The 55,754-nt window shown below is 56.4% G+C and carries 57 protein-coding genes, 2 tRNA genes and 3 pseudogenes (1 of these 62 running past the window's edge); 34 read left to right on the top strand and 28 right to left on the bottom strand.

Going from position 1 to position 55,754, the window contains the following annotated elements; all coding sequences use genetic code 11:
* The 3 genes in view from BP07_RS06010 to BP07_RS06005 are tightly spaced (at most 50 nt apart) and all read left to right on the top strand, a layout consistent with a single transcriptional unit that may run on beyond the window.
* On the top strand, nt 1-235 hold the 3' portion of the coding sequence (locus BP07_RS06010; RefSeq protein WP_052353292.1) for a hypothetical protein. The gene continues 80 nt to the left of window position 1, outside the view; 235 of the gene's 315 nt are visible here — the last part of the coding sequence; the start codon falls outside the window, past its left edge; it ends in the stop codon at nt 233-235.
* Nucleotides 236-247: 12 nt separating this feature from the next.
* Nucleotides 248-388, top strand: coding sequence for a hypothetical protein (locus BP07_RS08955; RefSeq protein ID WP_169736253.1), 141 nt, complete (start codon nt 248-250; stop codon nt 386-388).
* A 50-nt stretch (nt 389-438) separates the two neighbouring features.
* Nucleotides 439-1,767: a monomethylamine:corrinoid methyltransferase gene (locus BP07_RS06005; protein ID WP_042686905.1), complete on the top strand. Its 1,329-nt coding sequence runs from the start codon at nt 439-441 to the stop codon at nt 1,765-1,767.
* A gap of 57 nt (nt 1,768-1,824) precedes the next feature.
* Here BP07_RS06005 and BP07_RS09100 read toward each other — a convergent pair.
* A pseudogene (locus BP07_RS09100) lies at nt 1,825-2,484 on the bottom strand (DDE-type integrase/transposase/recombinase); the annotation flags it as partial.
* A gap of 189 nt (nt 2,485-2,673) precedes the next feature.
* Here BP07_RS09100 and BP07_RS05995 point away from each other — a divergent pair.
* The 5 genes and pseudogenes from BP07_RS05995 to BP07_RS05970 all read left to right on the top strand — a co-directional run bounded on the left by BP07_RS05995 (nt 2,674) and on the right by BP07_RS05970 (nt 9,215).
* Nucleotides 2,674-3,321, top strand: coding sequence for a cobalamin B12-binding domain-containing protein (locus BP07_RS05995; protein ID WP_042686903.1), 648 nt, complete (start codon nt 2,674-2,676; stop codon nt 3,319-3,321).
* Between the two features lie 19 nt (nt 3,322-3,340).
* A pseudogene (gene mtbB, locus BP07_RS05990) lies at nt 3,341-4,738 on the top strand ([dimethylamine--corrinoid protein] Co-methyltransferase).
* A gap of 200 nt (nt 4,739-4,938) precedes the next feature.
* Nucleotides 4,939-6,366 (top strand): APC family permease, encoded by a 1,428-nt coding sequence (locus BP07_RS05980; protein WP_084174141.1) that lies wholly within the window; start codon nt 4,939-4,941, stop codon nt 6,364-6,366.
* 78 nt (nt 6,367-6,444) lie between these two features.
* Nucleotides 6,445-7,587, top strand: coding sequence for an arsenic resistance protein (locus BP07_RS05975; RefSeq protein ID WP_157203121.1), 1,143 nt, complete (start codon nt 6,445-6,447; stop codon nt 7,585-7,587).
* Between the two features lie 65 nt (nt 7,588-7,652).
* Nucleotides 7,653-9,215 (top strand): phytoene desaturase family protein, encoded by a 1,563-nt coding sequence (locus BP07_RS05970; RefSeq protein ID WP_042686895.1) that lies wholly within the window; start codon nt 7,653-7,655, stop codon nt 9,213-9,215.
* Between the two features lie 109 nt (nt 9,216-9,324).
* Here the strand turns inward: BP07_RS05970 and BP07_RS05965 are convergent, their stop codons facing one another.
* Nucleotides 9,325-9,771, bottom strand: coding sequence for a CBS domain-containing protein (locus BP07_RS05965; RefSeq protein WP_042686893.1), 447 nt, complete (start codon nt 9,769-9,771; stop codon nt 9,325-9,327).
* 881 nt (nt 9,772-10,652) lie between these two features.
* On the opposite strand from BP07_RS05965, the gene BP07_RS05960 reads away from it, so the two are divergent.
* From BP07_RS05960 to BP07_RS05925, 9 genes and pseudogenes are all read left to right on the top strand, one after another.
* Nucleotides 10,653-12,281 carry a methylamine methyltransferase corrinoid protein reductive activase gene (locus BP07_RS05960; protein WP_042686891.1) on the top strand — a complete coding sequence of 543 codons (1,629 nt, stop codon included), beginning with the start codon at nt 10,653-10,655 and terminating at the stop codon, nt 12,279-12,281.
* 78 nt (nt 12,282-12,359) lie between these two features.
* Nucleotides 12,360-13,001, top strand: a complete 642-nt coding sequence (locus BP07_RS05955) for a corrinoid protein (protein WP_042686889.1) — start codon at nt 12,360-12,362, stop codon at nt 12,999-13,001.
* A 17-nt stretch (nt 13,002-13,018) separates the two neighbouring features.
* A pseudogene (locus tag BP07_RS08615) lies at nt 13,019-14,398 on the top strand (monomethylamine:corrinoid methyltransferase).
* 272 nt (nt 14,399-14,670) lie between these two features.
* On the top strand, nt 14,671-14,835 hold the full coding sequence (locus tag BP07_RS09095) for a hypothetical protein (RefSeq protein ID WP_245597067.1): 165 nt from the start codon (nt 14,671-14,673) through the stop codon (nt 14,833-14,835).
* A 26-nt stretch (nt 14,836-14,861) separates the two neighbouring features.
* Nucleotides 14,862-15,812 (top strand): deoxyhypusine synthase, encoded by a 951-nt coding sequence (locus tag BP07_RS05940; RefSeq protein ID WP_042686886.1) that lies wholly within the window; start codon nt 14,862-14,864, stop codon nt 15,810-15,812.
* A 19-nt stretch (nt 15,813-15,831) separates the two neighbouring features.
* Nucleotides 15,832-15,999, top strand: coding sequence for a YHS domain-containing protein (locus tag BP07_RS08610; RefSeq protein WP_245597065.1), 168 nt, complete (start codon nt 15,832-15,834; stop codon nt 15,997-15,999).
* Between the two features lie 152 nt (nt 16,000-16,151).
* Nucleotides 16,152-16,227, top strand: a tRNA-Asn gene (locus BP07_RS05935).
* 117 nt (nt 16,228-16,344) lie between these two features.
* A complete protein-coding gene (locus BP07_RS05930) occupies nt 16,345-17,094 on the top strand; it encodes an ABC transporter ATP-binding protein (RefSeq protein WP_245597064.1) in 750 nt (249 codons plus the stop codon).
* Nucleotides 17,076-18,182, top strand: coding sequence for a SufB/SufD family protein (locus BP07_RS05925; RefSeq protein WP_042686884.1), 1,107 nt, complete (start codon nt 17,076-17,078; stop codon nt 18,180-18,182). Before BP07_RS05930 ends, BP07_RS05925 begins: the two co-directional genes overlap by 19 nt.
* 24 nt (nt 18,183-18,206) lie before the next feature.
* Here the strand turns inward: BP07_RS05925 and BP07_RS05920 are convergent, their stop codons facing one another.
* From BP07_RS05920 to BP07_RS05910, 3 genes are all read right to left on the bottom strand, one after another.
* Nucleotides 18,207-18,842, bottom strand: a complete 636-nt coding sequence (locus tag BP07_RS05920; protein ID WP_211247067.1) for an iron-sulfur cluster assembly scaffold protein — start codon at nt 18,840-18,842, stop codon at nt 18,207-18,209.
* 11 nt (nt 18,843-18,853) lie between these two features.
* The gene (locus tag BP07_RS05915) at nt 18,854-20,026 is read right to left on the bottom strand and encodes a cysteine desulfurase family protein (protein ID WP_042686880.1); all 1,173 of its coding nucleotides are present in this window, start codon (nt 20,024-20,026) and stop codon (nt 18,854-18,856) included.
* An 88-nt stretch (nt 20,027-20,114) separates the two neighbouring features.
* Nucleotides 20,115-20,336: a sulfurtransferase TusA family protein gene (locus tag BP07_RS05910; protein ID WP_042686878.1), complete on the bottom strand. Its 222-nt coding sequence runs from the start codon at nt 20,334-20,336 to the stop codon at nt 20,115-20,117.
* 335 nt (nt 20,337-20,671) lie between these two features.
* On the opposite strand from BP07_RS05910, the gene BP07_RS05905 reads away from it, so the two are divergent.
* From BP07_RS05905 to dnaJ, 4 genes are all read left to right on the top strand, one after another.
* Nucleotides 20,672-20,746: transfer RNA gene (locus BP07_RS05905), tRNA-Ile, on the top strand.
* Between the two features lie 140 nt (nt 20,747-20,886).
* Nucleotides 20,887-21,744, top strand: a complete 858-nt coding sequence (locus BP07_RS05900; RefSeq protein WP_042686875.1) for an ATP-binding protein — start codon at nt 20,887-20,889, stop codon at nt 21,742-21,744.
* 146 nt (nt 21,745-21,890) lie between these two features.
* A complete protein-coding gene (dnaK, locus tag BP07_RS05895) occupies nt 21,891-23,711 on the top strand; it encodes a molecular chaperone DnaK (protein ID WP_042686939.1) in 1,821 nt (606 codons plus the stop codon).
* A 38-nt stretch (nt 23,712-23,749) separates the two neighbouring features.
* The gene (gene dnaJ / locus BP07_RS05890; RefSeq protein ID WP_042686874.1) at nt 23,750-24,901 is read left to right on the top strand and encodes a molecular chaperone DnaJ; all 1,152 of its coding nucleotides are present in this window, start codon (nt 23,750-23,752) and stop codon (nt 24,899-24,901) included.
* A gap of 59 nt (nt 24,902-24,960) precedes the next feature.
* On the opposite strand, the gene BP07_RS05885 is transcribed toward dnaJ, so the two are convergent.
* The 6 genes from BP07_RS05885 to BP07_RS05860 are packed head-to-tail and all read right to left on the bottom strand — an operon-like array spanning nt 24,961 to nt 29,791.
* Nucleotides 24,961-25,548, bottom strand: a complete 588-nt coding sequence (locus BP07_RS05885) for a TatD family nuclease-associated radical SAM protein (RefSeq protein ID WP_042686871.1) — start codon at nt 25,546-25,548, stop codon at nt 24,961-24,963.
* Between the two features lies 1 nt (nt 25,549).
* Nucleotides 25,550-26,581, bottom strand: a complete 1,032-nt coding sequence (gene dph2 / locus BP07_RS05880; protein ID WP_042686869.1) for a diphthamide biosynthesis enzyme Dph2 — start codon at nt 26,579-26,581, stop codon at nt 25,550-25,552.
* Nucleotides 26,566-27,597 (bottom strand): tRNA-intron lyase, encoded by a 1,032-nt coding sequence (endA, locus tag BP07_RS05875; protein ID WP_042686867.1) that lies wholly within the window; start codon nt 27,595-27,597, stop codon nt 26,566-26,568. Before endA ends, dph2 begins: the two co-directional genes overlap by 16 nt.
* A gap of 25 nt (nt 27,598-27,622) precedes the next feature.
* Nucleotides 27,623-28,216 (bottom strand): DUF2119 family protein, encoded by a 594-nt coding sequence (locus BP07_RS05870; protein ID WP_052353289.1) that lies wholly within the window; start codon nt 28,214-28,216, stop codon nt 27,623-27,625.
* Nucleotides 28,217-28,223: 7 nt separating this feature from the next.
* A complete protein-coding gene (locus tag BP07_RS05865) occupies nt 28,224-28,466 on the bottom strand; it encodes a hypothetical protein (protein ID WP_157203119.1) in 243 nt (80 codons plus the stop codon).
* Complete coding sequence (locus BP07_RS05860) at nt 28,463-29,791, bottom strand: hypothetical protein (protein ID WP_042686862.1); 1,329 nt, start codon at nt 29,789-29,791, stop codon at nt 28,463-28,465. Before BP07_RS05860 ends, BP07_RS05865 begins: the two co-directional genes overlap by 4 nt.
* A gap of 205 nt (nt 29,792-29,996) precedes the next feature.
* Between BP07_RS05860 and BP07_RS05855 the strand changes: the two genes are divergently transcribed.
* Nucleotides 29,997-30,674, top strand: a complete 678-nt coding sequence (locus tag BP07_RS05855; protein ID WP_042686860.1) for a helix-turn-helix transcriptional regulator — start codon at nt 29,997-29,999, stop codon at nt 30,672-30,674.
* Between the two features lie 158 nt (nt 30,675-30,832).
* Here BP07_RS05855 and BP07_RS05850 read toward each other — a convergent pair whose 3' ends face one another.
* The 5 genes from BP07_RS05850 to BP07_RS05830 all read right to left on the bottom strand — a co-directional run bounded on the left by BP07_RS05850 (nt 30,833) and on the right by BP07_RS05830 (nt 34,766).
* Entirely contained in the window at nt 30,833-31,087 is a 255-nt protein-coding gene (locus tag BP07_RS05850; RefSeq protein WP_042686857.1) for a glutaredoxin family protein, read from the bottom strand.
* A 280-nt stretch (nt 31,088-31,367) separates the two neighbouring features.
* Nucleotides 31,368-32,519, bottom strand: a complete 1,152-nt coding sequence (locus tag BP07_RS05845; protein ID WP_042686856.1) for an isocitrate/isopropylmalate dehydrogenase family protein — start codon at nt 32,517-32,519, stop codon at nt 31,368-31,370.
* The gene (locus BP07_RS05840) at nt 32,516-33,001 is read right to left on the bottom strand and encodes a 3-isopropylmalate dehydratase small subunit (protein ID WP_042686853.1); all 486 of its coding nucleotides are present in this window, start codon (nt 32,999-33,001) and stop codon (nt 32,516-32,518) included. The genes BP07_RS05845 and BP07_RS05840 overlap by 4 nt, the downstream gene beginning before the upstream one ends.
* 82 nt (nt 33,002-33,083) lie before the next feature.
* Nucleotides 33,084-34,079: a radical SAM protein gene (locus BP07_RS05835; protein WP_042686851.1), complete on the bottom strand. Its 996-nt coding sequence runs from the start codon at nt 34,077-34,079 to the stop codon at nt 33,084-33,086.
* Between the two features lie 9 nt (nt 34,080-34,088).
* Nucleotides 34,089-34,766 (bottom strand): HisA/HisF-related TIM barrel protein, encoded by a 678-nt coding sequence (locus BP07_RS05830; RefSeq protein ID WP_042686849.1) that lies wholly within the window; start codon nt 34,764-34,766, stop codon nt 34,089-34,091.
* A gap of 54 nt (nt 34,767-34,820) precedes the next feature.
* Between BP07_RS05830 and BP07_RS05825 the strand changes: the two genes are divergently transcribed.
* Entirely contained in the window at nt 34,821-35,525 is a 705-nt protein-coding gene (locus BP07_RS05825) for a (5-formylfuran-3-yl)methyl phosphate synthase (RefSeq protein ID WP_042686846.1), read from the top strand.
* On the opposite strand, the gene BP07_RS05820 is transcribed toward BP07_RS05825, so the two are convergent.
* Nucleotides 35,503-36,717 carry an LL-diaminopimelate aminotransferase gene (locus tag BP07_RS05820; RefSeq protein WP_277352331.1) on the bottom strand — a complete coding sequence of 405 codons (1,215 nt, stop codon included), beginning with the start codon at nt 36,715-36,717 and terminating at the stop codon, nt 35,503-35,505. The genes BP07_RS05825 and BP07_RS05820 overlap by 23 nt on opposite strands.
* An 83-nt stretch (nt 36,718-36,800) precedes the next feature.
* On the opposite strand from BP07_RS05820, the gene feoB reads away from it, so the two are divergent.
* From feoB to BP07_RS05805, 3 genes are all read left to right on the top strand, one after another.
* The gene (feoB, locus tag BP07_RS05815) at nt 36,801-38,795 is read left to right on the top strand and encodes a ferrous iron transport protein B (RefSeq protein WP_042686841.1); all 1,995 of its coding nucleotides are present in this window, start codon (nt 36,801-36,803) and stop codon (nt 38,793-38,795) included.
* 95 nt (nt 38,796-38,890) lie between these two features.
* Nucleotides 38,891-39,076, top strand: a complete 186-nt coding sequence (locus tag BP07_RS05810; protein WP_042686839.1) for a hypothetical protein — start codon at nt 38,891-38,893, stop codon at nt 39,074-39,076.
* Nucleotides 39,077-39,724: a metal-dependent transcriptional regulator gene (locus BP07_RS05805; RefSeq protein ID WP_042686836.1), complete on the top strand. Its 648-nt coding sequence runs from the start codon at nt 39,077-39,079 to the stop codon at nt 39,722-39,724.
* Here the strand turns inward: BP07_RS05805 and BP07_RS05800 are convergent.
* Genes BP07_RS05800 through BP07_RS05785 form a run of 4 tightly spaced genes read right to left on the bottom strand, consistent with a single transcriptional unit; the run spans nt 39,715 to nt 44,047 of the window.
* Nucleotides 39,715-40,926, bottom strand: coding sequence for a COG1361 S-layer family protein (locus tag BP07_RS05800; protein ID WP_042686834.1), 1,212 nt, complete (start codon nt 40,924-40,926; stop codon nt 39,715-39,717). The genes BP07_RS05805 and BP07_RS05800 overlap by 10 nt on opposite strands.
* Complete coding sequence (locus BP07_RS05795; protein ID WP_042686832.1) at nt 40,904-41,596, bottom strand: ABC transporter ATP-binding protein; 693 nt, start codon at nt 41,594-41,596, stop codon at nt 40,904-40,906. Before BP07_RS05795 ends, BP07_RS05800 begins: the two co-directional genes overlap by 23 nt.
* Entirely contained in the window at nt 41,583-42,965 is a 1,383-nt protein-coding gene (locus tag BP07_RS05790) for a cobyrinate a,c-diamide synthase (protein WP_245597063.1), read from the bottom strand. The genes BP07_RS05795 and BP07_RS05790 overlap by 14 nt, the downstream gene beginning before the upstream one ends.
* Nucleotides 42,902-44,047 carry a cofactor-independent phosphoglycerate mutase gene (locus BP07_RS05785; RefSeq protein ID WP_042686827.1) on the bottom strand — a complete coding sequence of 382 codons (1,146 nt, stop codon included), beginning with the start codon at nt 44,045-44,047 and terminating at the stop codon, nt 42,902-42,904. The genes BP07_RS05790 and BP07_RS05785 overlap by 64 nt, the downstream gene beginning before the upstream one ends.
* Nucleotides 44,048-44,292: 245 nt before the next feature.
* Between BP07_RS05785 and BP07_RS09240 the strand changes: the two genes are divergently transcribed.
* From BP07_RS09240 to BP07_RS08405, 5 genes are all read left to right on the top strand, one after another.
* Nucleotides 44,293-44,412 (top strand): helix-turn-helix domain-containing protein, encoded by a 120-nt coding sequence (locus tag BP07_RS09240; protein WP_157203118.1) that lies wholly within the window; start codon nt 44,293-44,295, stop codon nt 44,410-44,412.
* Nucleotides 44,413-44,524: 112 nt separating this feature from the next.
* Nucleotides 44,525-45,658, top strand: coding sequence for a hypothetical protein (locus BP07_RS05780; RefSeq protein ID WP_042686825.1), 1,134 nt, complete (start codon nt 44,525-44,527; stop codon nt 45,656-45,658).
* Complete coding sequence (locus tag BP07_RS05775; protein ID WP_042686823.1) at nt 45,655-46,509, top strand: ribose-phosphate diphosphokinase; 855 nt, start codon at nt 45,655-45,657, stop codon at nt 46,507-46,509. Before BP07_RS05780 ends, BP07_RS05775 begins: the two co-directional genes overlap by 4 nt.
* Complete coding sequence (gene sppA / locus BP07_RS05770; RefSeq protein WP_052353287.1) at nt 46,506-47,393, top strand: signal peptide peptidase SppA; 888 nt, start codon at nt 46,506-46,508, stop codon at nt 47,391-47,393. Before BP07_RS05775 ends, sppA begins: the two co-directional genes overlap by 4 nt.
* On the top strand, nt 47,390-48,016 hold the full coding sequence (locus BP07_RS08405; RefSeq protein ID WP_052353286.1) for an adenosylcobinamide amidohydrolase: 627 nt from the start codon (nt 47,390-47,392) through the stop codon (nt 48,014-48,016). The genes sppA and BP07_RS08405 overlap by 4 nt, the downstream gene beginning before the upstream one ends.
* Nucleotides 48,017-48,019: 3 nt before the next feature.
* Here the strand turns inward: BP07_RS08405 and BP07_RS05760 are convergent, their stop codons facing one another.
* Genes BP07_RS05760 through BP07_RS05735 form a run of 6 tightly spaced genes read right to left on the bottom strand, consistent with a single transcriptional unit; the run spans nt 48,020 to nt 52,199 of the window.
* Nucleotides 48,020-48,997 (bottom strand): biotin--[acetyl-CoA-carboxylase] ligase, encoded by a 978-nt coding sequence (locus tag BP07_RS05760; RefSeq protein ID WP_052353285.1) that lies wholly within the window; start codon nt 48,995-48,997, stop codon nt 48,020-48,022.
* Between the two features lie 38 nt (nt 48,998-49,035).
* Nucleotides 49,036-49,683: a protein-L-isoaspartate O-methyltransferase gene (locus BP07_RS05755; protein ID WP_042686821.1), complete on the bottom strand. Its 648-nt coding sequence runs from the start codon at nt 49,681-49,683 to the stop codon at nt 49,036-49,038.
* Between the two features lie 37 nt (nt 49,684-49,720).
* Nucleotides 49,721-50,305: an HVO_0476 family zinc finger protein gene (locus BP07_RS05750; protein WP_042686819.1), complete on the bottom strand. Its 585-nt coding sequence runs from the start codon at nt 50,303-50,305 to the stop codon at nt 49,721-49,723.
* Nucleotides 50,302-50,769 (bottom strand): PUA domain-containing protein, encoded by a 468-nt coding sequence (locus tag BP07_RS05745; protein ID WP_042686817.1) that lies wholly within the window; start codon nt 50,767-50,769, stop codon nt 50,302-50,304. The genes BP07_RS05750 and BP07_RS05745 overlap by 4 nt, the downstream gene beginning before the upstream one ends.
* A 9-nt stretch (nt 50,770-50,778) precedes the next feature.
* Nucleotides 50,779-51,429 (bottom strand): metal-dependent transcriptional regulator, encoded by a 651-nt coding sequence (locus BP07_RS05740; protein ID WP_052353284.1) that lies wholly within the window; start codon nt 51,427-51,429, stop codon nt 50,779-50,781.
* Nucleotides 51,430-51,461: 32 nt separating this feature from the next.
* Nucleotides 51,462-52,199, bottom strand: a complete 738-nt coding sequence (locus BP07_RS05735) for a Nif3-like dinuclear metal center hexameric protein (RefSeq protein WP_042686815.1) — start codon at nt 52,197-52,199, stop codon at nt 51,462-51,464.
* 188 nt (nt 52,200-52,387) lie between these two features.
* Between BP07_RS05735 and BP07_RS05730 the strand changes: the two genes are divergently transcribed.
* Genes BP07_RS05730 through BP07_RS05720 form a run of 3 tightly spaced genes read left to right on the top strand, consistent with a single transcriptional unit; the run spans nt 52,388 to nt 54,070 of the window.
* Entirely contained in the window at nt 52,388-53,098 is a 711-nt protein-coding gene (locus BP07_RS05730; RefSeq protein ID WP_042686812.1) for a DUF2162 domain-containing protein, read from the top strand.
* On the top strand, nt 53,098-53,721 hold the full coding sequence (locus BP07_RS05725) for a MotA/TolQ/ExbB proton channel family protein (protein WP_157203117.1): 624 nt from the start codon (nt 53,098-53,100) through the stop codon (nt 53,719-53,721). The genes BP07_RS05730 and BP07_RS05725 overlap by 1 nt, the downstream gene beginning before the upstream one ends.
* Nucleotide 53,722: 1 nt before the next feature.
* Complete coding sequence (locus BP07_RS05720; RefSeq protein ID WP_042686810.1) at nt 53,723-54,070, top strand: DUF2149 domain-containing protein; 348 nt, start codon at nt 53,723-53,725, stop codon at nt 54,068-54,070.
* A 172-nt stretch (nt 54,071-54,242) separates the two neighbouring features.
* On the opposite strand, the gene mtaB is transcribed toward BP07_RS05720, so the two are convergent.
* Nucleotides 54,243-55,658 carry a methanol--corrinoid protein co-methyltransferase MtaB gene (gene mtaB / locus BP07_RS05715; RefSeq protein ID WP_042684251.1) on the bottom strand — a complete coding sequence of 472 codons (1,416 nt, stop codon included), beginning with the start codon at nt 55,656-55,658 and terminating at the stop codon, nt 54,243-54,245.
* Between the last annotated feature and the right edge of the window lie 96 nt (nt 55,659-55,754).

The following is a 55,754-nucleotide window of genomic DNA, read 5'->3' as shown; positions in this document are numbered from 1 at the left end:
CCCTATGTGGGACTACGAGATCTGGGGCATCCTGAGCAGGGAGTACGGAATCAGCGGAGAATACTGGAAGGGCGTTGTCAAGCTGCTCCTCATAGAGCTCGCCTCGGGTGGGCTCACATCGAGTATTGAGCACAGCTTGGACGATGGAAGTCACTTCGGTAAGGACGTGGTGCTATACAAGTACCAGATAGAGGACTTCGGGCGCCTTCGTGCTCGGCAGGTGTGTATGTTGTGAGGTGATAAAGAGATGTTCCTTGGCTTCGGAATCGAGGGTGTATGGAGAGCCCCTGGCCTCGACTATGTGGCGTTCGTCCTGATATGGGTGGTGAGCCTGATAGCACTTTATCAGGCTAGGACTTTCGTCAGGGCTTTCGTGAGGAAGCTATAAACGGGGCTTATGCCCCATCTTTTTTGCTACGATTATAAGGAGGTTGGTACATGGACATAGAGGAAATTTTGAGGAGAATAGAGGAAGGAGAACGTAGAAGTGAACAAGAACACGACATCATGGTATTCACCGAGAGTGAGAGACTCGCTAAGGAGCATGGAATAGCATGGAATGGGAAGGACGTGGTGCCGGAAGAGGAGATGGCCGACTCGCTTTTTAGCGCCGCCATGGAGTTCTTGGTCTCGGTAGGTGTCCACTATGTGGATGAAAACAGGGTCATATCTATAACAGATGAGGATGTGGAAGAGGCCCTGCGAGTAAGGCATAACGTGAAAATAGGGCGGGGAAAGGAAGTGGTGGAGCTAAAGAAAAGAGAACCATGTGATGGAGAGCGGCCTCTGTATGTTGGAGGGCCCATAGGTGGGGCCGTTTCGGAGGATATATTTATAGACCTCCATGAGAGCATTGCCAAGGAGGATGTATGCGGTATTTACACTGGGTCCCTTGAAACATATAATGGTGTTCAGTACTCTGCCAAAAACCCCATGACCCTACTCTCAGTATGGAGGGAGGTGGAATGGGCAAGGGAAGCATGCATAAGGGCGGGAAAACCAGGCCTTGCTCTTTTCGGTCCGTCTACATCTTCACAGGTAGAGCATTTCCTGTCTGTTGCAAATTCCGTAGGTCTTGGTCCTGGTGATGTTAGCGAAGTGTACATGCCGAATGAGCTCAAGGTGAATAGGGATGTTATCCTCAAGATAATCCATCACAGAAAACTTGGGAGTCATACGATAACGGGACAGTGTCCCATCCTTGGTGTTTATGCTGCCAGCCCAGAGGGACTTGCTATTGTGGAAGCGGCAGAGGCGCTGGGAGCGTATGTTGTCGTGTCTCCAACTATTCACAGCACAGGCCCGGTACATATGGATTATCATGCCTCCTCCCTTCCCGAGGTGCTCTGGGCTTCAAACCTGGCATGTCTCGCCCTATCTAAAAATTCAGATCTCCCTACGGCTCGCATTTACTGGAACCTCGCTGGTATGGGGACCACGATGAATCTTTTGGAGACCTCTGTCCAAGTGTTGGGAGACATCTATTGTGGTAGGGAGATGATCATAGGGCCAGTGGGCAGGGGCGCCAACAGACCTGATATGTCATCGGGCATGGACGCTCAATTTGTAAACAGAGTTCTTGACATCTTCTGTGGTATGCCCTCCGATGTCATTGCCGAGGTTATGGAAAGAACGGTATCTCAATACCGAGAAGAAGTGAAAAACGCCCCAGAGGGTGTTCCGTTTGGGAAATGTTATGGCGAGGGGCTAAGACCGAAAAAAGTATATTTGGAGATGGTGGAAGCCGTATTATCCGGGTTCGTTTGAAGGTTTTTGATTTTGAGTTTCTCACACTGTGATATCCCGAAATATTTTTTTCACTCCTCAAACAACCCCCCTCCTACTCAACTCAAAAACCCTTTCAGCAGGCAACCTTCTCAAAACGCCAGATGAGGAGTCTCTAACTCCTCAAAATTTAGACTCATGTGAGGTTTAACAAAATTGTACCAATATACAAACTCCTTAATTGAATTGAAGAGGTGAAGCTTTTGCTCCATCAAACATAGAACTTCTCAATCTTGCCATTCGTTTGGGGATGGTTAATTCTTGCTACAATGTGCTTTACTCCATTTTCAACGAGAAATTCCTTGAATTTATGCTTGGCTTTCTCTCTGTTCTTCGCAGAACTGAGTTCCATGGTCAGTATCGTTGGGAGTTCCATACTCAGCGAATCACTTCTTAAGTACTTTTGTATTTTTCTGTTGTTGTGGAATCAAAGACTCCATAGCGTGATTAGGCGAGAAGCGTCAATCTATGAAAGCTAATCCACTTCTCTTCTCCGTTGAGATTGGCCATCTTCCAGTCTCTCTGCCATAAACTCATGGGATGTTTCCTCTCAAACCCCTCCCACTTCCTTCTCTTCTTCTTGTTCATGTCTCCACCATAAGGTTGTTTTTTGAGCAAGACTTTGTCATATGGTGGGGGCGTGAATGCCGTAGTCTCTTTCTATCAGCTTTCGAGAGCTACAGGACCCGGTTTGTATTTTGTAATTTGTGAAATAATTTTTGGGACACTGCATATAGGGAGAGCTTTCCTTACATAGAAAGCTTTACATAAAGAAAATAAGTTTTACATAAAGAAAGTTTTCTTTATGATAAGCTTTATATTTGTAAAGACTATAAGACATACTTAACAGGGGCGTCCAACGCCTCAGAGAGGAAGAGGTGAGCTGTGATGCAAGGTTCCAAGGAAGAAGCGCTGAAAGCCGTTCAGGACGCACTAATCAAAATCGACGAGACGGGCGTCCTGAAGGCATGTGACGAAGCTTTGAATAGCGGCGTTAGCCCTCTCGAAATAATTGAACAAGGGCTTGGTGCTGCCATGGTCACTATTGGAGAGCTCTTCGACAAGGGACGGCTATACCTGCCACAGGTGATGGTGGCAGCAGATATAATGAAGAAGGCTGTTGGGAAGCTCGAGGACAAGATTCCACAGGACCAAAAGCCTGAGAAGCTGGGCACAGTGGTGATCGGCACCGTGGAGGGCGACGTCCACGACATAGGCAAGGGCATCGTTGCCACAATGCTGAAGGTGAACGGGTTCGAGGTCTACGACGTGGGTAGAGATACGCCCATCAAGAACTTTGTGGAGAAGGCAAAGGAGGTCAACGCAGACATAGTCGGTGCCTCTGCACTCATGACGACCACCATGGTCGGCCAGAAAGAGGTTGTAGAGCAATTGAAAGAAGCGGGCTTGAAATGCAAAACCATGATTGGCGGTGCGGCCCCCACTCAGAGGTGGGCCGAGAAGATAGGCGCAGACGTCTACGCTGAGAACGCCACCGAGGCTGTTGAGAAGGCCAAGCAACTCGTAGCAAAGTGAGAATAGGGGGTGTAATAGAATGGAGTACTACTGCCGTCTAGGCGACGGGCACATGATAAAGATGAGTAAGGAGGAGTTGAAGACCTCCATAGAGGAAGGCACGAACGACGCCGCCGAGAGGGGAAGAATCCCTGCCCTCAGCGATGATGAGCAGGAGTTCCTTCTGGACATTTTCTGCGACCCACACAAGCACGTATCTGTCGAGCGTGGCAACGAGGTTGTGATGACCCACGACATCGGAACTATCAGGATCGATGGTGACCAAGGCAACAGTGGTGTTGGTATTCCAACGAGTAGGTTTGCAGGCATTCTCATCCACGAGAGGGCATTCGGTACTGATACAATGGAGCTCGGACACATCGACTACTCATTCAAGCCTGTTAAGCCAATCATCGCGCAGGAGCAGCAGACCGTCGAGAGGGTGAACCTGCTCGCGACCGTGCTCGTGCTTTATGGTGCGATGCCTAACTTAGGTCTGTATTATTATCCGGACGGGCCGTTCGCCAACCCATCCGAGCGCTTCCAGGCCGGTGATATAGGAGGTGCTCGCGAAGCTCAGGAGCACGCTGCAGACCATGCCCACAGAGATATGGTATACATAATGAAGAAGCTCTGGGAGGTGGGTTGTGAAGGAGTGAACTTCGACACCACCGGAGCCGCGGGAGATGCCGACTTCTATGCTACCCTGAAAGCCGCTGAGGAACTGAAGAAGGAGACTGGCTTAGTCGTCGAGATGGGGATGGCTGCCGAGAACGTAATAGGCATACATGGTGAGCTCGAGTACCAGGGCACACGTCTCGCTGGCCTCTACCCGCACGAGCAGGTGAAGGTTGCAGAGAAGGCGGGCGTGGATGTGTTCGGCCCTGTTGTGAACACCAACACCAGCCGAGACATGGCATGGAACACGGCGAGGGCTGTTACCTTTGTGAAAGCATGTGTCGAGGCAGCGTCTATCCCAATCCATGTGAACATGGGCATGGGTGTGGGTGGAAACCCGATGTTCGAGACGCCACCGACTGACATGGTAACTCGGGCGTCCAAGGCCATGGCTGAGATTGCCAACGTGGATGGCATATAGGTAGGCGTCGGCGACCCGCTCGGCATGCCCATCGCCCACGTGATGACTTCGGGCATGCAGGGTATAAGGGCCGCAGGAGACCTCGTTGCAAGGATGCAGTTCGCGAAGCGCATGAGGCTAAAAGAAGCCAAAAAGTACGTCGCGAAGAAGCTCGGTGTGGACCCCTTCGATCTTTCGGACGTCGAGGTTATGCGCGATGTGAGGGAGGAACACGACATCGGCGTTATAACCTCTGTGCCGGGAGCTGCGATGGGTATTGAGGCGAAGGCGAGGATTGCTAAACTGCTCGATATACCCATCGCCCCAGTGGAGAGGCTGAAGTCCAAGCTGGGGCTGTGAGGTGAGAGGCTGCCCATCGTGGCAGCCCCAGCCATTTTTATTACGGAGGTCATAGCATGGAGGAAGAAAAAGGAGCATCAATGGGGATGATCTACCTTATGATCGCCATTGGTATAATTGCCATAATAGTGCTTCAGCTGTTGGCTTCATGAGTCGTCGAACGCGTATTGAAGGTGTCGCAGTTGTAGGAGGCAGTACACATGCCAGAAAATGAGTCTCTTGAGTTAAAGAGAGTAATCACGTGGAAAGAAGGGTTGTTTATTGCAACAGCAGTCCCTGTGCTGGTTCTCCCGTCAATTGGCTTCTTTGCGAGCGTTGTTGCTGGCTTCTCTATTGTTATATGGATTGCGAACGTGCTGGAGGGCTTTTTCCAGTGCACCGGCTATGCTGAACTTGCTACTACTTATCCATATGCTCCAGGCATCCCTGGAGCATGCCAAGAAATATGGAAGTCGAGGAGCAACTTCATTGCGGCGCTGGGTGCCTGGGGCTATTGGTTCGCATGGAACCCCGTGCTGCCCATCAATGCATTGCTTGCAGGCTGGTACATGCAGTCCATATGGTTCCCTGGCCAGCCAGACATGGCTGTGTGGCTCACTCTTGGATTTGGTGCACTCATGTACGCATTCTTGCTCACTACATGCTATTTTGGGCTAATGGCGGGTGCATACACACAGCTTGCCATCATGGTTCTGTCACTGGTTCCACTGCTCGGCATCAGCGCGCTGGCGTACATAATGGGGCTGGTTCACTGGGACAACATCGCAAACTGGTGGCTGCCTGAGGGCTGGGACTGGTTCTCCTGGGATGCGTGGTTCACTGTCCTGGGGCTGATGGCACTGGCGGAGTGGAGTTCATGTGCTTGGGAGTGTGCCGCCACCTACTCGGCTGAGTATACCAACCCCACGCGTGATGTGCCAAGGGCGCTGGTTGCAGCCGGCGGTCTGTGCCTCTTCACCTACCCATTCGTCCAGGCTGCCTGTGTGGGCACTTTGGGCCCCGACATCGTGCTCGAGGAGAACATCGTAAATCCACTCACCCCACTCGCTCTTGGCACACTGGGCGACATCGGAGGTCCAATTGCCATCATGACGATGCTATCAGCGATGGTACTGATATCCAACACCGCACTGCTTGGCTCCTCCCGTGCGATGTACTCACTCGCAAGAAACTACCATCTTCCAATCCAGCTCGCCAAGCTCAACAAGCACGGCATTCCCTTCAGGGCAGCTATCGTGACAGCAATATTCGACTACATCCTCATCTTGGTGGGCGTGAAGTATGGTGGTGGTCTCCCCGTCTGGATACTCTCCGCATCCGTCGTGGGCTATCTGTTCATCAACGGTCTCACCAACCTCGGGTTCTATCTCTCGAGGAAGGACATCCCGTACCACAGTCCGCAGAGGAAGTGGAAAGCCCCCAAATTCTGGGTGTACATCGCCCTGTTCTGGGGTATTGTGAACCTGACAGCATATCAGATAGGCAACGTCTGGGCAATGGGCACGTGGACAGCTGCAGCGATGGGCTACATAGTGATGCTGGCGCTCGTGCCTCTCTACTTGTGGGGCCAGAAACAAATGAGGGATGCTGGGCTGACACACGTTGACTTGAAACCAATAGAGCTCTGAGGGTTAGAAGATGGAGACAGGATAACCTCTGTGGATGCCCTATCTCCCTTTATTTTTTATTTTCACTCTCCAATTCAAATGGATAGAAAGTACAAGAGGGATATAAGAAGTGATATGAGGCCTCCCGAGTTCGGAAAGTTCGAGCGTTGGCTCACAGTGTATGTTGCCCTCTGTATCCTCATAGGGTTGTTTATAGGCTATCTTAACCCAGGGGCTGTGAAAGCAACACTTGAGAGCATGCCAATGGTGCTCGAGATGCCGGCCCCCATGGTGGTGTACATCTGGCTGATGCTTATGCCTTTGATGCTGAGGGTAGATGTGGCATACCCCCGCCAGGGATTCATCAGTTCGGCATTTCGACCGGTACATAGCAAGTTGCACAAGTTTGGTGCACTTCTCCTTGCTACATGGGTGCTAAAGCCACTTGCAGTTTCTTACGTTGCCTATGTCATGCTAAATCTTTTCGGCTCCTTTCCACTCTCCCATGTCCCCTATTATATAGCTGGGCTGGTGCTGCTCGGGTGTGCCCCTGCCTCACCCCTACTCTTCAGCCTAGTTGAACTGACACGTGCGAGCGCCTCGCTTGCGAGGCACGCGTTCTCACTGAACATGCTGCTCATGGTTGTTCTTTACCCTCTTGTGGCTTACCTTCTGCTCTCAAGGTTTGCGACCTCTCCCTCTCTGACCGAGCTGTATTCCTCCTCGGTGATGCTCGTACTCATCCCATTCCTGCTTGCCGTAGGGTTGAGACGGGTGCTGATAGAGCAGAAGGGACGTGCATGGTATAAGAACGTCTTCTTCCCAAAGGTGGATGCCCTTGGTATAGCTGCCTACTTCGCCCTCATCATCGTGGTGTTCTCCATCAACAGTGAGCTCGTACTCTCTGTGCCAGGAGTTGTCTCCGTGCTTGCTGTGCCAATAGTTCTCGGCATCATCGTGTCCTTCATCCTCTCGCTTGGGCTCTCGATGTTCATGCGGCTCGGAAGGGAAGACGGTATGGTGGCAGTGCTCTCTGGGACGGTATCCTCTTATGAACTCGGGGCGGCGATGGGAATAGCGACTATCGGGATATCATCACCAGCTCTGCTCGCCCTCTCGCTTTACCCCCTGCTTGAGATGCCCTTCCTGATGCTCTGCGTCGTCCTCGCCCTGAAGATGGCTCCCCCCCTCGGGGGCTTGGAGACGCTCGCTACGTATAGAGGTGGGAGGGGTGGCCGTTGAGCAGCCCGATACGTGCCACCCAAGGAGAGGGTACCGCTATTCCTGTTCAACCCCGAGAAGAGAGAGTGAAGATAGCAGAGAAGGAGTTACTTGATGAGCCCTCTTGCGGTATAGAGGCAGGAGAGTATGATGTCATATTGATTGGGGGAGGTCTATCTGCCCTCACCTGTGGCTTCATACTCGCGAGGGATAGGAAACGTGTACTAATCATCGAGAGGAATCCGATCGTTGGTGGTGTATGCTCGAGCTTCGAGCGGGATGGATTTGTGTTCGACCGTGGACCACAGGTGTTTCCAGCTTTTGCTGGGGGTGCCCAGCTCGATAACTTCCTGAAGGAGTTCGGCCTTAGGAAGAAGCTGACCATGCTGAGGCCAAACTACCCATTCAAAGTATGCTTGCCATCGGGCGAGCTCGAGATACCTGCCAACCTCTCCACCCTGAAGTCGATGCTGAAGGCACGCTACCCAGATGAGAAGGGTATAGATGGTTTCTTCAACACGCTTGCCAAGCTCAAGCGGGAGATGTACACGATAGAGTCCAAGCGTATGACGCTTGTGCGCTTTCTAATATTCTGGGCGAGGCACCCTAACGTTGTGAGGTACCACAAGAAGACGTTCTCCTCACTCCTCGAGCGCTATATAGAGGATGAAGGGCTGAAGGCGTACCTCGCCGCCCCGTGGGTGTACACAGGTCTTCCTCCCTCGAAGGTCTCTGCCTTAACCCTCTCGCTGATGCTTGCCCACATGTATGAGGGGGGAGTGTACTACCCAAAGGGAGGTAGCTCGAGACTGCCCGAGGTGCTGAGCTATGGGTATAAGCGATACGGTGGCAAGCTGCTACTCGGCGCTGAAGTGGATTCAATACTCGTGGAGTTCGTGCACGATGTACCAGTCGTGCGGGGCGTGAAGCTCGGAGAAAAGGTGTTCAGGGCGAAGTACGTCGTATCTGCGATTGATGCACGGCGTACGTTCAAGCTTACAGGAGGAATGGTGCACAAGAGGTATCTCGAGAATCTCGAGCGTCTTCAACCTGCTCTCTCGGCTGTGAGGCTTATGCTTGGAATAAAAGGGGGAAAACTCAACACACGTGCACATGAGACACTGCTGTTCGAGTATGATAGCCCGGAGGAGGTGTACTCGAGGCTGCTTAAGGGAGAGCCCGCTTTCTGTGGCATAACAGTTCCATCTCTCACCGACCGTACACTCGCGCCCAAGGGGCACGAGGTCGTGGCAGTACGCACACTCGTCCCCTCCCACTACTGGAATGGAGCTGATGAGCGGATGCGTGAGAGACTGGTGAGTTCTCTCATCGAGCGTGCGGAAGAGGTGGTGCCTGACATAGAGAGACGCATCCTCGTCCACGAAATTCAGACGCCAGAGACGATTGCTACCCTCGCTGGTTCAAATGATGGAGCTCTCTTTGGTTGGGCTCCAACTCCCGAGGTGGTCCAGAAAAAACGACCAACCCAGCAGACTCCCATCCGGGGACTACTGCTCGCGGGTCAGTGGACCCAGCCTGGTGGTGGTGTGGTTCATGCGATGGAGTCTGGATGGATTGCTGCCTTCACTATCATGCGGTTAGAGTGGATGTATGAATCAGAGGTGCCACAGGAGACAACTCAGGAGTGAATTGAGAGAGGGGTTCGAGGTGGAGCTGGAGCTGGAACTCCTGAAAAGAGGGCCCGTGGGTGCTGTCGGAGGAGGGTGTATGCCTCTCGGCGTCACCCTACGCATTCACTCAAGCCCTTCCACGAAAACCGGGTCCCCTTAGCTTCTGAGCTGCTGTCCTCGCTTCCTCAGAGAGGAACGGTTCAGCAAGTGTGTATAATACATCCTTTATCGTTATCACTCCCGCAAGCGTGCCATCCGATGACACAACGGGTAGCATCGAGTAGCCACTCTCCCACATCCTCTCAGCTACCTTGCTGATATCATCGTCCATATTGCATACCACTGCAGGACTGGGCATGACATTCCTCAAAGGTATGTCTAAACGCTTCTCCTCTGCCAGCACCTTGTACATAAAGTCAACAGCCGTTACCACTCCAACTATCCTATCGTTCTCCAAAACAACAATGTACTTTACGCCAGCACCCTTACATGCTTTGGCAGCATCAAGCACGGACGTGCTTGCATCCAGGGCGACAAACTCATCCCGCACCTCAACATCGCTTACCTTAGTCATGATGTATTATTCCCCCACCACTTCGAACTTCTTGGGAGGAGGGGAAATCCTTCACTTCTCCCCATCTCCCTCTTCTACTTCTTCATTAATAAAGCTTTCTATAAAGATTTATGTCTATATTACTTTATCCCCCCCAGGGACGCAAGTGTTGCCTTGGTTGGGCTCTCCTGTCACCGAGCGCCTGTGGGAGAAGTGATGAAAAGGACACCGAGAACGTCTGAACAGACATACGATGGCGTGGGCGTCCAGCCCCACACCTTCTTTTATTTTTATCGGAGTGCCCTCAAAAATACTGGGCAGCTTTTTGTTAAACTTCTTTTGAGTTCTTTGAAAGGCTATAATCTTTATAGAAAGCTTTATTAAATGAGGAGATAACAAGTAAGCTCTGTAAAGTTGCTGGAGGGTTGCCTCGCATGGCTAAGAAAGAAGATATTCTGGCAGATTTGCAAAAGGCTGTGGAGACATACGCCGTTGAGCTGGCCAAAAAGGCGACTTAAGAAAGCACTCGATAAGGGATAGAATCATTGGGAGCCATCGAGAATGCTTCAGCAAGGATATGGACACCATCAGAGCATCCCTTCGATAAGGAGCAAAGGCACATATTCCTTCCCCAATTCTCGTACTGCAGACGTCATGAAGGCTGCGGTGGAGATTTTCAAACAGAAGAACAAGGTTCATGTACTGCCACCTTGACGGGCTACATCGTGATGTTCTCACTCGTGCCGCTGTACCTATGAGGTCAGAAGTAGATGAAAGATGCAGGGTCTCACGCATGTGGTTTTGAAACTAGTAGAGTTGTGAGGTCTAATGGCAAATATGGGATGGAGGGGACTCCTCCATCTCGTCTCCCATTCTTTGAGTAGATGTGAGGAGGGCTCTCTATGACGGATTATGGCATTGCTATGGATATGGGGACCAGCGGATTTAGAGTTCAGGCCATTGACCTATGGGATGGGAGCATTGTCTCTACAGCCATTACCACTAGGCACCCAATACCGGGGATGAATGTTATTGACCACGTCAACTTCGCGGTTGACGTAGGTCAGGAGGAGTGCAACAGGTTGATTGTGGACACAATAAATAAACTACTCCCACTCCTAAAGGTTGATCTTCAAAAGGTAAAGCGGTTTGCAGTGTGTGGGAATCCATTTCAACTATCTTTATTCCAGAATATAGAGATTAAAGATCTAGCATACGCTGGAAAGCATAAGCTTGAATCCCTTGGGGTGGTGCCACCCAATAGAGATGGAGGTGTGTTTGATGCAAAGGAGCTATGCCTTGCCATAAACCCCCAGGCAGAAGTAATAATTCCCCCTGCTGTGAGACACGAGATAGGGGCTGATGCCTTAGCCATGCTAATCAAAACAGATGTGCTCGAAAGAGATGAGGTGTGCTTGGTCGTTGACTATGGAACAAACGCAGAGATGGCACTGGTTGTGGATGGAGATGTATATACTGGCTCTGCAGCAGCTGGCCCGGCACTGGAGGGACAGGAGATAGAGCGAGGAATGCTTGCATCCCCGGGTGCAATCAGTGATGTGACGGTGGACGGAGATAACTGGCGTTGCTCTGTTCTGGACTCCGAGTTCATGCCACGCGAGGGGGATACCATCAACCCCGTGGACGGTTCTGTCCTCAAGAAAGGTGAGATGCATGGACGTTCAAAGGGAATAACTGGAACTGGAGTCGTTGCGGCAATAGCATGTGGAATAAGTGAGGGGCTTATACGCCCTCCAAAAATCAACACTCCAGACCACAGGCTCCACCTGCAGGATGGGATATACATAACCGAGAAGGATGTGGAGGAGGCGGGAAAAGCGATAGGAGCCATAAGAGCGGGGTTCTTCACGCTCCTGCATGAGGCTGGACTGCCGATGGATGCCATAGAGAGGTCGTATATGTCGGGTGCATCGGGCACGTATGTGGATGCCCGTAAGGCGCAGCAAGTGGGTCTGGTCCCTCCAACTGCCTCTAGAATTGTACAGGTCGGAAATACCTCGCTCTCTTTAGCTAGGGATCTTGTGACAAATCCAAGTGCTCTAGACGAACTTCGAGATTTCGCACATGATTTGCGAGCCAAACACTGTATGTTTGCAACCTCTGAAACTTTCAAGAATATTTACATCATCGAACTCGCGATCTGGACAAACGGAATGCCCCCCGCTATGTACAACGACATGCTAAAAATGTATAAACTGCCACCCGTGCCAACAGAAAGTGTGAGGGCGAATGTGGATAAAGTAGTGAATAGGGATATCCCAGTGCTGGGGACGCTTGGAATTACAATCCTCGAAGAGATTGGCATAACCATTTCTGCCGCTTTAGAAGGTTGTGTGCTGTGTAAAAAGTGTATGGAAGAGTGTCCAGAAGACGCGATAACTATTGAACAAAAAGGCGAAGACAAGATCGCGATAATACGGACGGATAAATGTGGTGGAACAGCCTGTAGAAGGTGCGAAAACGTTTGTCCGAAAGAAACCCTACACTTGCGGGACATGAAGATAATGTAGCAATTTTGTATAGGCATGAATCTTTATAGGAATCTTTATATGTGAGGAAGGAAAAGCTCCTAAAGGAGGTGGCTTCACATGGGTAAGGAAGAGATTTTGGCAACACTGAAAAAAGCAGTAGAGACGTACGATGTTGAGCTGGCGAAGAAGGCTGCTCAAGAAGCACTCGATGCAGGAATAGAGCCCTTTGAAGCAATCAACAACGGACTCGGTAAAGGCATGGAGACCGTCAGCGACCGTTTCGACAAGGCAGAGATATACCTGCCACAGGTCATGCTAGCTGCCGACGCCATGGATGCAGCGCTGAAAATACTTGAGCCCAGGATGACGGAAACAGGCGAGGCAGGAAAGGGGACTGTAGTGATCGGTACTGTCGAAGGCGACATCCATGAGATTGGGAAAAATGTTGTTGCGGCGATGCTAAGGGGTGCAGGATATAAAGTGATAGACGTCGGCAGGGATGCTCCCATAGATAAGTTCGTTGAGGCAGCTAAGGAGAACAATGCCGATGTAGTGGGGGCCTCGGCGTTGATGACCACCACAATGCCAGGTCAGAGGGAGGTCGTCAAAGGCTTGAAGGAGGCAGGCTTGGACAATGTCAAGACGATATTCGGCGGTGCTCCGTGCACCCAAGAATGGGTGGACGAAATCGGCGGAGATGCATACTGTGAAAATGCTGCTGAAGCAATCAAGACAGTAGATGCTCTACTTAAGAGATAAAGGAGGAGGTGAGTGTAGTGGCAGTTGATAGAGCAATAGATGTGTGCGAAACGTACAACAGATCGGTGTCTGGACCTAAGGTCACCGAGCAAGAATGGGATGCCAAGATCGTGCCCCAAACGGCAGCGAAGCTGAAGGAGAAGTACGGCATCAAGTTCGGGGGGGAAATAATACCCACCGATAAGGAGCTGATTGACAACCTGTTCCAGGCTGGACTGGAGATGCTCGTGGAAGCGGGAATTTACAACATAGACACAGGGCGAGTCATAAAGGTGACAGAGGAGGAAGTGCTGGAAGGGGTTAAAAGAGCTCCGAAGAAGTTAGTGCTTGGGGAATACCGTGACGCAGTCGAGATGGTTCAGCGAAAAGGGAACGCGCCTATTAAGCCGGTAATTCAAGGCGGTCCAACAGGTGCCCCAGTGTCTGAAGATGTCTTCATTCCGCTGCACCAGAGCTATGCTCAGGAGGCAATAGTGGACACCATAGTCGACGGTGTTATGAGCACCGTTGAAGGAAACGAAGCAAAGACGGGGTCGCCCTGGGAGATTAAAGGGACTATGCTTGAGCTGCGCTATGTGCGTGAGGCCTGCACGAGAGCAGGAAGGCCGTATATGGCCATATAGGGACCCGAGACGCCTCTCTCATCTGCGGGGCGTCTCGCTGGGGATCTGCTTGGGTGCATGAGGCCTTGTGATAGCCACGAAATATCCCAGCTCAACGAGCTCAAGATAGACAATAATGCACTGCACATGATAGCTGGGTGGGCGCTCAACGGCGATATAATCATGGTGGAGCAAATGCCAATCTTCGGTGGGTATGCCGGAGGAGTAGAAGAGACAGCGATTTGCGACGTCGCCACACACCTGGCTTCCTTCACCCTGCTCAACGGTAGCTATCACCTGGACGGACCGATTCACATAAGGTGGGGAATCACGACCGCTAGGGAGGCTTTGCAAGTTGCAGGGCACGCAGCAGCGGCAATCGACGCGAACACCGACCTGCTGATTGCCAACCAGTACTACCCGATTGCTGGACCGTGCACGGAGATGTGCCTGCTTGAGACTGCTGCCCAGGCAATCACCGACACTGCCAGCGGCAGAGAGCTCCTTTCCGGCTCTGCATCTGCAAAGGGTGTGGCTCTGGACTACACCACCGGCATGGAGGCCAGGATAATGGGTGAGGCTGCCCAGGCGGTGGCAGGCATGAAGGTGGAGAAGGTCAATGAAATCCTGGACAACCTCATCAAGCTCTATGAGGGCAACTACGCCAAAGCTCCGAAGGGCAAGAGGTTCCAGGAGTGCTACGACGTGAAGAGTGTCAAGCCGACTGAAGAGTACATCCAGGTGTACGACAAGGCCAAGGCAACACTTGCGTCCCTGGGAGTGGAGATAAAGTAGTATAGACATAAATCTTTATAGAAAGCTTTATTAATGAAGAAGTAGGAGGGGAAGGAGAAGTAAGGGACTTCCCCTCCTCCCAATGGTGGTACGCCCATGGCATGTGGAATTTTCCCCTCCCCACATGCCACTTTTTTATGCATTGAACTGGTTTCCATCCATCATGTCTCAGGGAGGACAGCCAAGAGTGGGACAACGCCGCCACCAGCGAGCAGGGTGCTTTCGCCAACCTATTTATACCGACGCCCAATACAGGGTCAGAGGTGGATGGCATGATCGAGGGAGATGAAATACATGCTGTGCTCGATGCATACGGCCTCGAGCTGGTGGGCTCCCACCCTGCTCTGGACGTATGCGATGGTGTGGTCGAGGAGGTCTACAATCGTGGTGTGCCAGAGGAGCAGAGAGAGGACGTACGAGAGGTACTTCAGGACTGAGCACATGGAAGGAGGCGCATCAAGAGGTGTGTGAGTTGCAGTACACGCATGAGCCCATATCCCCAGTGAAGCCAGTTGCGAACATGACGGTGGACGAGCTGCTCTCCTCCTACAGGGGGTGTGCGTTCGGAGCAAGAAGGCTTGCCGAGGCTGCCGATATTCTCTATGAGATGACGACCTCGGATGCCACGGTGTTCATGGGCCTTGCTGGCGCCATGGTCCCAGCGGGGATGCGCACCGTGGTGTGTGAGCTCATAAGAGAGGGATGTGTGGACGTGCTGGTGAGCACTGGAGCCAACATGGTGCATGACGTCATAGAGGCGCTGGGTCACCATCACTACAAGGGAACTGAGAATGTGGATGACGTGCACCTCCGCCAGTGCAACATCAACCGCATATACGACGTGTTTCTTCCAGAGAGCTCGTATGAGGCGTTTGAGGCGTTCGCGCTCGAGGTGTATGAGGACATATACGCCAGCAGGCACACGATATCCATCAGGGAGCTGATGGACGAGTTTGGCGCAAGGCTCGATGACGAAAACTCCATACTGAGGTGTGCCCACGAGCACGGGGTGCCCGTGTACTGTCCTGCGGTGCAGGACTCGAGCTTTGGGCTTCAGGGATGGCTGTTCAATCAGACTCACAATCTGGTGCTGGACGCTTGGGCGGACATGCGCGAAATCATAGATACGTGCTATGAGGCGAGCAGCGTGGGGGCGCTGTTCGTCGGGGGAGGTGTGCCCAAGAACTTCATCCTCCAGACCACCATCGTCACCTCCAAGGGCTTCGATTACGTGGTGCAGCTGACGATGGACAGGCCAGAGCCGGGTGGGCTCTCTGGGGCAACGCTCGAGGAGGCACAGTCGTGGGGCAAGGTCAGCGAGAACGCCCGCAGGGTGGTGGTGTACTCCGATGCCACCATAACGCTGCCCATGCTCGCAGCCTCATTGCTCGAAAGGCTCAGAAAGGGCAAATAATGTCCCAAACATCACCCTTATGGGTGGAACCGTTGCACTAACTACCATGGCGATAGACCCCGTGTGCAATATGAAGGTGGATGAGGGCACCGCCAAGTACAAGAGCACCTACAAGGGCAAGGTGTACTACTTCTGTGCCCCGGGATGTAAGAAGAGCTTTGATGAGAACCCTGAAAAGTACGTCTAGGCGGCACCCTATATGGGTGCACGCCCCATTATTTGCGATTGTCGGTCAGTGGCGGCAGCATGCAGATGCCCCCGGGCTAACAGTAAAATATTTAAAGAGACAGTGTATCAACATCTGTGCGCTCATCCGTGAGTCGATTAGTGGACGAGCGTGCCGCCATAACTCAGTTGGTAGAGTGTCTGGCTGTTAACCAGATTGTCACAGGTTCGAGTCCTGTTGGCGGCGCCATTCACTCTCCCCATTTCCTTTCTCTTACCTTAAGCCAAAGCTTTTTAGTTCATGGTGAGTACATAGCCATGGGTCTCTGATTTGATGCCGGGTGGGGCATCTGGAGACGGGAGGAGTATGATGCTGCAGGTCGTGAACTTGAGCGTGAATGTTGGAGATAAGAGGGTGCTGGACAGGGTCAGCTTCTACATAGAGGAAGGAAAGAGCTATGCCCTGTTTGGGGCAAACGGTAGTGGAAAGTCCTCGCTGCTGAACACCCTGATGGGTAATCCCATGTACAAGGTGGTATCTGGTCGCATAATGTTCAAGGGAAGGGACATTACCGACATGCCCACCGATGAGAGGGTGAAGCTCGGAATGGGCATTGCGTTCCAGTCGCCACCAAAGGTGAGCAATGTGAGGATGCGAGAGCTACTGAATTACTGCATGCGGCTGAAGAACAGCAGCGAAGAGAGGATGCTCGAGTATGCCAGAAAGCTCAACATGCTCGACTTTCTCGACCGCAAGGTGAACGAGGGGTTCTCGGGTGGAGAGGTCAAGCGCTCGGAGATACTGCAGCTGCTCGTGATGGACCCGGACTTTCTGATGTTCGATGAGCCAGACTCTGGTGTTGACCTCGAGAACATATCCATCGTGGGCAATGCCATGAGCGAGGCGATGGAGAGACACAAGCCACCAGAGCAGAGAAAGAAGGCTGCGCTCATCATCACACATGCCGGGCACATCCTCGACTATGCAACGGTGGACTATGGAATGATACTGTACAACGGAAGGATTGCGTGCGTGGGGGACCCATATGAGCAGCTGAGGAACATAAGCGAGCACGGCTACGAGGGGTGTGTTGAAAAATGTCTGAAGGAGGCGTAGGGATAGACCCCGCCATAAGGGAGAAGGTCAGGAGCGTGGGTGGTGAGCTGGACAGCTCCAGGAGGTCTGGGTCATTCTTGCAGATAGATCAGAGGACTCAGCTGGTCTCGACATTCAGGAAGGACGTTGAGGTGCTGAGCATACAGGATGCCCTCGAGAAGTACGACTGGATGGAGGACTATTACTGGAGGGCGGTGCCAGCGGACAAAGACGAGTACACGTGCGAGGTGAACTGCCCAGAGGTCAATGGCTACTTCATAAGGGCTCCCAAGGGCGCCAAGGTGAAGATACCCGTGGAGGCGTGCCTGTATCTGTACACCGAGCGGCTAAAGCAGAAGGTGCACAACGTGATCATCGCCGAGGAGGGCTCGGAGCTCAACATAATTTCGGGATGCACATCCCATCCGGGTGTCGCCTCTGGAATGCACCTTGGGGTCTCGGAGTTCTACATAAAGAAGGGGGCAAAGCTCAGCTTCACGATGGTGCACAGCTGGGAGAGCGACATCGAGGTCAGACCCAGAAGCGTTGCCATAGTGGAGGAGGGTGGGGTGTTCATGAGCAACTACATCCTCATGAACCCCGTGAAGCTGGTGCAGATGTATCCCACTGCATACCTCAGGGGCAGGGGTGCCAGGGCGATATTCAGCAGCGTGGTGGTGGCGCTGAAGGGCTCCAAGGCGGACATAGGCTCGAGGGCAGTGCTTCAGGCTGAGGGTACCTCTGCCGAGATAGTGTCGAGGACGATAAGCAGCGGTGGAGAGGTCGTTGCCAGAGGACACCTTCTCGCAGAGAGCCCAAAGGTAAAGGGACACTTGGAGTGCATGGGCCTCATGCTCTCTGAGGAAGGTAGAATAGACGCCATACCAGAACTTGAGAGCGCATACTCGGACGTGGAGCTTTCCCACGAGGCAGCGATAGGCAAGATAGCGGAGGAAGAGATATTCTACCTCATGACCCGTGGACTCAGCAGGGATGAGGCAACCGCTGCCATCATCAGGGGCTTCATGGACGTTGGCATCAAGGGGTTGCCACCCCAGCTGCAAAGGGAGATCGACAAGGCGGTGGAGATGGTGGGCGGGGGGATGTGAGTCCCGCATATGAGCTCTCCAGTTCTACTCTGTGAACTCCACGACCACCTTCTCCACGTCCCACAGGGGCGATATTTTCTCCACGATGTCCTCCCTGATGGCTGGGGCAAACTGGTGGTCGGCTGGCAGGTCTATCACCACCCTCACCACCCCCTCATTCACCTCGATTTCCTTGACGAGGTCAGTTCGGACCACATCCAGCCCTGCGAGCGGGTTCATCACGTGCTTTAGCCGTCGGCGAACGACCTCGTCGGTGGTGGGCTCCCTCTCCTCGACGAGACCATGGCGCTCCTCGTAATCGCGAATGGCCGCTCGCAGCCCCTCCACCGCCAGCACAGAGCAGTGGACCTTGACGGGCGGCAGCCCACCAAGCTCCTCAGCCGCCTGCTTCCACGTTATCTCCTTGGCCTCATCGAGGGTCTTGCCCTTGGCGAGCTCTGTTATGATGGAGGCGGTGGCAATGTTAGAGGCACACCCATATGATTCAAACTTGATATCGGTGATGCGCTTGGTCTCTGGATCGACCTTGATGTACACGGCTACCATATCACCACAGGCAGGACTTCCCTCAAGCCCCTTGCCGTCCGGATTATCCATCCTGCCCACGTTTCTGGGGTTGCGAAAGTGCTCCAGCACCTTTTCACTGTACGGGAACTTCATCACTTCCACCTCTATTGTTTACCCTCAGTTAATGGGCTGATGCTCCTCAGTTCCTCTACCACCTCGGCAACAGCATCCACAACGGCGTTCACGTCCTCCATCGTGTTATAGCGGCCGAATGTAAAGCGCACAGACCCATGCGCCCGCTCGTGGTCTCCACCTATTCCAAGGATGACGTGGCTTGCCTCCAGTGAGCGGCTAAAACACGCCGAGCCCGTGCTCACGGCGAAACCCCTCAGGTCCAGATGAAGCGTGATGGACTCACCCTCCACAAAGTGGAACGTGATGTTGGCGTTCTGGGGAGTTCTCTTCCATCGGTGCCCGTTCAGCGTCGTGTGTGGTATCTCGGATAGCACCCGCTCGATGAGAGTGTCCCTCATCGCCCGAAGGCGCTCGTTTTCCTCTGGGCTTACGAGCTCCACAGCCTTGGCAAAGCCCACCGCTCCCGGGATGTTCTCCAGCCCAGCTCGCATGTTAAACTCCTGAAAGCCGCCATCCATCCACTTCGCGATGGGTGTGTCCTTGCGAACATAGAGAGCTCCAATGCCCTTGGGACCATGGATGGTGTGGGCAGAGAGAGTCATTAGGTCCACGGGCACTCTTCTCACGTCTATGGGCACCCGAGTGAACGTGTGGGTGGCATCGGTGTGGAAGAGAACGTCCCTTTCCTCACATATCTGGCCAATGGCCTCGATGTCCTGAATGGTGCCTATCTCCTGATTGGCGTGCTGGATGGACACCAGAATTGTCTCGTCGGTTATACACTCTCGCAGCTGGTCCACATTCACAAACCCCTCGCCATCCACCTCCAGATAGTCCACCCTAAAGCCCTGTCTCTCCAGAGCCTTTGCGGTGTTGAGGACGGAAAAGTCCTCTATCTTGGACACGATGATGTGCTTTCCCTTCTTTTTGCCAAGCGCCATCGCCACTCCCTTGAGCGCCATGTTGCTCGACTCTGTGTCCCCTGAGGTGAATATCACCTCCTCTGAGGACGCACCCAGAGCAGAGGCTATGCCCTCACGGGCACTCTCCAGCGCCTCCTTTGCCTCTATGCCCATGGAGTACCCAAACTCAGAGGTGGCTACCGCGTATATTTCAAAGAAATAGGGGCTCATGGCCTCCAGCACCCTCTCATCCAGCCGCGTGCTCGCAGCATTGTCAAGATATACAACGTTATCAAACATGACTTTTTTCACCACCTCATATGACTATGCTCGAGCCCCTCGCCTCCTGAATGTGCCCATGGCGCCATACTGACCATTGCTCCACTCCTCACCTGCGTATCTTGATCTTCCACGTCCCATCCTCCTCTTCTATCTCGAGGAGCTCCAGCCCCAATGCTTTGACTGCCATGGGTATCTCCTTCTTGGACGCTGGGTGGGTTCCGATGATTACCACCACATCGCCGGGAGAGGCTTTCCGCAATGCCTTGCGCGTCTCGATCAAAGGTATTGGGCAGACATCACCCCTCACGTCCACCTCGATTACCACCATTCTATGTTCCTCCTGTCCCTCGACATGGGAAAAGCTCCTCGACGTTTTCGGACAGCGGGGGCAATCCCGTTAATGCTCCGCTTCCATCTCTATTAACGTTATCCTTTATTGTAATATTGGCTGTATGGTGTTCTATCGTTTGGCTGGATGCTGAAGAGGGCGTCCAATGTCGTGAAGTATCTCTGCCTTTTCATGGGCTGGCCGAACACTGCCCAATAAACCTTATATATCCAGCGTGCTAAGGGGGTACCCAGTACCCAGAAGCCAGAAAAAGTACGTTAAATCAAATTACCTCGTACCTCATAAACGATATGCAGTGCCGCTTTGGGGGATGGGGGCCCGTAGCTCAGTCTGGTCAGAGCGCTCGGCTCATAACCGAGTGGTCGCCGGTTCAAATCCGGTCGGGCCCATTATAATAGGTTAATCTAAACTTAAGGCTTGTTATCCTCCGATTGTCGTGGAAGGCGATGTCCCAAGCCCTGAACTACTGGCCGCCAGCTGGGTCGGGTGGAGCAACACTATCCCTTGAAAATCTTCGGAGTGTCCAAGCATGAGTGTGTGCAAGAAATGTGGCAAAAGAGCAATAGCACACCTGAAGCACTACAGAACGGCATTGTGCGAAAACTGCTATCCCGAGTTCTACTTACGACTTCTGAGCAGAAGCATAAAAAAACACCACATTTTAAAAAGAGATGAAAGAATCCTATTGGCGGCCTCTGGTGGAAAAGACAGCTCTGCAATGGCTGATTCGCTAAAAAAGCTCGGATACGACTTTGAGCTTTATTATATTGACCTCGGCATAGGCACATATTCAAAAAAATCGGAGGAAATTGTAAAGAATTTGGCAAAATGCATAGACGTTCCACTAAATATTGAAAGGCTGAAAGACCATGGCTTCGAAATCTCCAAAATAAAGCGAAAACCCTGTTCGGCATGCGGGACAGCGAAAAGGTATCTTATGAACAGGTTTGCAAGATTGAACAACTTTCACGTAGTTGCAACTGGGCATACAGCCGAAGACATCGTTTCTTTCTACTTAAAAAACCTCTCAGGAGGACAGAAAGCATGGGTTGAAAAGTTAAAGCCAAGAAATGAGTCTTTCGATAAAAAGGTGGTTGTAAAAGCTAAACCACTATTCGAAATTAGTGAAAGAGAGAATATGCTTTATGTTTTAACTGAAAACATTCCCTTCAATGCAGAAAAGTGTCCTTTTGCTCCAAACTCCAAATGGAAAGAGATTATTTATGATATAGAAAACAAAAAACCAGGATTTACAAAAAATTTTGTTAGAGGTTTGATTAAAGAAGAAGAAAAGCTAAAAATAAACTATTGTATGGAATGCGGTGAGGTATCAAGCTCGGAAATCTGTGCATTTTGTCGTCTTAAAAAGAGATATGGGCATTGTTGATTGCTCTGTAATCAACAGTTATGGGAGCAAAAATGCTTCACAAGCCTTATTGACGTGGCAGAGATTTACGAAAGATTTAAATATGACTTTTATTAACCAATTGTTAATAACCTTGGGTTAGTGAAGATTTTTGGAAGGTGATGAATGTGGCTAAGGTGATTGGCATAGACCTCGGGACAACGAACTCGTGCATGGCGGTGATCGAGGGCGGGGAGCCCACCGTGATACCCAATGCAGAGGGTGGGCGCACCACGCCGTCGGTGGTGGGCTTTACAAAGGATGGAGAGCGCCTCGTGGGGGTGCTCGCCAAGAGGCAGGCGATATCCAATCCAGAGCGCACGGTGTACTCCATAAAGCGCCACATGGGTGAGGCTGACTACAGGGTCAAGATAGGGGACAAGAGCTACACCCCACAGGAAATCTCTGCGATGATTCTGCAGAAGCTGAAGGCAGATGCCGAGAGCTACCTCGGAGAGGAGGTAAAGCAGGCGGTCATCACCGTTCCAGCCTACTTCAACGATGCCCAGCGGCAGGCGACGAAAGACGCCGGAAGGATTGCGGGGCTAGAGGTGCTAAGGATAATAAACGAGCCAACTGCCGCCTCACTCGCCTATGGTGTTGATAAAGAGGGCGACCAAACCATTATGGTCTTCGATCTCGGTGGTGGGACGTTTGACGTGTCCATTCTCGAGGTCGGAGAGGGTGTTTTTGAGGTAAAGGCCACCTCAGGAAACACACATCTTGGAGGAGACGACTTCGATAAACGCATAATGGACTGGATCGTGTCTGAATTCAAAAAGGAGCACGGGATAGACCTGTCGAAAGACAGGGTGGCCATGCAGAGAATAAGGGACGAAAGTGAAAAGGCGAAGATCGAGCTCTCCACACTCCAGCAGACCAATATATCCATACCATTTATAACTCAGGATGAAACTGGTCCCAAGCACATAGACCTGACACTCACAAGGGCGCAATTCGAGTCTATGTGCTCCGATCTGTTTGACGCCCTCATACCCCCAGTGGAAAGGGCAATGAAAGACGCGGGGTTGAGCCCAAGCGATATAGATAAGGTACTTTTTGTTGGGGGCTCTACGAGGATTCCGAAGATTACGCAACTGGTTAAGGAGGTACTGGGCAAGGAACCCTACAAAAACATAAACCCAGATGAAGCAGTGGCACTCGGGGCTGCGATTCAGGCAGGGGTGCTCTCTGGTGAGGTGAAGGACCTGCTGCTGCTCGATGTGACACCCCTGACATTGAGCATAGAGACGCTGGGCGGCATAGCCACACCCCTCATAGAGAGAAACACCACCATCCCCACCAAACGCAGCCGCATATTCACCACTGCCGCAGACAACCAGACCTCGGTGGAGATTCACGTGGTGCAGGGAGAGCGCAAGATGGCAGCCGACAACATGACGCTGGGAAGGTTCACCCTCACGGGAATCCCGCCAGCCCCAAGAGGGGTGCCACAGATAGAGGTCACGTTCGATATAGATGCCAACGGCATCCTCAACGTGAGCGCCAAGGACCTTGCCACGGGCAAGCAGCAGTCAATCACAATCCAGCGTCCAGGAGGTTTAAGCGAGGAGGAAATCAACAGGATGATAAAGGAGGCCGAAGAGCACGCCGAGGAGGACAAGCGCAAGAAGGAGGCAGTCGAGGCAAGGAACGAGGCCGAATCCCTCGCATACACTGCAGAGAAGACCCTGAAGGAGGCTGGCGATGTGGTGAGTGAGGACCAGCGCAAGGCAGTGGAGGAGAAGATATCTGAGCTTCGGGAGGCCCTCTCTGGCGATGACATCGAGCTCATCAAGAAGAGGACCGAGGAGCTCAGCTCCGCCATCTATGAGGTGAGCAGAAAGATGTACGAGAAGGCCGCCCAGCAGCAGGCACAGCAGGGTGGCGATGGTCAGCAGGGCGAGTACGTGGACTCGGAGTACGAGGTGGTAAAGGAAGAGAAGTAGGGGCTTGAAACAGCCTCAGTTGCTTTCGAGTTGGTTTTATGGCTGCCAAGGACTACTACGAGGTGCTGGGGGTATCCAGAGATGCGAGCCCGGAGGAGATAAAGAGAGCATACAGGAAGCTCGCTCTCAAGTACCATCCAGACAGGAACAAATCAAAGGAGGCCGAGGAGAGGTTCAAGGAGATTTCAGAGGCGTATGCGGTGCTCTCTGACCCAGAAAAGCGTGCACACTACGACAGGTTCGGGGCTGCTGGCGTGCACGAGCGCTACACCCAGCAGGACATCTTCTCTGGCAGCGACCTGTTCGATCTGCTGCGCAACCTCGGGCTGAACTTAGATGGCTTTGATTTGTTCTCTGACCTGTTCGGTGGCTTTGGGGGGCGCGGTCCGCAGGGTCCGCAGCGTCCGCAGAGGGGGGCGGACATCCTCACAGAGACCACCATCAGCCTCGAGGAGGCAGCCTTTGGTACCGAGAGGGAGATAACGTTCTCCAAGACGGACACATGCGACACCTGCGGGGGCAGCGGTGCAGCGCCTGGAACGTCCCCGAGGATGTGTGATGCGTGTGGAGGCCGGGGGCAGGTGAGCACCCACAGACAGACACCATTTGGCAGCTTCGTGAGCGTCACCACGTGCCCCAGGTGCAGGGGGGCTGGAAGCGTGATAGACACACCCTGCCCCGAGTGCAGGGGGACTGGCAGGAGGGGCAAGCGCAAGACGATATCTGTGAAGATTCCGAGGGGAATCGAAGATGGGATGAAAATCAGGATTCCCGGGGAGGGCTCTGCTGGCGAGAGGGGCACTCCGAGCGGAGATTTGTTCGTGCTGGTGCACGTGAGGCCTCACGAGCGCTTCAGGCGTGAAGGGGCGGACCTCCACTGTGATGTGCCCATCACATTCCCGCAGGCGTGCCTTGGGACAAGGATAGAGGTGCCCACCCTCGATGGCACTGCAACGCTCAGGATACCGCCCGGCACCCAGTCCCACACGGTATTCACCCTGAAAGGAAAGGGCATATACTCGCTCGGTGGCTCCCAGAGGGGTGATTTGCATGTGAGGGTGGTGGTGAGCGTGCCAAGAAAGCTCACCGACGAGCAGCGCGAGCTGATAGAGCGGCTCGATGCCCTGCTCCCTCCCTCCACAGAGCGCAGGAAGGATAAGGGGCTGTTTGGGAGGATAAGGTCGAGATGATAATTGGGACATGGGGATGTCATTGATAATTGGGACATGGAGATGTCATGCCCCAATTCTCATCTCACCATAAAGTTGGCTCCAATCTCTGAGGCTATCCCCTCACATTCTTTCACGTCCACACCTGTAAAGCCCACCACCGTGAGCCTCGTCTCTATCCCTACCTCGACACAGCGCCTTGCAAATGCCATCATTGCATCGAACGCTCCCCTCATCTTTGGAAGACACAACCGCTCATAGGTGTGTGCGTCTGGGGCATTGAGGCTTATGGACACCGCCCCAACCCCACCTCTTTTAAGCTCGAGGGGCACGTCCCGCTTGGGATAGAGCAGAGGGGCATGTCCGTTGGTGTCCACCCTCACCTTCACACCCTGCGCTGCGAGGTGGCGGCTGATGGCAAGCACGTCATTTAGTCTCAGGAGGGGCTCGCCAAACCCGGTGAACACCACCTCCCGGTAGCGTGAAAGCTCGTAAGCCCCAAGTTCGGAGAGCACCTCCTCCACCGTGGGCTCCCTCTCCAGCACGAGGTTATAGCCGTACACCCCATCACAAAACCTTCGTATGCAGAACACGCAATCGTTGGTGCACCTGTTGGTGATGTTCAGATAGAGGTTGCCCTTGCCCTCGTAAACCACCGCTCCGGCCATGCTATCCCTCGAGTATCTCGTCGAGGGCGAGGTCGTCCATCCTGCGCCTGCCAAGCACCATCTCGAGCTCTGGGGGCGTGAGCACGGGCATGGGGAAGGTGGCATACTCATCTATCGCCACCCTTGGGCATGCACACACCACATAGCACTCAAATCCGAGCTGCTCAAGCTTCTCTATCGTGATGTCGTCCATCATGATCAGCGTGGCATCCCTTCCAGCCTCCCTTAGCAGTGCGACAGCCCTCAGGGCAGCATGGGGTCGCCTCTGCCCCATCTTGGAGCACATCACCACCCCAAAGCGCTGCTTATCCATTGCCCTCCAGATGGCGGCATAGCGCTGTTTTACGATTGCCCTCGTATCCACCACCCTTGCCTCATTCAGGTACGGGTCTGCCACCACCACCCTCATGCCGGTGGCAAGCGCTGCCCCCATGGGATGAAACTCCCCACCACCCACGAACAGCAGCTCCTCACAATCACACCGTGCGGCACTGAAGTTGCACCCCAGCACCTGTCCCTCGTGGCATACCCTGTCATCTCCTCCTGCCACGAGGGGTGAGAACCCAAGCGAGCGCAAAAGAGCGCACACGTCATTGAGGGTGTGCACGTGCTGCACGGTGGTGATCACACCCACCTTTCTGCCCTTCAGCAGGGCTGCCGCCTTACGCACTGCGGGCAGCACGTCGAGCGTGCTCCTTGCCTCCACATAGAGCACTCTTTCCATGTGTTGCTTACTTCGTAAACTGTTGACCCGGTAATCAACAGGAAGAAGCCTGCTGTGGCCCACGTGCACCAGCACGTCCACCTCATCGAGCAGGGCGGCATCGATGTCGCACGCTCCATAGCAGGGCTCGCCCGATACGATGACGGTGCACCCCGTGTTTTGCTCTATGTGGCTGGCTATGTCCCCTGCCTTTCTCTTCAGCCCCTCTGGAAGGCAGAGCCCCACTATCCTTGCACCGCTCTTTCTTATGTGCTCTATCACCTCGTCCAGCTCTATCTCTATGTCGTCCACCCTCAAGGTCTGAACCATCCCATCTCGATGTATTTTCCATTATCACATGCGAACACCATGCGCTTGTGCACCGAGTGGGCGAGCCTCACCGCCCTCGAGAGCTCTGGGGGGGTGAGCACGTGGCTCGATGAGAGGGCATGCACGAGATATGTGGAGTGCCTTTTGTGGGGCACCTCATACACCCGAAAGTGGCTTCCGAACTTGTATCCGCTCTTGGGCACGTAGCCCCTCTCCCGAAGCTCTCTGTATACCTTCAGCTTGAGCCTGCCCTCCTCGTCTATGTGCGAAAGGATGCTCTCGAGCTTTTCCATGGGGAGAGGATGTCCGGAGGCGTCGTACACCCCCAGCACGCCATTCTGTGCAAGGTAGAGCATCTCTATCAGGGAGAGCTGGAGCGTTTGCTCGTCGAGCAACGTCCCGTACATTCCATGCTCGAAGAGGCCTCGGGACCCCTCTGCGTCCCACACGAACGCCCTGTCCTGCAGCAGCGTTGCCCTTGCCGCTGGTGGCCTTCGTGGCTCCCCATCCCTGAGATGCACCTCGTCCACCGTATAGTAGGTCAGGTCCCCGTCCTCGTCCACCACCGCGAGCACCATGCGCTTTCTGACCCCCCGTACCTGCTCCAGCCTGTGGAGCATCCACTCTAAGGTGATGGGGTCCCGCTCTCCAACCACGTACACCACGAACGTCGATGGGGCAGTGGTGGGCTTCACACCTCTCTCGTACAGGAAAAATGCACCAGCTGCACCAGCCTGAACCCCCACGTAGTACCCTCGCTCCCTGAGGTCCTTGTACACCATGTAGCGAAGCTCGAACATGGGGTCCTTCATGCCAGAGGTGGTGAGCAGCCTCTCAAACTTTACCCTCCTGCCGTTCATGTACAGCTCGAGCCTGCCCTTGTGCACCAGATAGCATGCCTCGATGGGAGAGAGCACGAGTTCGTCTTCCCTGAGCCTGCCATAGCCAGCCTCCACAAGCCCTCCAGCTTCGCCTGCTGGAACGTGCACCTCATTGTCCACCCAAGTGCCTCGCATCTTGTACCCCTTCGATACTGGCTATTTAAGGATATTCGAATCTGTCGTGATAGAAGCTCTCAAAGAGCCGCATGCCAGCGGATATCTGCTGGGGGTATCGCCTCTGAAGAAAGCCCACGTACTCCTCCCTTGTGCTGCTATCGATTGCCCCCCTCAAAAGCTCGATGGCAACATCCTCAGAGCCCTCTGGAACCTCGAGCAGCAGGCACAGGTCATCCCTTCTGAACACCCTCCTCAGAAGAGGGGATGTGGAGGCGTGCAGTATTCCCCGCTCCAGCTCGATGAGGGGCGGCACACCCTCGATGTCCATCCTGTGGGGTGAGGTGAGCCGCCCATACGAGCTGGGTACGTAGGTGTGCAGCTCCACGTACAGGCTGGGACGCACCCTCTCAATGAGGGATATCAGCGTCCTCCCTTCCTCTGTTGAGAGGAACCTCTCATCGAGGGTGCTGAGGTCGGTGGTGCCCCCAAGGTCTGCGAGCACCACGCTTCCCTCCTCTATCTCGCATTCCTCCAGTGCCCTAAGGATGGGCTCTGTGATTCTGGATTCCCCTCTGTGCAGCCCTCCCACGAGCAGCCTTGAGATTCCCTCTTTCTCTGCAGAGCTCCACAAGTACATGCGGCGCTCACTGAGTCTCCAGCATGGCACTCGTGTTCTCGAGTTCTGAGAGCACCTGCTCCAGCTCGGTCATTTTCTGCTCGAGCATGTCGAGCTGGGCGTCCGCGATGAGGAGATCTGTGCCCTCCACGTCTGTGCCCTCCACGGCCGTTGTGGACGCGGGCGTGCCTTCAGAGGGGTGCTGGGCTGGCTGTACGCATCCCAGCGCCACGAGGGCGACCAGTGTGATGAGCACTGCCACCCATCTCATGGTGTCTCCCTCCATGGCATTCCTGTGAGCGGTGCGTGCCACTCACCCGACACCGTGCCGTTGGCTCCCACGAGGGTGTACGTGCCGTTGCCCGTGAGCACCACAGAGCCCACGCCATCCACATCCAGCACTATACCCTCTCCACGGGCGCACACCGTAAAGCTCGTGCCATTCACCTCCAGCGCATCATCCTCCCTGAGGTGGTACTGCACCATGTCATAGGGAAGCACGACGGGTTCACCGGGAGCGGATATGTTCGCGTCCTTTGCAACGTCCACCACCCTCACCAGCACATCGCCCACAACCCTGACGGTGCCCCTTCCTGAGAACGCCGCAGTGCCGTTGCCCTCGGCGTGCAGCGTGTCGTCCTGCTGCAGGGTGAGCATGCCAGCCCTGTGGTGTCTCAGCTCGAGGAACGCCTCCCTGAGGGCACGGGTGGATGCCTTAAGCTGCTCTGTGGCTAGAGTGAGCTCTGTCCTCACGCTTCTTAGGGTGGATGCCGCAAGCGCACTGTTCACCACCTCTCCATTGTCGTCGAATCCCTCATGTGCCTCTATCATCTCCCTCGCCCGCTGCAGGTGGGCGGACGCCTGCTCCAGGCTGGCCCCGTACTGCTCCAGCTGCAAGTTCAGGCGGTGTGTGTCCACCTCCTGAGCACTGAGCTGCTCAATCTCCTGCTGGAGTATCGTGGAGGTGTTCTCCGCCCGCTCGAGCATGTCCTCCAGCCTCTCCACGGCACCACTCTGCACACACAGCTGCAGCTCGAGACCTGTTCTCTGCCACAGACGGTTCATCTCCTCTCTCAGCGCCCGCACCTCATCAGGGGAGGAGGCAGAGCGTATCTGCTCTCTGAGCTGCTCCATCTCCTGCAGGCGCTGCTCAATCCTCTGGGTATCGTACTGCGTACCCCATGCCATGCCATACGCCCTCACGAACTGTGCCGTGGACATCATGAGCTGTACTCTCGAGAGGGCGTAATCCCTCTCCACATCGAGCCTCTGGGCATGACCCATGCCGGCACCGAGCGTCCTGTATCTTCCGAGCGAGCGCTCATACGCCGCCATTGCATTACTCATATTCTCCCTCGCTGAGAGCAGTGCCCCGTACCTCTGGGAAAGACTGAACCGAGCTTTGGGGCTTTCGTCCCACGGGGTGCTCCAGTTCCCCGTGGTGTTCCAAGGAGTGTTGCCCATAGCCCATGCGGGGCTCATCGAGCCACCCTTCCCCCTGTCCACAGGGGGACTCGCAACCGCCATGCCGGCACCCACGAGCACCAGCACGGCAGCCACCACCATTATCATCGCTGTCCTGCCATTCATGTGCATCGACCACCACACATCTCCCCGCCACACAATCTTATAAGCATGCTTTCTTCATCACATCATTTCATGCTTTTTAATTCTTCACAAAGCTTTATCACTGTTTTTAATTCTTCACAAAGCTTTATCACTGCTCTAAATCGAGTAATGGGCTCCATGACGCTTTAGAGCCCCACAACAGTTAATAGAGGGGAGGCACACAGCACACAACATGAGGCGGACGGCACTGCTTCTTCTGGTGCTTCTGTGTGCGATGCCCTGTGCGAGCGCCGCTGCCCTTGTGCACGGCACGGTGTATCAGTGGGATACGCTGGAGCCCCTGCCCAATGTGGTGATAGAGGTGAACACCACTCCACACCAGGTGATGGTCTCCACGACTGGGACGTACTCGCTCTTCCTTGACAACGGGACGTACAGGATAGAGGCGAGCTACATCGTGGATGGGATGCCCGTGCTGTATGCCTCTGATGTCATAACGGTGAGGGGTGATGGAGAGTATGTGCTCGATTTGCTGCTGTTTCCCCCAGAGGACATCGCACCAGAGCTCCCTGACATCGCACCAGAGCTTCCTGAGGCTCAGCAGAATGAGGGCGTTCCACTCTATGCACTGCTGGCCATCGCCGGGACAGCGTTCGCCGTGCTCTATGTGATGCTCAACCGCACGTCAGTGCGCATGGCCAAAGTCAATGCTCCATACCTCCCAGACGACATATCCAAGGCGCTCGACATCATAGAAAGAGCAGGGGGCAGGATCACCCAGAAGGAGCTTCGGGCAGAGCTTGGGAGCTCCGAGGCAAAGGTGAGCCTTCTGGTGTCCGAGATGGAGCACAGGGGGCTGGTGGAGAAGGTGAAGGTGGGTAGGGGGAACGTGATATACCTGAGGAGGTAGCCACTCGTTGTGCATCACCACTGAAAACCACTCGCGAGTAGCCCAAGGTGCATCCCAGAGCCACAGCCTATGTCCAGTGCCCGCTTGCTCTTTGCGCTTGAGCAGCGCCCGCAGGTCATCGAAGCTGCAATTGTGGGGCTGAACTGGGACAGGCGGGCTTAGTCCTGGAGCGCCCGCCTCACGAGCTGCTCGTTGAGCACTTCATCCTCAAACAGCTCCTCAGGTGTGTAGTATGTGTCGTCCACCTGCAGCACAGGAGCCTCCATCACGAACACGCCATTGATTCGAAGCTCTGCCACTGTCTCTGGCTGCTCGAGACTCTCCTCTGTGAACTCCACTCCCATCTCACTCAAAAAGCGCTTGAGCGCCCTGCATCTTGGACACACGCTCGTGGTGTACACCTTGACCGACATAAAAAATCACCTCCCCACCCTGCAGATAGTACCACTACAAATAATTTATCCACCCGCCTTCCCTGGGTTTCGTCGCACGCCTCCTCTATGAGCGAGAGTGGAGCGGTCTCGCTTCCGAGCACCACATTTGCCACGCGAGAGACGACAAGTTCAATCTTTTGACGCAGCTATTGCAGGGGCTGCGGTCACCCACTCCGAGGCAAGCATCAGGCACTCCTGAGGCGGTGAGAGCGGTTCGGCTGTTGTGGACGCGGGCGTGGCAGCGAGCATAACCTAAGGACTACACACCGTTTGACGGTGAGTAGTTGACCTCTCTCACCCTTCTCGCAATGTCGTCTCCCACATCAGAGGTGGTGGCAGAGCCACCCATGTCGAACGTCCTTACCCTGCCATCGAGCAGGCTCTCCTCTATTGCCCTCACGATTGCAGTGGCCGCCTCCTTCTCGCCCAGAAACTCCATCATCATCGCCCCAGCCCATATGGTGGCAATCGGGTTCGCCCTGTTCATGCCCTTGTACTTGGGGGCAGAGCCGTGTATGGGCTCGAACATACTGGTGCCCTCTGGGTTGATGTTGCCACCCGGTGCGAGCCCAAGACCACCCTGAATCATCGCTCCAAGGTCGGTGATGATGTCTCCAAACATGTTTGGCGTGACCACCACATCGAACCACTCTGGGTTCTTCACGAACCACATCGTGATGGCATCCACAAAGTTGAAGTCATAGCGCACATCGGGGTAGCCCTTGGCGATGTCCTCGAGCTGCTCCCTCCAGAACCCGTATATCTCGGTGAGCACGTTCGCCTTGTCCACGCTGGAGAGGTGTTTGTCTCGCTGGGATGCGAGCTGGAAGGCGTACTCGATTACCCTGCGGGTGCCCTGCCTGCTGATGACGCCTATCTGATATGCTATCTCGTCGGCATCGGTGTCCACATCGAGCCCAAAGCGCACGCTGTACAGGCTGCGCATCACCTCGAGCTCCTGCCTCGTGGCTCCCCTCGTAGTGCGTGCCCCAATGCCCACATAGAAATCCTCGGTGTTTTCCCTCACCACCACGAAGTCTATGTCCTCTGGCCCCTTGTCCTTGAGCGGGCATGGTACGCCACGGAGCAGCTTCACCGGGCGCAGGTTCACGTACTGATCAAAGTAGAATCGGGTTGCGAGCAGTATGCCCTTCTCGAGGATGCCTGGCCTTATTCTGTCGTCCCCTATCGAGCCAAAGTATATCGCCCTGTATCTGGACAGCTCCTTCAGGGTGTCCTCACTCATCAGCTCCCCAGTTGCGAGGTAGTGGTCTGCACCATGGGGGTACTCAATCCATTCCACATCGAAGCCGAACCGCTCGCCTGCGGCATCTATCACCTTTCTGCCCTCTCTGATAATCTCCGGACCTATGCCATCTCCCGGTATCACGGGTATGCGATACTGTGTCATTGCTCCTCCTCCAGCAGCTCCCTTGCGAATGGTATGAGCCCTCCAGCCCCCACGATGCGCTGGATGAAGTCTGGAAGGGACGATGCCCTGTACGTTCTCTGCTGGGTGATGTTCTCCACGATGCCAGCCCCCATGTCTATCCTGAGCTCATCGCCATCCTCGATTGCCCCAGCACCCTCACACTCCAGCAGGGGAAGCCCGATGTTTATCGAGTTCCTGAAGAATATCCTCGCAAACGACTTGGCAATCACACACTGTATGCCACACCCCTTGAGGGCGAGCGGGGCATGCTCCCTCGATGAGCCGCACCCGAAGTTCCTGCCAGCCACCACCACGTCTCCCTTTTTCACAGAGGATGCGAACTCGGGCCTTACGCCCTCGAAGGCGTGGGCTGCGAGCTCTTCTGGGGTGTTGAGCACGAGATATCTTCCCGGTATTATGGCATCGGTGTCCACATCGTCCCCAAACTTCCATGCTCTCATGGCAACCACACCTCTCAATCGGGGTTGGTGTTAAAAAGGTTTGGGGTTGGGCAGGCTGATGTCGGCGTGCTCTCGAGGAGGCTCATCTGTGCAGCCATTTCAGTCTCTCTGCCAGCAGAAGCGCCCTCTCCATCTCCTCCTGTGAAAGCCCCCTCGCTATGTCAGGGTGCTCTCTCGCCCTGTACTCTGGGCGATACTGGAACATCAGGTTGAACAGGGCATGAGGAAGGTGCTCTCCCACCCACTCCACTATGGGACGGGTGCAGCACTCCACGTGTGAGGGGAGCACGAGGTGTCTTATGAGCAGCTCGCCCATGCGGGAGGCGTGCACAAAGTTCCTGCTCACCACCTCCCAGTACCTCTCCACATGGGAGAGCCTCTTGGCACACGCATCGCTGCCGTACTTGAGGTCTCCGAGGTACACGTCCACCACACCCTCGAGCAGCTTTCCAGCTGCCGTAGAGTGGTACATGTTGGAGTTCCACACCACTGGGACTGGCACATCGAGGTGAAGAAGCGTCTCGAGGACTGTGTGGACGTGAGGTGTGGGCGTCACGAAGTTCACGTTTTTCGACCCCTGCATGTGCCTTGTGTGGATGCGCTCTGCGAGCTTGCTCGGGCTTGCGGGCACGCCAGCCTCTGGATACTGCGATATCTCCCAGTTCTGGCAGTACACGCACTCGAACGTGCACCCGCAGAAGAATATCGTGTGGGAGGGCACGAGCTCCCACTCCTCGCCCATGTGCAAGAACTCGGATGACACATAAGAGACGTCCCCCACCCTGCACCACCCCATCCGTGTGTGCCTGTTCACACGACACTTCCGCTCGCAGAACTCGCAAGCCTCGAGCATTCTCCTTGCAAGCTCGCACTTGAGGTCGAGCAGGCTGGGTGATGCTTCCTCGATATGCTCCTCTCGCATCAAGCCGTGGAGCTTCCCGAGCGCCCTGTCGTGCTCCTCCCAGAGCCTCTCGGTGGGTGCGGAGAGCTCCACCCCGATGGGCACACAGCGGGCGAGCATGAACATGGGCAGTGCCGAGCCATTCAGTATGGAGAAGTACCTGTGAAGCGGCTCCATCGCCCCCGCTCACCTCACCACATCCAGCGGAATCGCTCCGCTGTGCACAGCCGTGGCTATGAGCGCTCCGCTCGCCCCCATCTCCTTCAGGAGGTCTATGTGCTCCATCGATGCCACGCCCCCGCCATACAGCACACCCCTGCCAAGGGCGTCCATTACCTCCCAGAGCAGGGGCTCGTCTATGCCGCTTGCAGTGCCCACACGTGAGAGGCTCAGCAGCAGCACATCCACTTCATACTGACTGAGCGCTCGGGCGAACTCGAGCACGTCCAGGGGCTCAGGGCTGAGCAGCTTTCCACCCATGCAGTCAATGCTCACCGCGATGCGCTTTTCATACCGCTCGCACGCCTCCTCTATGAGCGAGAGTGGAGCGGTCTCGCTTCCGAGCACCACATTTGCCACACTGAGCCCGAGCCGCACGTCCTCGATGCTCGCTGCCCCCATATCCAGCATCATGTTGGGATGCAGCCCACATATGACGGAGAGATTGTCGCCCCTCCTCTGGATGCGGTTCAGGTCTGCGATGTACACCTCCCTCGGGCGCACGGTGCGCACCACCTCGGCTGGCACACAGGAGGGGCACACCCTGCTGAAAGTGTGCACTGGCTTGTAGGTGGAGCGCTCGCCCCTCACGGCGTGCACAACAGCACCATTATATATGTCCATCACGAAGGGTGTCCTAAACATCCATAGCGAATACGCACAGAGGTGTTAAAAGCTTATGTGGAAGGAGGGAGCGAATTGAGGTTGCTGGTGAGCCCCATCAACTCGAGGGAGGCTGTGGAGGCTCTCGCTGGTGGAGCCGACATCATCGATGTGAAGAACCCGAGAGAGGGGTCGCTGGGTGCGAGCTTTCCATGGATGATTCGCTCGGTGTGCAGGGTGGTGGATGGAAGGGTGCCCGTGAGCGCCACCATCGGGGACTTCGAGTTCAAGCCCGGAACCGCCTCGCTCGCTGCCCTCGGGGCTGCTGTGAGCGGTGCCCACTACATAAAGGTGGGGCTGTTTGGCACCAAGACGGCAGAGGAGGCACTCGAGCTTCTGGACGGCGTGTGCAAGACGATACGGGAGCACGATGCTGAAAAGCAGGTGGTGGCTGCGGGCTATGCCGACTTTTCACGCACAGGCTCAGTTGACCCCATGGAGCTTCCAGAGGTGGGGGCGGCCGCGGATGCCGATGTGGTGATGGTGGACACTGGAATCAAGGACGGAAGGAGCAGCTTCGAGTTCATGGGTGAGGAGGGGCTGGCGGCGTTCGTGGATGCCGCCCACGACCATGGGCTTGAGTGCGCGCTTGCGGGCACCATCAAGTTCGAGGACGTCGAGGCGCTTCGCCGCATAAAGCCCGACATCGTGGGCGTGAGGGGGGTGGTGTGCGGCGGGGACAGGACGAGCACGATACGAAGGGAGCTGGTGGAGCAGTTCAAGAGGGCGGTTGTTGGCTGACCCTCCTCACCGCCTCCTCTATCCTCGATGTGGGCTGCGTCATGGCGAGCCTGATGTAGCCTTCCCCGTGCTCTCCGAAGCCCACGCCAGGCGTGGCAACGATTCCACTCCCATCGAGCAGCCTCTCGCAGTACACCATCGAGCGCGTGCCCTCGGGAAGCCTTGCCCACACGTAGAACGTTGCCTTTGGAGGCTCTGCCTCAAGCCCGAGGGCATCCGTTAACTCGAGCAGCAGCCGCCTTCGCTCTGCGTATACTCTCACGCTCTCCTGCACGCACTCCTGTGGTCCCGTGAGGGCTGCGATGCCCGCCATCTGCACCGCCTCGAACGCCCCAGAGTCTATGTTGGTCTTCACCCTTCCAAGGGCAGCTATCGCCTCACGGCTGCCGAGCACATACCCTATGCGCCATCCAGTCATGTTGTATGTCTTGGACAGCGAGTTGAACTCGATTCCCACCTCCTTTGCCCCCTTCACCTCGAGGAAGCTTGGCGCCCTGTACCCATCGAACGCAATCTCCGAGTATGGGTTGTCGTGGCACACCAGTATGTCCCACTCGTGGGCGAACTCCACCACCTCTCTGAAGAACTGCCTGTCGGCCACAGCCGCAGTGGGGTTGTTGGGATAGTTCAGGAACATCAGCTTTGCTCTCTCTCTCACCTCCACGGGTATGGCTTCCAGCTCGGGCAGAAAGCCACAGTCCTCCAGAAGGGGCATTGCATATGGGGTGCCCCCAGCGAGGATGGTGGCGTTGGCATACACTGGGTATGCGGGGTCGGGCACGAGCGCCACGTCTCCCTCGTCGAGAAACGCCAGCGGAATGTGAGCAATCCCCTCCTTGGAGCCTATGAGGGTGATGACCTCCGAGGCTGGATCGCACGCCACGCCAAACCTCTGCTCATACCACCTCGCCGCCGCCTGCCTGAAGGCGAGCATGCCCGCATATGAGGGGTAGCGGTGGTACGTGGGGTTGCGCACGGCGCTCACCATCTCCTCCACGATGTGGGCGGGCGTGGGCATGTCTGGGTCCCCCACCCCAAGGTCAATGACGTCCACGCCCATCGCTCTGGCCTTTTCTATCGCCTCGTCGAGTTTGGCAAACAGGTACTTGGGAAGCCGATCCAGCCTGTGTGAGTGATTCACCATCACGCTCACCACGTCAGCATCGGCACGATGGTTTAAACACTTTCGCATCTTTACGGCGGTGAGCTCTTTACAGCGTTAAAAAGGCTTAAATAGCATTGAACATTATTCGGCAGTCCTAAAACGGTGATGAGATGGGATGGAGCATCTTTCGCACATCGCACTGCCACGCCCCACCAGCATCCCATGCACAACACAGCAAGAGGCTCGTGCTTGTTGGAACTCCCAACGTGGGAAAGAGTATGCTGTTCAACAACCTCACGGGCACATACACGGTCGTGTCCAACTATCCCGGCACCACCGTGGAGATAAGCATGGGCAGAGTGAGCATCGGAGACGTGCGCTTTGAGGTGATTGACACGCCGGGCATGTACTCGCTCGCTCCAATCACCGATGAGGAGCGTGTGAGCGAGCGGGTGTTGCTCGTGGACGGAGCGGACGTTGTGCTCCACGTGGTGGCTGCCCCAGCGCTGCGAAGGATGCTTCCGCTCACGCTCCAGCTGCTCGAGGCAGGACTTCCCCTCATCCTCGTGCTCAACATGATGGACGAGGCAGAGCGGGATGGAATGCTCATCGACGTGGACACCCTCGAGCAGCGACTCGCCATTCCCGTGGTGCCCATGGTGTCCACTGTGGGAAGGGGAATGGAGAGGTTGCTCGAGTGCATCGCATCCATTCCAGAGCCCAGCCCCATCAGGATAGTCTACGGGGAGCTCGAGCCATGGGTAGAGAGGCTCGAGGGGCTGCTCAAGGGAGATTACCTCATCACCAGACGGGCACTCGCCCTGCTGCTGCTCCAGCGGGACAGGGTGGCAATGGAACTCGTGGAGGGCACCGAGCCAGATGTGATGCCAGAGGTGGAGCGCATAGTAGAGCAGGCTGAGCAGGCGTTCTTTCAGCCCATAGGGTATCTTGTGGGCATGGCGCGGCACAGGGCAGCAGATGAGCTGCTCAGGGGCATCGTGCGGGAGAGTGCATCCGCCAAGGTCAGCCTTGCAGAGCGTCTGGACTCGATGCTCATGAGCCCCATATACGGCGTTCCCATCCTGCTGGCGGTGCTCTATTTCGGGTTCTACAGGTTCGTGGGCGTGTTCGGTGCTGGCGTGCTCGTGGACTTTCTCGAGGGCACGGTGTTCGGGCAGCACATCAACCCCATTTTCACGCACTGGTTCGAGGCGAACGTGCCCTATCCCGTGGTAGTCGACCTGTTCGTGGGAGAGTACGGCATCATCACGCAGGGCATCACCTATGCAGTTGCCCTCATCCTCCCAATCGTGGGGCTGTTCTTTCTGGTGTTCTCGCTGCTCGAGGACTCTGGGTATCTCCCAAGGCTCTCGATGCTGGTGGACAGGGTATTCAAGCGCATGGGGCTCTCTGGAAGGGCGGTGATACCCATGGTACTGGGCTTCGGGTGCGATACAATGGCGACGCTGGTGACGAGAACGCTCGAGACCAAGCGGGAGAAGGTGATTGCAGTGCTGCTGCTCTCGCTCGCCGTGCCCTGCTCTGCTCAGCTCGGCGTGGTGCTCGCCATCCTCTCGTTCAGCTTCAGGGCGCTCGTGGCATGGGCACTCATCGTGCTGGCGAACTTCCTGCTCATCGGGTACCTTGCGGCAAGGCTCATGCCGGGAGAGGGTCCCACGTTCTTCATGGAGCTTCCACCCCTGAGAGTACCCAAGCTCTCCAACGTGCTCACCAAGACGTATGCGAGGGTGCAGTGGTACTTCGTGGAGGTGCTGCCCCTGTTCGTGCTCGCCAGCATCCTGATATGGGCGGGAAAGCTGGTGGGGCTGTTCCAGCTGGGAGTGAGGGCGGTGAGCTATCCCGTGAGCTGGATAGGGCTCCCACCAGATGTCGCCACCATATTCTTCTTCGGGTTCTTCAGGAGGGACTATGGGGCAGTGGAGCTCTACAAGTTCTTCGAGGGTGGGCTGATGAGCGAGGCACAGCTCGTGGTGGCTGCCGTGACGCTCACGCTGTTCGTACCCTGCATCGCCCAGCTCATCGTCACGGTGAGAGAGAGGGGAACGAAGACCGCACTCGCAATCGCTGGCTTTATATTCCCGTTTGCCTTTCTCGTAGGGTTTTTAACCCACCTGCTGCTAACATATACCGGTGTGTTTTCCTGACCGCATACGGCTCGGTCAGAGAGCCCTCAGCCCAACGGACATGCCGTTGGGCATCATTAATAATGTATTTATGGCAAACATCTATTTAAAATTTTATGATGGAGATGAGATGCTCGATGTGCGGATATGAGTACGAGGCCAACAGGAGGGAGTGCAGGGGATGCATACGCCTGAGTCACTGCTCCATGACGAAGTGTCCGAGGTGTGGCTACGAGGAGCCAATGCCCGTGAGGTTTGGCGTGATAGACTGGCTGAAAAGAAAGTTCTCTGGAGGAGAATGAATGCTCAGCGATGAGGCAGAGAACGCCCTGAAGCAGATATGGATATGTGTGCACGAGCAAAAGATGGAGTGCGTGCCCGTGGAGGTGCTTTCCGAGACCAAGAGGGAGGAGAGCTTGAGGGAACTCATCACCACCCAGATGGTGGACGTGTGCGAGGGGGAAGTGAGGCTCACAGAGCAGGGGGACGAGTACGGCAGGAACGTGGTCAGGCGCAACAGGCTGGCAGAGCGGCTGCTGGTGGACGTGCTGGACACCGAGAACGGGCTCGTGCGCGAGACCGCCTGTGGGCTCGAGCACTACCTGTATCGGGGTGTGGAGGACAGTGTGTGCACGCTTCTTGGGCACCCCAGATTCTGTCCCCATGGCAAGCCCATTCCCATGGGCGAGTGCTGCAGAAGGGCGAGCACCGAGGCGAAGAAAATCGTGTGCCCCTTGAGCGAGCTTTCGAGCGGGCAGGCGGGCAGAATCGCCTACCTGCATCCAAAGAGGAGGGAGACCATGCAGAAGCTCATCTCCATGGGCGTGCTTCCGGGCATGCCCGTGCGGCTGGTGCAGCGCACTCCCTCGTATGTGCTGGAGGTGGACAGGACTCGCTATGCGGTGGACGAGGAGATTGCCTCCTCGATATTCGTGAGGCTTCAGCGCTGACGCCTTCTTCTGTAGTACAGCACACCCCCTGCGGCGAGCACCAGCAGGAGCACCACGTACGTGCCCGCCATGCTCCCGCCGGGCGCTCTTTCCACCGTGAGATACACCACCACGGGCTCTGATGAGTGCACGTTGTCGCCGTTCTGGTAGTGCACCCTCAGCGAGATGGGTACCCTCTCTCCGACATCGAGTTCATCGCGAGCACGCACCCCAAACTGCAGCGTGAACAGGTCGTTGGGATCCATCTGCCCCACGAAGTACTCGGAGGGCTCAAACACCAGCACGTCGCTCTCTGGCACCACGCTCACGGCATCCAGCGTGCTGTGGCGCACGTTTGCCACGTCCACATCGAGGGTGCCACTGCCGCCCACCAGCCTCGGCTGCTTTGAGAGTATGATGCTGGGCTGTGCCCCCTCCACCCTGAGCGGAATCTTCCACGTGGTGCTGTATGCCCGAGAGCCCGCCACCACGCTGAAGTTGAGCAGCCTCGTGCCCTCGCTGGCAGAGCGGTTCACGTGGAGCATGTAGGAGAGGGTGATGGTATCGCCCGGCGAGAGCACGCCCACCTCCCTGTACACGGGGCTCTCCACCACCACGTCCTCTGGACAGGAGAGCTCGGCGCTCTGTATGCGGGCATCAAGGGAGAACACCTCGTCCCCAATCGTGAGCGTTCGCTGGGTGGCGGTGTTCTTGAGCACGATGTCCAGCCTGCCCTCATCACCGGGCATGAGCGTCTCTGGATAGATGGTGTACGAGGAGAGCACGACGGTGCCCCTGCTCTTCGGCACGTCTGTGCCCACGGTGATGGTACGCTCCACCTTGCTCCATGCGACATCTGTACCCGACCTGTAGAGGATGTTGAGCTTTGCCTCGCCATCTGGCGCGTCCCCTGCCACCATCAGCCTTGTGTGCACGAGCGCCGCATCTCCTGCGGATATCAGCCCTATGTACCTGTATCCGCTCTCGGATGGCAGGAGCGAGAGGGGGTACTCTGGCTCGAGCTGAAGCTCCATCCCCTCTATCCTCGCAACATCGCTGTTCTCCACCTTTATCCACACATCGAGGTAGTCCCCAGCCGATGCTGGATAGGGCTCGTACTTTTGCACATCTATGCTGAGCCCCGTGAACGGCTGTGCGTGCCCCGCTGGAGGGACGAGCGCCACCAGCAGCACCACGATGCTAACTGCTCTCCAGCACTCCATCTCTAATCACCACTGTCCTGTGGGCATATGCAGCCACATCCGCATCGTGTGTTACCATCACGATGGTCATCCCCCTCTCGTTGAGCTCCAAGAGCGTGTGCATGATATCCATCCCAGTCCTCGTATCGAGGTTGCCAGTGGGCTCGTCTGCCAGCAGCAGCTGGGGAGAGTTGGCGAGTGCACGGGCAATCGCCACCCTCTGGCACTGGCCCCCAGAGAGCTCGCTGGGCTTGTGGTCTATCCTCTCGCCAAGCCCCACCTCTCTGAGCAGATGCTCTGCCCTCCTCCTTCGCTCTCTCTGGGGCACGCCCTGATACACCATGGGCAGCTCCACGTTCTCCCTAGCACTCATGCGGGCAATCAGGTTGAACGTCTGAAACACGAACCCCACCTTTTTGCCCCGGATGCGGGCAAGCTCCCCATCCGACAGGGTGCTCGTGGGCACGCCATCGATGTACACCTCCCCCTCGGTGGGCCTGTCCAGACAGCCCATCAGGTTCATCAGCGTGCTCTTGCCAGAGCCCGAGCGTCCCATGATGGCCACGAACTCCCCCCTCTCTATCGAGAGGTCGATGCCCTTCAGCACCTCTACGCTATGTCTCCCTATGGTGTACACCTTTCTCACGCCCTCCACACGCACCACAACCACATCCCTACTATGTCCTCGCATACCTTCTGCACGACTCCATGAAGTGCGTTGGGTCGAAGGTGGCCACGTGGGTGTAGCTTGCAAGTGTGCAGTGCTCCACCAGCCCGTCCATGCCATCCCGTATCCCCACTCCTCCCCTGAGCCTGTATGCGAGCCTCGCATCCCCCCTGCACTGGGTGATGGAGTAGTGAAACTCGTGTCCCTTTATGGGCCTTTGCATTATCGCATTGTGCCTTATCACCTCCGCCTCCACATAGGCAAGCGCCATGAGCCTCTTGGTCATGGTGGTGGTGGCGGGGAGCACGCCGCACATGGCATGCGTGTCCTCTCCCTCTGCAAGGCGCTCACACAGGTACATGAGCCCCCCGCACTCGCCGTATATGGGCATCCCATCTTCTGCGACGGTGCGTATCCACGAGGTGGTGGGGCTGTGCTCGAGGGCGTGGGCGTGCAGCTCTGGATACCCCCCACCTATGTACAGCCCATCTACCTCTGGCACCTCCCCCCTGAGGGGTGAGAAGAAGGTGAGGGATGCCCCAGAGCGCCTCAGGTGCTCCAGCAAATCGTGGTAGTAGAAGCAGAATGCGGCATCGTACGCCACCCCCAGCCTTATGTGTTCGTGCTGCTCATCGTCTTCATCTGGCAGGGGCACCTCTGCCGAGTGTGCAAGCTCCAGCAGGCAGTCGAGGTCAACGTACTCCTCTATGAGCGAGCGCAGCTGCTCGACGTCGAGACTCCCCTCGTGTGCCATGTGCAGCCCGAGGTGCCTTGAGGGCATGGACAGCTCCCTCACCCTCGGCACCGCCCCGAGCACCCTTATCCCGAGCGCCTCTATGGGCTCCCTCACCAGCCGCTCGTGGTTCTCTGATGCCACGCCGTTGAGTATCACCCCTGCCACATCCACACGGGGGTCGTACTCCACATACCCCTTCACGAGCGCGGCTGCGCTTCTCGACATCGAGCGCACATTCACCACGAGCACCACGGGCAGGTTGAGCACCTTGGCAACGTGGGCAGTGCTCGCTATCTCGGTGGTGTCCATGCCATCGAACATGCCCATCACGCCCTCCACCACCGAGATGTCCGCATCCGCCGAGTATCTCGCATACGCCTCCCTTACCCCATCCACGCCCATCATGAAGGTGTCGAGGTTCACGCTGGGCCTCTTGCAGATGGCGGTGTGGTGGCTCGGGTCTATGAAGTCGGGTCCCACCTTGTAGGGTTGCACGCGATACCTGCGGGAGAGCGCCGCCATGAGCCCCATCGAGAGCGTGGTCTTGCCACACCCGCTGTGCGTTCCAGCGACCACGATGCCCCGCATGTCCATCAGCCCATGAGTATGCCCATTAGCTCGTAGCCCATCACAGTGCCGAGCGACCCTCTCGCACACTCCCTCTCCCCATATGCCTGCACATCGTCCTGCTCGCCCTTCAGGAGCGCAAAGGGCACGGGCTCATCGGTGTGCACCCCGAGGGTGTATGGAGTGTAGTGGTCTGGCATCACGAGCGCCCTCGTATGCTCGTCCATGGAGTCGAGAACGGTGCCCACCACCTTCTCGTCGAACTCCTCGATTGCCCGTATCTTCTCCTCGATGTCCCTCATGTGCCCAGCCTCGTCGGGCGCCTCAACGTGCACCAGCACGAAGTCATGGTCATCGAGCGCCTCCACGGCAGCTTTGCCCTTGCCGAGGTAGTTGGTGTCGATGTTCCCAGTGGCACCCTCCACCTCGATGAAGTCGAGGTTGGCACACCTCGCAAGCCCTTTCAACAGGTCCACCGCCGATATCACGGCTCCAGAGAGCCCGAACCTCTCCGTGAAGCTTGGGATGGTGAGGGGCCTTCCCCCGCTCCATGGCCAGATGTGGGTGGCGTTGGTGTGCAGGTGCTCGTTGCATCTTGCTATCACGTCCTCGGAGTCCGCTATGAGCCTTCTCAGCCTTCGTGAGCCCCTTCCCCTTGGAAGCACGCTCTTCAGGGGCTCTCCAACCGCATCGTGGGGTGGAGTGCACACCGCCCCATCACCGAAGTCGCACACCATGATGTGCCTGTAGCTCAAGCCCGCATGAAAGCGTATGCCCTCGCCGCCAAGCTCCTCGTCCAGTGCCTCGATGATGGCTCTCGCCTTTTCGGTGTCGATGTGCCCTGCGCTGTAGTCCGCCACCCTGCCGTCCGCCACCGTTATCAGGTTGCACCTGAATGCCACGTCCCTCCCCTCGAGGGGGATGCCCATACCAGCAGCCTCTATGGGTCCTCTGGCGGTGTAGTACCTTCGTGGGTCGTATCCCAGTATCGAGAGGTTTGCCACATCGCTGCCCTTGGGCATCCCCTCTGGAAGCGTCCTCGCGAGCCCGCACACGCCCCTCCTTGCAATGTAGTCCATATTGGGAGTGTGCGCCTCCTCGATGGCAGTCCTTCCCACGCCCTCTATGGGGTAGTCCCCCATGCCGTCCCCCACCATCACCACACACTTCATGTTTCCCACAGTTGTGATGATGTTATTTAACTTTCTGTTGCTGCTAAGTCCCCTTCCAAAGGAGAGAGGATACGTGGGGTGGGAGGGTAAATTACTTATACACAAAGTTATACAGTAAGTAGCAATGAAGATGATACGGATAGATAACAATGCACACGAACTGTTGAACAAAGTAAAGGATAAGATGAGAGAAGAAGGTATTGAAAATCCTACTTTCTCAGATGTTATAAGGTGGTTGTGTAGCCATGTTGAGCTATAAGTTTCGTCTGTATCCATCGAAAACCGTTGAAGCTAAACTGAACGAACATATCGAGCTATGCCTCTGGAGAGGAGACCTCTACTCTCCGTTACCGCTAAAGCGGTAATCGAGGGGCAAGTCTTCTCTGTGAAGCGGGAAGCTCCTTGCGTGAGCGTGGGGTAGTTCACGGGCTACACAGATGCAAAACGTTTTTACCATTCAGAGTAAGGGAAGATGCGATGAGGTTCATGCTCATGGCCCTGCTGGTGCTCGTGCTCGCTGGCACGGCTGCTGCCGAGAGGGGCACACTGGTGTGGTATGGGAGTGCCGAGGTCAGGGACGGGGAGCTCATAGAGCTGGCACAGGGCTATGAGCTGAGGGTGATGGATATAGCGGGAAGCGGAGATGGAGCCCTGTTTGAGCTGCGCCTCGACGGCGATAAAGTGGCAGACGGCGTTGCCACATCTGCCTCCCCCTACGCGTACACCATCACCCACAAGGGCACCCAGTACACCATCCTCGATGTGGAGGGTTACAAGCCCAAGGGTGAGGGGGGGAGGGCGGGTCTTAGGATTTGGCAGTACAGGGACCCGACGAGGGAGCTGCCCGAATGGCTGCACCCCTCCACGTTCACAGTGAGCGTGGGAAGAAGGCACACCCTCGAGCAGGGCTACAGCCTGCTGGCAAGCGAGTACGACCCAGAGGAGGGCGAGGCAGCAATCGAAATATACAGCGGCTCTGTGCTCGTTGCCACCGCCAAGCCAAAGGAGGGCGAGTACTTCGGATACGTGGCACGGCAAGACGGGGTGCACAGGTGCATACTGTTCGGCAGGTTCGAGTCGGGGGCGAGGTTCAACGAGAGCGAGCCCTATGTGCTCATTCTGAGGGATGTGGTGCAGTACCCCGACTTCGTGTGGATAGCAGAGGAGACGCCCACCCCTGCCCCAGAGCCGCTTGAGCTCTCGGTGGACGTGCGCCCCATAGAGGGCGAGGATGACATATCCGCCGGCGATGACGCTCTTGTGTGCGTGAGGGTGAAGGAGCCACTGCGCTCGCTCGATATATACCTCGATGGGGTGCTCGTGGACTCGAGGGAGAACAGCTCTGCCCAAGTGTACACCGCAGTGCTCCAGAACCTCTCTGAGGGCAACCACACCCTCATGGTGGAGGCAAACGCCACGAGCGGCAGGTCTGCCATCGAGCAGATGGAGCTGAGGGTCGGCGTTGCGGGACTCACTACCAGTAAGATAAAAAAGGAAGCATCGGGGAAGGAAGCGTCCTCAGAGCCAGCAAGGCCGCCCAGGCTTCCGGCACCCTCTCTCGTGGCTGGCTTGGGAGCGTTGCTGCTCTGGGATGTAAGGAGGCACATATGAGAGTAGTTGCAGGACCATCCTCACAGATGCTGGCAGCCAAGGTGGCGAGAGCTGGAGGGTTTTCCATGGTGCCCGCAGAGTACGAGCGCTTTCCAGATGGGGAGGGCTACCTGCGGGTGTGCGAGGACGTTGCGGGAGATGATGTGGCAATCGTGCAGACGATAGGGTGTGATTGCGACCTCGTGTCGCTGCTGCAGCTCATCGATGCGTGCGAGGATGCCGCAAGGCTGGTGGCCGTCATCCCGTACATGGGGTATGCACGCCAGGACAGGCGGTTCAAGCAGGGCGAGCCCATAAGCGCAAGGGCAGTTGCCCGATGCATAGGGGCGGACCACGTGGTGCTCGTGAACGTGCACAATGAGAGGGTGCTGGACTACTTCGTGTGCGACGTGTGCTGCCTCGATGCCGCACCTGTGCTCGCAGGACACATAGTGCAGATGGGCTTGGATGACCCGTTGTTCGTGGCTCCAGACGACGGGGCAATCGAGATTGCAAGGGCGGCAGCGCAGGCGGTGGGCGCCCAGCACGACCACCTCGAGAAGAAGAGGTTATCTCCAGAGCACGTGGAGATGGCGCCCAAGCACCTGGACGTCGAGGGAAGGCACGTGGTGCTCATCGATGACATCATATCCACAGGAGGCACGATGACGACCGCAATCGGGATGCTCACCGAGCAGGGGGCATCTCGTGTGTACGTGGCGTGCGTGCATCCCGTGTTCGTCAAGAACGCCATCGTGAGGCTGTTTGCCGCGGGGGCTGGAGACATCGTGTTTACCGACACGATAGAGGGCCGTGGTGGCGTGGTGAGCGTGGCACCCCTGATTGCCCGCCATCTGAGGGAGATGCGATGAGGGGTGTGGTCGTCGGCGTGCTGGTGGTGCTCGCCGCCAGCAGTGGACTGCTCCTCGGGCTTCTCATCGCAGGGTACGAGCTGCCCATAGGCGACCAGATAGCGGTGATATACATGGACGGCTATCTCATAACAGAGGACGTGCCCTCTGGATGGGGAGTCGCGAGCTCGGAGGCAATAGCAAAGGCGATACGGCAGGCGGTGGACGATGGCAGCGTGCGGGCAATCGTGCTCAGGGTGAACAGCCCGGGCGGCTCGATTGCAGCCTCTGAGGAGATAAGGGCTGAGGTGATGCGGGCAAGGCAGGCTGGAAAGCCCGTGGTGGCGTCCATGGGCTCTGTTGCCGCCTCTGGAGCATATCATGTGGCGTCGGCGTGCGATTACATCATGTGTTCCAACGCCACACTCACGGGAGGGGTGGGCGTGCTCTGGGTGTTCGAGGACAGAAGCGGGTACTATGATGACGAGGGAATACAGTTCTTTATAGCCAAGAGCGGAGAGCTCAAGGACATGGGCACCGACACGAGGCCACTCACCGAGGAGGAGAGGGCGTATGCGCAGGAGGTGGTTTCCTCCCTGTTTGAGAAATTCATCTCAGACGTGCAGAGCGAGCGTAACCTCACACAGGAGGCCACGAACTACATCTCGGATGGCAGGGTGCTCACTGGGATAGAGGCGCTCGAGCTGGGGCTCGTGGATGGCACGGGGGGGCTGTTCGATGCGATTGACAAGGCAGCAGAGCTGGCTGGTATCTCGGAGTATGGCATACGGTACATGGAGAAGCCCTCCATCACACGCCTCCTGCTGGGTGCACAGCACAACGAGACCCAGATACGAGAGACGCTGAGGCACGTGGGCGTGGGGTGGGTGGTGAGCACTATTTGAGCTGGCGGCTCTTCGTGTCTGAGGAGCACGCTCTCGTGGGTGCAAGTGGACCCATCAGGCTTGCAAGCTGTGCACCCATTGGAGGGGGTGTGAGAAATGCTCTGGGCGTTGTGAACATGAGTGTGCCCAGGGACTTCGCCCCCTGCGACCTCGACGAGCTTGCCAGAAGGCGGCTTGTGGACGCACATCTTCCCCTTGACTGTGCCGTGATGTTCACGGCAGCCCGCATCGAGAATGCCGTGCTCTCGCAGAGGGGCGAGGTGGCGTGCGCCATCACCGCAGGACTGTCCAACGCCGCCTCAATCGGGCACACTTCACCATGCAACGCTCTGGGCACCATCAACATAATCCTCCTGATAGACGCCATCCTGAGCGATGCGTGCCTGATAAACGCCGTGCAGAGCGCAGCAGAGGCAAAGTGTGCCGCCGTGATGGACATGGGTGTGTTCGTGGGGGGAGAAAGGGCGACTGGCACCACCACCGACTGCGTGGCAGTGGGCAGCACCCAGAGGGGAAAGCACCACGAGTATGCGGGAAGCGGCACGGTGCTGGGTCACACCATCGGCAGGCTCGTGAGAAGGGGCGTGAGACGGGCGGTTGCACTTCAGGATGGGTTAGAGTGATGCTCACGTGGTCTTGAGATGCAGGCAGTCGCCAGAGAGCACCCTCTGGATGGAGCCGTCTTCTGTCCTTATCAGAAGCCAGCCCTCGGTGTCCACCCCAATCGCCACGCCCCTGATGGTCTGTGTGAGTGTCCTCACCTCCACATGCCTTCCAATGGTGTCCGAGAGCGCCTTCCAGTCATCGAGTATGCTGGAGAGGTGCTCGTGAAACGTCCTGTACTCCTCCTCGAACTGGAAGAGCACCTGCTGCAGCAGCGACACCCTGTCCACGGGCTCGCCAAGCTCCCTCTGCATCGATGTGGCTCTCTCCCTTATGTCCTCAGGCAGCAGCTCGATGTCCACGTTGGCGTTGATGCCCATACCCACGACGACGTAGTTCACGACATCTGGGGTAGCACTCACCTCGTTGAGGATGCCGCACACCTTCTTTCCATCGATGAGCACGTCGTTGGGCCACTTAATCTTGGCGTTGAGCCCATAGCTTCTCAGCACCTTGGCAACCGCCACACCGGCCACATAGGTGAGCTGCACAGCCTCGGATGGGGTGATGTTGGGTTTTAGGATGATGGAGAACCACAGACCTCCGAGGGGCGATATCCATGGCCTGTGCACTCTCCCTCTCCCTCCTGTCTGACTCTCTGCCACCACCACAGTACCATCGGTGTCCACGAACTGGGATGCTATCTGCCGTGCCACATCGTTGGTGGAGGTGACCTCAAAGAAGTGAAGCAGCTTTCGTCCTATGATGGACGTCCGAAGCCCCCTCTTGATATTCTTGGGAATAAGCAGGTTGTGGTAGTCTTTCAGCCTGTATCCCAGCTTTGGTGAGGACTCCACCCTGTATCCCATCCTCATCAGGCTCTGGGCGTACTTGCTGACAGTGGCTCTGGACACCCCGAGGTGCCTGCTGAGCAGCTCTCCTGACACGAGCTCCCCCTCGTAGCTGAACAGAATGGAAAGCAGATGCGTCTCGATGGCCATACTCCTATCTCCCCCTTTCCTTTCTTGCCCCTGTCCTTTTATACCTTCTTGAACCCGTATCTGCCCACGAGCGGGACGAACACCACGCCTCCCCATGACTCGTGCTCGAACTCGCCCTCAGATACCCTTCGTACCAGATACAGGGTCTGGGAGGCGCTGCCTATGGGGATGACCATCCTCCCCCCTACCTTGAGCTGCTCGTACAGCGGTGGTGGCACTGCGGGAGCTGCACATGCAATGCTTATGCCATCGTAGGGAGCCTCTTTCGGGTATCCGAGCGTGCCATCCCCCACCACCACCTCCACGTTGTGGTACCCTGCCTGTGCGAGGTTCTCCCTCGCTGCTCTCGCAAGGGGCTCAATCCGCTCGATGGTGATTACCTTTCCCCCTTCCCCCACCAGCTCTGCGAGCACGGCGGCATGGTAGCCCATTCCACCTCCGACCTCGAGCACCCTGCCCCCCTCTGGTGGGTCGAGCAGCTCGCACATGATTGCCACCATATGGGGGGCGGATATCGTCTGCCCCTCGCCTATGGGAAGGGGGACGTCATCGTATGCGCTGTCCCTCACGCGCTCTGGCATGAACAGGTGCCTTGGCACCTTCTCCATCGCGGCGAGCACCCTCTCACTCATGCCCCTGCGCCTTAGGGTGGCCACCATCCTCCTTCTCGCATCGAGGTAGTTCATCACCACTCACGTGGGAGTGCATCATAGATAGCCTTTTTCACACCCTCTTCGCAAACACCCTCTTTATGGCGTATGCTGGGGCAGAGCCACCCCTTCGGCTGATGTAGCCTCCATTCCTTATCTTGATTTTCTCCACTCTCACCGTGCACCCACCGAGGGTGTACGTGTCGCCCACCACCACCTCGAGGCTCCCGTCCACCTTTGCCGACAGCGAGCGGGAGATGGGACCCTCTGGGTACGACACCTTGAGCTCCACCTCGTCAATTGCCCTTGCCCACACAGTGTCCACCTGATGGGCGTGCGCCCGCCTTGGCCTTCGCGCACCCGCCTCGAGCGCAGTAATCTCACAGAGCCGCACGTTGCCACTCTCCTCGTCGTCAAACAGCCGCTGCATGCCCACCTCGAGCACCTCGTCGGCATCTATGCGCACGCTCATCGCCTCGGAGTGCTCCCCAGTGCTCACCACCACCCTCACCATCTTGGAGGGTACTCTTAGTGGCTGATGGGCGTGCACTGTGCCACAGCGAGAGCATCTTACCACCATGTGTGCCCCCTGCTTCAGCACCACGTGGGGCGTGTGTGCCATGCACATGGGGCACTCGACGCTCAGTCTCTCCGTCAATCTCCCACCCCATAGCGTACGTGCACCGCAGCCCCCACATTGGCGTCCAGCATCTCCCTCGCGCTCAGCACCGCCCTGCCGGTGGCGAGCAGCACATCGTCCTCGTCCACCACGAGCACCTCGTCCCCCGCTCTTATCAGGGGGCTACACGAGAGCACGAATTTGGCAAACGCCGTTTTGCCCTGCCTAACGAAGGGCGCCGCCTCCCCATCCACCACCACCCTGTGGGCTGGCGGTGCAAAGTGCCGCCTCAATCGCTCGCCTCCAAGCGGGCTCAGTGTGAACAGCCCGTCCCTCGCCCTGAGGGTGGCAATCCTGACTGTGCCCTCCTTTATCTGCCTGATTCTCGAGCTGGACGAGAGCTCGATGCTCACATCATCACCAAACAGCGCTCTTCCAGCGCCCTTTCCGAACTGGTAGTCCGCAATCACCCTCGCCCTTCTCAAGAGCTCTGCAGAGCGCATACAATCCCCTCACAGCTTATACACTATGAACCTATCGGCATACCACTCATCCATCTCCATGCGCTGTTGGTCGGTGTTGAGCGTGAGCACCCCCTCACGCCTTGCCACCACCTCCACATTGCTCCCCACTCCAAGAGGCGACCTCTCGTGCCCGCTGTGGGCTATCGCCACCACCCTTCCCCTCTCGCCCACCTTTAGCTCAGAGAGCAGTATGGCAGAGCCCAGCTCCGTGGAGTGCTCCTTGCACTTCGGGATTGGGTTGCCATCTGGACATATCGCTGGATGGCCCAGCATCACGCACAGGCTGTCCAGCAGCCGCTCCGAGAGTGAATGCTCCAGCAGGCAGGACTCCTCGTGGGCATCCGCTGGCGAATACCCCAGCACCCTCACAAGAAAGCACTCGAGCACCTGATGCTTTCGCCTCACGAGGTTTGCCTCCCTATGCCCCTCTGGGGTGAGGGACACGCCATGATAGGGCGTGTACTCTATCAGTCCCTTTGAGCTCAGCCTCTGCAGCATCTCCGTGACGCTGGGCTGGGACACCCCCATCTCGGTGGCTATCGAGCTCGTCTTCACTGGACTGCCCTCCTTGCGGGACAGGTACAGGATTGTCTCGAGATACTCCTGCAGCTTGTACTCATCGAGGCTACGATGTCCCATGATAGGGGATGTATTTAGGGCATGTTAAATAGTTATTCCCACCATTGCACCCTTATGTGGGGGTCGTCCTCTATGAACACGCACTCAAACGGCAGCCTGTGGCACAGTGCCCTCATCGCTGGCGCCTCGGTGTAGTAGTGCCCTGCATCGAACAGTGCCATTCCCGGGTAGTCTCGGATGATGTGGTGCCGAAGCTCTCCAGACACATAGGCATCCACCCCAAGCTCGCGCGCCTCGTCGAGCAGCGCTGAGTGGAAGCCGCTTCCTGCCACCACCATCACCCTCTCCACGTCCTGCTTGCCCACGAACTGCACATGGGTGCCCAACCGCTCAGAGATGAGCATGGCAAACTCCTCCGCAGAGCACGGCTCCACCTCGCCCACGCACCCCATGTCCAGCCTCTCCACCTCCTCAAGGCCCAGAAGCTGGGCGAGCGTGTCATTGGTGCCCTCAGGCGCACGGTCGAAGTTTGTGTGCATCACATACACAGATATCTCGTTCTCCAGCGCTATCTTGAGCCTCTCGCACACCTCCCACCTGAGCGTACTCACGGGATAGAACAGCATCGGGTGATGGCAGATGAGCAGGTCCACCTCCAGCCTCGCAGCCTCCTCGAACGCAAAGTCCGAGGGGTCGAGCGATACAGCGGCACTGGACACGTTGTTGCGCCTGTCCACCACCAGCCCTATCCTGTCCGCATCCTCGGGGTCGGCAAGCTCTGGAGGAGCGATGTCCTCAAGTATTGAGACGACCTTGCTCAACCTGTACATATGCCCTCCAGCTGGTGCTCAAGGATGGTGCTCGCACACGCTCGAGCACCACTGATTTTCTTTTTTCCAAACTATTAATACCTGTGCCCAATCCCGCAGAATGGGGAGCAAAAACTATATACTTTACTAATAGTCAAGTTTATTTGCTTGATAATAATCAAGATTATTTGATTTATGGAGGGATCAGAATGGACGATGTATCGGGTGTGATGCTCACGGGAGTGCTACTCGGCATAGCGGTGTTTGGCGCAAAGAGCGGGATTGGCTGCGGGCTCTCGAGCCTCTCAAGACGGGAGCTCGTGGGTGTGGCGGGAGCGTACCTCCTCATGGCGGTGGTTGCGAGCATGCTGGCGGGCTCCATATTCTCCCATATTGGCACCGCCGTGCTCACCCTCGGTGTGGCGATGCACGCGCTCATGGGCATCGCTCTCATTGTGGGTGGGATGCACACCGTGAAGAGCTTCGTGTGCAATCACAGGGACATCACAAGAAGGACGTTTCTCATCATCTCCGCTCCCTGTCCCGTGTGCCTCGCAGCTACGTTCCTTGCGTGCTCTGTGCTGCAGAGCCTCGGCGATATGGGGGCGCTCAAGGTGGGGGCGCTCGTTGGCGCAACGTTCGCGCTCTCTATAGGCACTGCGAGCTATGCTGCCCGAAGGATAAGGGGCGCCACAGCGAGGGCCCCAGCCCTGCTGGGCAACATCATGATGTTCCTCGGAATGTTCTACGTGCTCTCTATCCTCGTGATACCTTCCTATCTGCAAACGCAGAGCCTCTCGGTGGTGAGCGCTGCATCCAGCGCAGCCACCCTCTCCACTGAGCAGCTGCTCACCAGCGCCCTCGTGCTCGGGGGCTTTACGGCATTAGGGTTTGGAGTATCCAAGTGGACCAAAAGGTGATGCTGATGGATCTTGCCACGCCCGTATTCTCCATGATGTACGTGATATCCACCTCCCTGCTCTATCCAGTGATTGTGATGCTCATAGGGTTGGTTGGCTGGTCTCTCATCATGCTGGGGGCGTTCATTTCGGAGTACACCGCAAGACACAGGAACCTCGAGGAGCTGGAGAGTGCAGCCCTCAGAGCGAGACGTGCACTTGATGAGGAGGATGTGGAGGCGGCTGCAGGCGCCCTCGAGGGCGTTGAGGCAAACCCCTTCGTGAAGGGGTTTTTGAGAGAGCTCGCGTCCTCGTTAAGGCAGAAGAACACGAAAAAGGCGGAAAAGCTGATGGACGACTACGAACTAAAGACCGCAGGAGTTCTGGAGAAGACAGTGATGGGCGCCAAGGTGGGTCCCATGGTGGGGCTCATGGGCACCCTGATACCGATGGGCCCCGCACTCGCTGGGCTCGTGAGTGGAAGCGTGGAGCAGATGGTGACCAACCTCATCATCGCGTTTGCCACCACGGTGCTGGGGCTGGCAGCGGGAATTGTGTGCTATGGCATCTCACTTGTGAGAAGGAGGTGGTATGCACAGGACATGAGCGACATCGAGTACGTGGTGGACATTCTGGAGGGGTGATATGCGGAGGAGAAGGAGGCTCGAGCTGGCACTGGAGGAGCACGACCCCATGAGCAGCGTTGCCAACCTGTTCGATGTGGCGATGGTGTTTGCTGTCGCCCTGCTGGTGGCGATGGTGATGTTCTACAACATGCCAGAGCTCGTGAGCCCCAACGAGAACATCACCATCGTGAAGAACCCAGGCGAGCCAGACATGCAGATAATCATAAAGGAGGGGCAGGAGATCGAGGTGCTCAACATGACCGACAAGCTCTCTGGGGGACAGGGTGTGAAGATGGGAGTGGCATACAGGCTGAAGGATGGAAGGGTGATATACGTGCCTGAGAACATCACAGAGGAGCAGCAGTAAGGTACCTTCTGTCTATCGTTCATGGGTGTGCAGAAAAATCCCAGTGCCGCAGTCAGTCCTTGATTGCCTCAGTGGGAGCAGGTAGAGCACTCAACCGAGGCACCCTCTTTTGCACACAACCACAAAAAACACAAAACACAAAAAAGAAAAAGAAAAAAGAAGAGCCACGGACTTACAGTCCGTAGTTCTTCGGGTTGAACACGTCCACCTTCTCGGAGTACTCCTTGATGCACTCGTCCATGAAGGCGTCCATGGAGTCTGGGAAGCTCGCCAGCTCCTCGAGTGCCTTGTCGAGCGCCTTCCTCTCGAACTTCGTGAGCTTCAGCTCGCCCTTCTTGTTGGCCTCGTCCACAATCTTTGCGGCGGTCTCGCCCGCAGCCTTTGCCCTGAGGTAGACGTCGTTGCCATTCTCGACGATTGCCTGCCCAACTTTGAAGGCGTTGAAGTATGCGAGCACATAGGGCTGCGGGTCCCTGTACAGGTCGGCTGCCACGTACAGGTCTCTGAGCACCTTGTCCTTGCCCGTCTGCTTTGCGGCGTTCATCAGGGCGACCTCGTATCCGAGAGCCTGTGCCCACACCTGCACCGTGGAGCCACCGAACTCGGAGTGATACTCCACGGACTCGTTGGACCACAGGTCACAGCACTGTGCAATCAGGTTGCCCATGACGTCCGCGTGGGCGCACGTGGCGTCCTTGCCCTCCTGGGCGTGGGGCACACCTGCCACGGCCTTCACGATTGGACCCTCGTATCCACAGTCCTTGCCAGGTCCCTTGGCGCCACACTCGTAGCACACGAGCGTCCTGCCAGCTGCGATGGCCCTGGCGATGATGGCATACACGTGGGGCAGGTTGTTGTCCAGCAGACCGCCAGCCACGAACATGCACGTGTTGGCACCAGAGCAGTTGGTCTCACCGCCGGGTATGCAGCTCGTGCCCGCCTTGTTCACGGTGTCCACTATCTGGCTCCACACCCACTCCATGTCGATGCTGCCCAGGCAGCCGATGCCGAACAGGATGCCCTTGAGGTCCTGCCTGGCCACTGCATAGTCCAGAATCTCCTTGCCGCCCACGGTCTCACAGGAGATGTTGGACGCACCCGCCTTGGCACATGCCTCCACGGTAGCAATCATCTTGTTGGGGTAGTCGTGCTCTGCGTCCTCTCTCAGGCCAGCGGGTGCCAGCTCATCACGCCTGATGTCACCCGGTGTGTGCCTGAGAGCGAGCTTGATGCCATACTCCTCGTTGAACTTCTTCATCAGCTCGAACTGCTTCTTGGTGACCGCCTCGCCCCATGATGGGTCGTTGGTCATCTGGAACACGTGCTCTGTCTCGAGCTGCATGGTGGGAAGTCCAATCGTGACACACCTCTCGAGGATGTCCTTGGTGATGTGTCTGTACTCGTTCACAAGCTTCATCTTGGAGGCCTCAGAGCCGGGCCTTGGTGCGTAGTTGGTCTCTGGCACCACGTATCCTGCACCAAGCTCCAGGTCCAGTCCGTAGTTCTTGATGGGGTTCGGAGCCTCTCCGAACACCATGTCGTCTGGGTTGGTGTAGGCCATCTTGGTGTATCTCATCTTTACAGCCATAGTTCCTCCTCCCAATGGTTTTTTACAGGGGAGTGGTGGAGTTTATTCTGATATAAATGTTATCAATTGTAAGGATTTCACTCTGATTTTACCCTA

This window comes from Methermicoccus shengliensis DSM 18856 (assembly GCF_000711905.1).
Classification (GTDB): domain Archaea; phylum Halobacteriota; class Methanosarcinia; order DSM-18856; family Methermicoccaceae; genus Methermicoccus; species Methermicoccus shengliensis.
The sequence above is the reverse complement of the archived record's forward strand: the minus strand, read 5'-3'. Positions and strand labels throughout refer to the sequence as shown.

Coding starts and splice junctions, on each gene's coding strand:
- BP07_RS08955 (WP_169736253.1), top strand. CDS start 248: ATGTTCCTTGGCTTCGGAATCGAGGGTGTATGGAGAGCCCCTGGCCTC.
- BP07_RS06005 (WP_042686905.1), top strand. CDS start 439: ATGGACATAGAGGAAATTTTGAGGAGAATAGAGGAAGGAGAACGTAGA.
- BP07_RS05995 (WP_042686903.1), top strand. CDS start 2,674: ATGCAAGGTTCCAAGGAAGAAGCGCTGAAAGCCGTTCAGGACGCACTA.
- BP07_RS05980 (WP_084174141.1), top strand. CDS start 4,939: ATGCCAGAAAATGAGTCTCTTGAGTTAAAGAGAGTAATCACGTGGAAA.
- BP07_RS05975 (WP_157203121.1), top strand. CDS start 6,445: ATGGATAGAAAGTACAAGAGGGATATAAGAAGTGATATGAGGCCTCCC.
- BP07_RS05965 (WP_042686893.1), bottom strand. CDS start 9,771: ATGACTAAGGTAAGCGATGTTGAGGTGCGGGATGAGTTTGTCGCCCTG.
- BP07_RS05960 (WP_042686891.1), top strand. CDS start 10,653: ATGACGGATTATGGCATTGCTATGGATATGGGGACCAGCGGATTTAGA.
- BP07_RS05955 (WP_042686889.1), top strand. CDS start 12,360: ATGGGTAAGGAAGAGATTTTGGCAACACTGAAAAAAGCAGTAGAGACG.
- BP07_RS09095 (WP_245597067.1), top strand. CDS start 14,671: ATGATCGAGGGAGATGAAATACATGCTGTGCTCGATGCATACGGCCTC.
- BP07_RS08610 (WP_245597065.1), top strand. CDS start 15,832: ATGGGTGGAACCGTTGCACTAACTACCATGGCGATAGACCCCGTGTGC.
- BP07_RS05930 (WP_245597064.1), top strand. CDS start 16,345: ATGATGCTGCAGGTCGTGAACTTGAGCGTGAATGTTGGAGATAAGAGG.
- BP07_RS05925 (WP_042686884.1), top strand. CDS start 17,076: ATGTCTGAAGGAGGCGTAGGGATAGACCCCGCCATAAGGGAGAAGGTC.
- BP07_RS05920 (WP_211247067.1), bottom strand. CDS start 18,842: ATGAAGTTCCCGTACAGTGAAAAGGTGCTGGAGCACTTTCGCAACCCC.
- BP07_RS05915 (WP_042686880.1), bottom strand. CDS start 20,026: ATGTTTGATAACGTTGTATATCTTGACAATGCTGCGAGCACGCGGCTG.
- BP07_RS05910 (WP_042686878.1), bottom strand. CDS start 20,336: ATGGTGGTAATCGAGGTGGACGTGAGGGGTGATGTCTGCCCAATACCT.
- BP07_RS05900 (WP_042686875.1), top strand. CDS start 20,887: ATGAGTGTGTGCAAGAAATGTGGCAAAAGAGCAATAGCACACCTGAAG.
- dnaJ (WP_042686874.1), top strand. CDS start 23,750: ATGGCTGCCAAGGACTACTACGAGGTGCTGGGGGTATCCAGAGATGCG.
- BP07_RS05885 (WP_042686871.1), bottom strand. CDS start 25,548: ATGGCCGGAGCGGTGGTTTACGAGGGCAAGGGCAACCTCTATCTGAAC.
- dph2 (WP_042686869.1), bottom strand. CDS start 26,581: ATGGTTCAGACCTTGAGGGTGGACGACATAGAGATAGAGCTGGACGAG.
- endA (WP_042686867.1), bottom strand. CDS start 27,597: ATGCGAGGCACTTGGGTGGACAATGAGGTGCACGTTCCAGCAGGCGAA.
- BP07_RS05870 (WP_052353289.1), bottom strand. CDS start 28,216: ATGTACTTGTGGAGCTCTGCAGAGAAAGAGGGAATCTCAAGGCTGCTC.
- BP07_RS05865 (WP_157203119.1), bottom strand. CDS start 28,466: ATGAGATGGGTGGCAGTGCTCATCACACTGGTCGCCCTCGTGGCGCTG.
- BP07_RS05860 (WP_042686862.1), bottom strand. CDS start 29,791: ATGCACATGAATGGCAGGACAGCGATGATAATGGTGGTGGCTGCCGTG.
- BP07_RS05855 (WP_042686860.1), top strand. CDS start 29,997: ATGAGGCGGACGGCACTGCTTCTTCTGGTGCTTCTGTGTGCGATGCCC.
- BP07_RS05850 (WP_042686857.1), bottom strand. CDS start 31,087: ATGTCGGTCAAGGTGTACACCACGAGCGTGTGTCCAAGATGCAGGGCG.
- BP07_RS05845 (WP_042686856.1), bottom strand. CDS start 32,519: ATGACACAGTATCGCATACCCGTGATACCGGGAGATGGCATAGGTCCG.
- BP07_RS05840 (WP_042686853.1), bottom strand. CDS start 33,001: ATGAGAGCATGGAAGTTTGGGGACGATGTGGACACCGATGCCATAATA.
- BP07_RS05835 (WP_042686851.1), bottom strand. CDS start 34,079: ATGGAGCCGCTTCACAGGTACTTCTCCATACTGAATGGCTCGGCACTG.
- BP07_RS05830 (WP_042686849.1), bottom strand. CDS start 34,766: ATGTTTAGGACACCCTTCGTGATGGACATATATAATGGTGCTGTTGTG.
- BP07_RS05820 (WP_277352331.1), bottom strand. CDS start 36,717: ATGCGAAAGTGTTTAAACCATCGTGCCGATGCTGACGTGGTGAGCGTG.
- feoB (WP_042686841.1), top strand. CDS start 36,801: ATGGGATGGAGCATCTTTCGCACATCGCACTGCCACGCCCCACCAGCA.
- BP07_RS05810 (WP_042686839.1), top strand. CDS start 38,891: ATGATGGAGATGAGATGCTCGATGTGCGGATATGAGTACGAGGCCAAC.
- BP07_RS05805 (WP_042686836.1), top strand. CDS start 39,077: ATGCTCAGCGATGAGGCAGAGAACGCCCTGAAGCAGATATGGATATGT.
- BP07_RS05800 (WP_042686834.1), bottom strand. CDS start 40,926: ATGGAGTGCTGGAGAGCAGTTAGCATCGTGGTGCTGCTGGTGGCGCTC.
- BP07_RS05795 (WP_042686832.1), bottom strand. CDS start 41,596: ATGCGAGGACATAGTAGGGATGTGGTTGTGGTGCGTGTGGAGGGCGTG.
- BP07_RS05785 (WP_042686827.1), bottom strand. CDS start 44,047: ATGAAGTGTGTGGTGATGGTGGGGGACGGCATGGGGGACTACCCCATA.
- BP07_RS09240 (WP_157203118.1), top strand. CDS start 44,293: ATGTTGAGCTATAAGTTTCGTCTGTATCCATCGAAAACCGTTGAAGCT.
- BP07_RS05780 (WP_042686825.1), top strand. CDS start 44,525: ATGAGGTTCATGCTCATGGCCCTGCTGGTGCTCGTGCTCGCTGGCACG.
- BP07_RS05775 (WP_042686823.1), top strand. CDS start 45,655: ATGAGAGTAGTTGCAGGACCATCCTCACAGATGCTGGCAGCCAAGGTG.
- sppA (WP_052353287.1), top strand. CDS start 46,506: ATGAGGGGTGTGGTCGTCGGCGTGCTGGTGGTGCTCGCCGCCAGCAGT.
- BP07_RS05760 (WP_052353285.1), bottom strand. CDS start 48,997: ATGGCCATCGAGACGCATCTGCTTTCCATTCTGTTCAGCTACGAGGGG.
- BP07_RS05755 (WP_042686821.1), bottom strand. CDS start 49,683: ATGAACTACCTCGATGCGAGAAGGAGGATGGTGGCCACCCTAAGGCGC.
- BP07_RS05745 (WP_042686817.1), bottom strand. CDS start 50,769: ATGCGCTCTGCAGAGCTCTTGAGAAGGGCGAGGGTGATTGCGGACTAC.
- BP07_RS05740 (WP_052353284.1), bottom strand. CDS start 51,429: ATGGGACATCGTAGCCTCGATGAGTACAAGCTGCAGGAGTATCTCGAG.
- BP07_RS05735 (WP_042686815.1), bottom strand. CDS start 52,199: ATGTACAGGTTGAGCAAGGTCGTCTCAATACTTGAGGACATCGCTCCT.
- BP07_RS05730 (WP_042686812.1), top strand. CDS start 52,388: ATGGACGATGTATCGGGTGTGATGCTCACGGGAGTGCTACTCGGCATA.
- BP07_RS05725 (WP_157203117.1), top strand. CDS start 53,098: ATGCTGATGGATCTTGCCACGCCCGTATTCTCCATGATGTACGTGATA.
- BP07_RS05720 (WP_042686810.1), top strand. CDS start 53,723: ATGCGGAGGAGAAGGAGGCTCGAGCTGGCACTGGAGGAGCACGACCCC.
- mtaB (WP_042684251.1), bottom strand. CDS start 55,658: ATGGCTGTAAAGATGAGATACACCAAGATGGCCTACACCAACCCAGAC.